General features: G+C 59.7%; 46 protein-coding genes (2 of these 46 cut by a window edge). 14 read left to right on the top strand and 32 right to left on the bottom strand.

Translation table 11 applies throughout. The features are described 5' to 3' along the window. Both LOC68_RS15830 and LOC68_RS15835 read left to right on the top strand, forming a co-directional pair. Positions 1–2,357: the 3' portion of a DUF1553 domain-containing protein gene (locus LOC68_RS15830; protein WP_230220492.1), read on the top strand. 496 nt of this gene lie to the left of the window's left edge; 2,357 of the gene's 2,853 nt are visible here — the last part of the coding sequence; the start codon falls outside the window, past its left edge; it ends in the stop codon at positions 2,355–2,357. A 50-nt stretch (positions 2,358–2,407) separates the two neighbouring features. Then, on the top strand, positions 2,408–3,865 hold the full coding sequence (locus tag LOC68_RS15835; protein ID WP_230220494.1) for a DUF1501 domain-containing protein: 1,458 nt from the start codon (positions 2,408–2,410) through the stop codon (positions 3,863–3,865). A 6-nt stretch (positions 3,866–3,871) separates the two neighbouring features. On the opposite strand, the gene LOC68_RS15840 is transcribed toward LOC68_RS15835, so the two are convergent. After that, positions 3,872–4,231 carry a hypothetical protein gene (locus LOC68_RS15840; RefSeq protein WP_230220496.1) on the bottom strand — a complete coding sequence of 120 codons (360 nt, stop codon included), beginning with the start codon at positions 4,229–4,231 and terminating at the stop codon, positions 3,872–3,874. Positions 4,232–4,611: 380 nt separating this feature from the next. Here LOC68_RS15840 and LOC68_RS15845 point away from each other — a divergent pair, with 380 nt between their 5' ends. Together LOC68_RS15845 and LOC68_RS15850 are read left to right on the top strand one after the other, a co-directional pair. Further along, on the top strand, positions 4,612–5,520 hold the full coding sequence (locus tag LOC68_RS15845) for an HDOD domain-containing protein (protein WP_230220498.1): 909 nt from the start codon (positions 4,612–4,614) through the stop codon (positions 5,518–5,520). Positions 5,521–5,810: 290 nt separating this feature from the next. Beyond that, positions 5,811–6,413 (top strand): TPR end-of-group domain-containing protein, encoded by a 603-nt coding sequence (locus tag LOC68_RS15850; RefSeq protein WP_230220500.1) that lies wholly within the window; start codon positions 5,811–5,813, stop codon positions 6,411–6,413. 250 nt (positions 6,414–6,663) lie between these two features. Here LOC68_RS15850 and LOC68_RS15855 read toward each other — a convergent pair whose 3' ends face one another. From LOC68_RS15855 to LOC68_RS15895, 9 genes are all read right to left on the bottom strand, one after another. After that, on the bottom strand, positions 6,664–7,152 hold the full coding sequence (locus LOC68_RS15855) for a dihydrofolate reductase (RefSeq protein ID WP_230220502.1): 489 nt from the start codon (positions 7,150–7,152) through the stop codon (positions 6,664–6,666). Next, on the bottom strand, positions 7,149–7,943 hold the full coding sequence (locus LOC68_RS15860) for a thymidylate synthase (RefSeq protein WP_230220504.1): 795 nt from the start codon (positions 7,941–7,943) through the stop codon (positions 7,149–7,151). Before LOC68_RS15860 ends, LOC68_RS15855 begins: the two co-directional genes overlap by 4 nt. Positions 7,944–8,019: 76 nt before the next feature. After that, entirely contained in the window at positions 8,020–9,018 is a 999-nt protein-coding gene (locus tag LOC68_RS15865) for a GNAT family N-acetyltransferase (protein WP_230220506.1), read from the bottom strand. An 84-nt stretch (positions 9,019–9,102) separates the two neighbouring features. Beyond that, positions 9,103–9,396 carry a PAAR domain-containing protein gene (locus LOC68_RS15870; protein WP_230220508.1) on the bottom strand — a complete coding sequence of 98 codons (294 nt, stop codon included), beginning with the start codon at positions 9,394–9,396 and terminating at the stop codon, positions 9,103–9,105. Positions 9,397–9,400: 4 nt separating this feature from the next. Beyond that, positions 9,401–9,913 (bottom strand): hypothetical protein, encoded by a 513-nt coding sequence (locus tag LOC68_RS15875; protein ID WP_230220510.1) that lies wholly within the window; start codon positions 9,911–9,913, stop codon positions 9,401–9,403. 28 nt (positions 9,914–9,941) lie between these two features. Then, positions 9,942–10,514 carry a DUF6931 family protein gene (locus tag LOC68_RS15880; RefSeq protein WP_230220512.1) on the bottom strand — a complete coding sequence of 191 codons (573 nt, stop codon included), beginning with the start codon at positions 10,512–10,514 and terminating at the stop codon, positions 9,942–9,944. After that, the gene (locus LOC68_RS15885; protein WP_230220514.1) at positions 10,511–11,188 is read right to left on the bottom strand and encodes a DUF6931 family protein; all 678 of its coding nucleotides are present in this window, start codon (positions 11,186–11,188) and stop codon (positions 10,511–10,513) included. The genes LOC68_RS15880 and LOC68_RS15885 overlap by 4 nt, the downstream gene beginning before the upstream one ends. Positions 11,189–11,202: 14 nt before the next feature. Then, positions 11,203–11,775 carry a hypothetical protein gene (locus LOC68_RS15890; RefSeq protein ID WP_230220516.1) on the bottom strand — a complete coding sequence of 191 codons (573 nt, stop codon included), beginning with the start codon at positions 11,773–11,775 and terminating at the stop codon, positions 11,203–11,205. A gap of 71 nt (positions 11,776–11,846) precedes the next feature. Next, entirely contained in the window at positions 11,847–12,992 is a 1,146-nt protein-coding gene (locus tag LOC68_RS15895; protein ID WP_230220518.1) for a hypothetical protein, read from the bottom strand. A 277-nt stretch (positions 12,993–13,269) separates the two neighbouring features. On the opposite strand from LOC68_RS15895, the gene LOC68_RS15900 reads away from it, so the two are divergent. Further along, entirely contained in the window at positions 13,270–13,674 is a 405-nt protein-coding gene (locus tag LOC68_RS15900; RefSeq protein WP_230220520.1) for a hypothetical protein, read from the top strand. 108 nt (positions 13,675–13,782) lie between these two features. Here the strand turns inward: LOC68_RS15900 and LOC68_RS15905 are convergent, their stop codons facing one another. Further along, complete coding sequence (locus LOC68_RS15905) at positions 13,783–15,495, bottom strand: type VI secretion system Vgr family protein (RefSeq protein ID WP_230220522.1); 1,713 nt, start codon at positions 15,493–15,495, stop codon at positions 13,783–13,785. Between the two features lie 320 nt (positions 15,496–15,815). Between LOC68_RS15905 and LOC68_RS15910 the strand changes: the two genes are divergently transcribed. The 3 genes from LOC68_RS15910 to LOC68_RS15920 all read left to right on the top strand — a co-directional run bounded on the left by LOC68_RS15910 (position 15,816) and on the right by LOC68_RS15920 (position 26,315). Further along, entirely contained in the window at positions 15,816–20,696 is a 4,881-nt protein-coding gene (locus tag LOC68_RS15910) for a hypothetical protein (RefSeq protein WP_230220524.1), read from the top strand. A 17-nt stretch (positions 20,697–20,713) separates the two neighbouring features. Next, positions 20,714–25,105, top strand: coding sequence for a carboxypeptidase regulatory-like domain-containing protein (locus LOC68_RS28565; RefSeq protein WP_230220526.1), 4,392 nt, complete (start codon positions 20,714–20,716; stop codon positions 25,103–25,105). 469 nt (positions 25,106–25,574) lie between these two features. Beyond that, a complete protein-coding gene (locus tag LOC68_RS15920; protein WP_230220528.1) occupies positions 25,575–26,315 on the top strand; it encodes a hypothetical protein in 741 nt (246 codons plus the stop codon). Positions 26,316–26,412: 97 nt separating this feature from the next. On the opposite strand, the gene LOC68_RS15925 is transcribed toward LOC68_RS15920, so the two are convergent. Beyond that, positions 26,413–27,072 (bottom strand): hypothetical protein, encoded by a 660-nt coding sequence (locus LOC68_RS15925; protein WP_230220530.1) that lies wholly within the window; start codon positions 27,070–27,072, stop codon positions 26,413–26,415. Between the two features lie 11 nt (positions 27,073–27,083). Between LOC68_RS15925 and LOC68_RS15930 the strand changes: the two genes are divergently transcribed. Then, positions 27,084–27,476, top strand: coding sequence for a hypothetical protein (locus LOC68_RS15930; RefSeq protein WP_230220532.1), 393 nt, complete (start codon positions 27,084–27,086; stop codon positions 27,474–27,476). A 182-nt stretch (positions 27,477–27,658) separates the two neighbouring features. On the opposite strand, the gene LOC68_RS15935 is transcribed toward LOC68_RS15930, so the two are convergent. Together LOC68_RS15935 and LOC68_RS15940 are read right to left on the bottom strand one after the other, a co-directional pair. Then, a complete protein-coding gene (locus LOC68_RS15935) occupies positions 27,659–27,880 on the bottom strand; it encodes a hypothetical protein (protein ID WP_230220534.1) in 222 nt (73 codons plus the stop codon). Positions 27,881–27,893: 13 nt separating this feature from the next. Further along, positions 27,894–28,517 (bottom strand): DUF6677 family protein, encoded by a 624-nt coding sequence (locus LOC68_RS15940; protein ID WP_230220536.1) that lies wholly within the window; start codon positions 28,515–28,517, stop codon positions 27,894–27,896. A 252-nt stretch (positions 28,518–28,769) separates the two neighbouring features. Here LOC68_RS15940 and LOC68_RS15945 point away from each other — a divergent pair, with 252 nt between their 5' ends. After that, positions 28,770–29,324 (top strand): sigma-70 family RNA polymerase sigma factor, encoded by a 555-nt coding sequence (locus LOC68_RS15945; RefSeq protein WP_230220538.1) that lies wholly within the window; start codon positions 28,770–28,772, stop codon positions 29,322–29,324. Next, the gene (locus LOC68_RS15950; RefSeq protein WP_230220540.1) at positions 29,321–30,754 is read left to right on the top strand and encodes a FecR domain-containing protein; all 1,434 of its coding nucleotides are present in this window, start codon (positions 29,321–29,323) and stop codon (positions 30,752–30,754) included. Before LOC68_RS15945 ends, LOC68_RS15950 begins: the two co-directional genes overlap by 4 nt. A gap of 72 nt (positions 30,755–30,826) precedes the next feature. Here LOC68_RS15950 and hemW read toward each other — a convergent pair whose 3' ends face one another. The 3 genes from hemW to LOC68_RS15965 form a co-directional block, all read right to left on the bottom strand. After that, a complete protein-coding gene (gene hemW / locus LOC68_RS15955) occupies positions 30,827–31,987 on the bottom strand; it encodes a radical SAM family heme chaperone HemW (RefSeq protein ID WP_230220542.1) in 1,161 nt (386 codons plus the stop codon). After that, complete coding sequence (locus tag LOC68_RS15960; RefSeq protein ID WP_230220544.1) at positions 31,978–32,817, bottom strand: MBL fold metallo-hydrolase; 840 nt, start codon at positions 32,815–32,817, stop codon at positions 31,978–31,980. The genes hemW and LOC68_RS15960 overlap by 10 nt, the downstream gene beginning before the upstream one ends. A gap of 114 nt (positions 32,818–32,931) precedes the next feature. After that, entirely contained in the window at positions 32,932–33,393 is a 462-nt protein-coding gene (locus LOC68_RS15965; protein ID WP_230220545.1) for a hypothetical protein, read from the bottom strand. Between the two features lie 121 nt (positions 33,394–33,514). Between LOC68_RS15965 and LOC68_RS15970 the strand changes: the two genes are divergently transcribed. Continuing rightward, positions 33,515–34,699, top strand: coding sequence for a M20/M25/M40 family metallo-hydrolase (locus tag LOC68_RS15970; protein ID WP_230220547.1), 1,185 nt, complete (start codon positions 33,515–33,517; stop codon positions 34,697–34,699). Between the two features lie 6 nt (positions 34,700–34,705). Here LOC68_RS15970 and LOC68_RS15975 read toward each other — a convergent pair whose 3' ends face one another. The 11 genes from LOC68_RS15975 to LOC68_RS16025 form a co-directional block, all read right to left on the bottom strand. Next, entirely contained in the window at positions 34,706–36,712 is a 2,007-nt protein-coding gene (locus LOC68_RS15975) for an alpha/beta hydrolase (RefSeq protein ID WP_230220549.1), read from the bottom strand. A gap of 128 nt (positions 36,713–36,840) precedes the next feature. Beyond that, on the bottom strand, positions 36,841–37,863 hold the full coding sequence (gene floA / locus LOC68_RS15980; RefSeq protein ID WP_230220551.1) for a flotillin-like protein FloA: 1,023 nt from the start codon (positions 37,861–37,863) through the stop codon (positions 36,841–36,843). 83 nt (positions 37,864–37,946) lie between these two features. Then, the gene (locus LOC68_RS15985) at positions 37,947–38,720 is read right to left on the bottom strand and encodes a DUF4013 domain-containing protein (protein ID WP_230220553.1); all 774 of its coding nucleotides are present in this window, start codon (positions 38,718–38,720) and stop codon (positions 37,947–37,949) included. A gap of 70 nt (positions 38,721–38,790) precedes the next feature. Further along, positions 38,791–39,501: a carboxylesterase family protein gene (locus LOC68_RS15990; RefSeq protein WP_230220555.1), complete on the bottom strand. Its 711-nt coding sequence runs from the start codon at positions 39,499–39,501 to the stop codon at positions 38,791–38,793. 128 nt (positions 39,502–39,629) lie between these two features. Further along, positions 39,630–40,787, bottom strand: coding sequence for a metabolite traffic protein EboE (eboE, locus tag LOC68_RS15995; RefSeq protein WP_230220557.1), 1,158 nt, complete (start codon positions 40,785–40,787; stop codon positions 39,630–39,632). A 59-nt stretch (positions 40,788–40,846) separates the two neighbouring features. After that, positions 40,847–42,133, bottom strand: coding sequence for an MFS transporter (locus LOC68_RS16000; RefSeq protein WP_230220559.1), 1,287 nt, complete (start codon positions 42,131–42,133; stop codon positions 40,847–40,849). A 66-nt stretch (positions 42,134–42,199) separates the two neighbouring features. Beyond that, a complete protein-coding gene (locus tag LOC68_RS16005; RefSeq protein WP_230220561.1) occupies positions 42,200–42,895 on the bottom strand; it encodes a DUF3299 domain-containing protein in 696 nt (231 codons plus the stop codon). 51 nt (positions 42,896–42,946) lie between these two features. Continuing rightward, a complete protein-coding gene (locus LOC68_RS16010) occupies positions 42,947–43,627 on the bottom strand; it encodes a DUF4190 domain-containing protein (RefSeq protein WP_230220563.1) in 681 nt (226 codons plus the stop codon). Positions 43,628–43,724: 97 nt separating this feature from the next. Continuing rightward, a complete protein-coding gene (locus LOC68_RS16015; RefSeq protein ID WP_230220565.1) occupies positions 43,725–45,269 on the bottom strand; it encodes a HEAT repeat domain-containing protein in 1,545 nt (514 codons plus the stop codon). A 29-nt stretch (positions 45,270–45,298) separates the two neighbouring features. Further along, positions 45,299–46,741, bottom strand: a complete 1,443-nt coding sequence (locus tag LOC68_RS16020) for an ABC transporter permease (RefSeq protein WP_230220567.1) — start codon at positions 46,739–46,741, stop codon at positions 45,299–45,301. Further along, positions 46,738–47,412, bottom strand: a complete 675-nt coding sequence (locus LOC68_RS16025; RefSeq protein WP_230220569.1) for an ABC transporter ATP-binding protein — start codon at positions 47,410–47,412, stop codon at positions 46,738–46,740. Before LOC68_RS16025 ends, LOC68_RS16020 begins: the two co-directional genes overlap by 4 nt. A 263-nt stretch (positions 47,413–47,675) precedes the next feature. Here LOC68_RS16025 and LOC68_RS16030 point away from each other — a divergent pair, with 263 nt between their 5' ends. After that, complete coding sequence (locus LOC68_RS16030) at positions 47,676–48,797, top strand: sialidase family protein (RefSeq protein WP_230220571.1); 1,122 nt, start codon at positions 47,676–47,678, stop codon at positions 48,795–48,797. Here the strand turns inward: LOC68_RS16030 and LOC68_RS16035 are convergent. From LOC68_RS16035 to LOC68_RS16050, 4 genes are all read right to left on the bottom strand, one after another. Further along, a complete protein-coding gene (locus LOC68_RS16035) occupies positions 48,784–49,254 on the bottom strand; it encodes a carboxypeptidase-like regulatory domain-containing protein (protein WP_230220573.1) in 471 nt (156 codons plus the stop codon). The two genes, LOC68_RS16030 and LOC68_RS16035, sit on opposite strands and share 14 nt — an antisense overlap. Positions 49,255–49,344: 90 nt before the next feature. Then, a complete protein-coding gene (locus LOC68_RS16040) occupies positions 49,345–50,418 on the bottom strand; it encodes a DUF1559 domain-containing protein (protein WP_230220575.1) in 1,074 nt (357 codons plus the stop codon). 347 nt (positions 50,419–50,765) lie between these two features. Beyond that, a complete protein-coding gene (locus tag LOC68_RS16045; protein ID WP_230220577.1) occupies positions 50,766–51,185 on the bottom strand; it encodes a hypothetical protein in 420 nt (139 codons plus the stop codon). A 59-nt stretch (positions 51,186–51,244) separates the two neighbouring features. Further along, positions 51,245–52,141, bottom strand: a complete 897-nt coding sequence (locus tag LOC68_RS16050) for a DUF1559 domain-containing protein (protein WP_230220579.1) — start codon at positions 52,139–52,141, stop codon at positions 51,245–51,247. A gap of 515 nt (positions 52,142–52,656) precedes the next feature. Between LOC68_RS16050 and uvrA the strand changes: the two genes are divergently transcribed. Continuing rightward, a protein-coding gene (gene uvrA / locus LOC68_RS16055) for an excinuclease ABC subunit UvrA (RefSeq protein ID WP_230220581.1) crosses the window boundary here: on the top strand, positions 52,657–57,671 show its 5' portion. 1,996 nt of this gene lie beyond the right edge of the window; only the first 5,015 of its 7,011 coding nucleotides appear in the window; its start codon is at positions 52,657–52,659; its stop codon lies beyond the right edge, outside the window.

Here is a 57,671-nt window from a genome sequence, read left to right on the forward strand (position 1 = left end):
CGGCCGAGGCCGATCGAGCGACGCTGTTGCGGCGCGTTTCGCTCGCGCTGACTGGCCTGCCGCCGACGATCGCCGATGTCGACGCGTTCGTCAACGACGCCGATCCTAACGCCTACGAGAAAGCGGTCGATCGCTTGTTGGCTGATCCGGCCTATGGCGAACGTTGGGCTCGTCCCTGGCTTGATATCGCTCGCTACGCCGACTCGGCAGGCTACGCGCAAGATCCGGAACGGAACATCTGGAAATACCGCGATTGGCTGATTCAGGCGCTCAACGCGAACCAACCGTTTGATCAGTTCACGATCGACCAGTTGGCCGGCGACATGCTGCCGCAGCCGACCGAAGATCAACTGATCGCCACGGCGTTTCATCGCAACACGATGACCAACAGCGAAGGGGGAACCAACGACGAAGAGTTCCGCAGCGCCGCGATCGTCGATCGGGTCAACACCACGATTCAGGCCTGGATGGGACTGACGATGGAGTGCGCCCAATGCCACACGCACAAGTACGATCCGATCACGCAAGAAGAGTACTTCCAATTCTTCGCGATCTTCAATCAGTCGGCCGACGCCGATCGCGGCGATGAATCGCCGAATCATCCGACTTGGACGGACGAACTGACCGCTCGCAAGTCAGCGCTGACCAAGAGCCTGGAAAACGCCAAAAAAGAGCTGGAAGAGCTGAAAAAGTCGTCTCCTTCGCCAACTCCGCCGCCGACCGGTCCGCTCGCCGCGCGGTTTATTCGGGTCGAGAATCTCGGCGAAGGGAAGATTCTCTCGCTGGCCGAAGTGCAAGCGATCGCCGGCGGCGAGAACATCGCGCCGCGCGGTACGGCGTCGCAAGTGAGCGTCGCCTATGACGGACCTGCGAAGCTCGCCATCGATGGCATCACCGACGGGCACTATTTCAACGCGAAGAGCACGACCCACACCGAGACGCAAAACAATCCGTGGTGGGAACTCGATCTGAAAGAGCCGACTTCGCTGGAGAAGGTAGTCCTGTGGAATCGAACCGACGGCAACTTGTTTTCGCGGCTTGCGCCGTATCGCGTGGTGCTGCTCGATGCGGAGCATAAACCGATCTGGGCGCACGAAAGCGACGCGCCGTTCGCAACGTTCGTGGAATTCGACATTCCGAAGAACGGGGAAGAGCTGGACGACGCCGCGAAGGGCGCCATCGCCAAGTTCTCTGCCGGCGAACGTCCTGAACTCGAAGCCAAACAAAAGGCGATTGAAAAGCTGACGAAACAGCTTGCCGGCGTGAAGCCGATTGAAACGCCGATCATGCAAGAGTTGCCGGCCGACAAACATCGCGAGACGTTCATTCAGATCCGCGGCAACTACCAATCGCACGGCGCGAAGGTGGAGCCCGGCGTCTTGACCAAGTTCCACCCGCTGCCGGAAGGCGCCAAAGCGGATCGCTTGGGCGCGGCGCAGTGGCTCGTCGCCCGCGACAATCCGCTTACCGCCCGCGTTGAAGTCAATCGCCTCTGGGAGCAACTCTTCGGCATCGGGCTGGTCGAAACGAGCGAAGACTTCGGCTCGCAAGGGGAACTGCCGGTCAATCAGGCGCTGCTCGACTACCTGGCGGTCGACCTGATGGAACATGGCTGGGACGTCAAGCGAACGCTGAAGCTGATGGTCGAATCGGCCGCCTATCGTCAGGCGGCGACCGCCACGCCGGAGAAGCTGGCAATCGATCCGACGAATCGCCTGGTAAGCCGCGGTCCGCGGTTCCGTTTGTCGGCCGAAATGGTGCGTGATTCGTCGCTGGCCGCCAGCGGGCTGCTGAGCCGCAAGATGTACGGGCCGTCGGTTCGTCCGATGCAGCCGAAGATGGGAATGAACTCCGCGTTCGGCGGTTCGACCGACTGGGACCCGAGCCCCGGCGAAGATCGCTATCGCCGCGGCCTTTACACCAAATGGCGACGTACGACTCCGTACCCGTCGATGATGGCCTTTGACGCGCCGAGCCGCGAAGTCTGCACGATTCGCCGCATTGCGACCAACACTCCGCTGCAAGCGCTGGTGACGCTCAACGATCCGGTTTACGTCGAAGCGGCGCAGGCGCTGGCTCGCCGTGTCGTCGCCGAAGGGGGAGACGCGAATGAAGCCCGCATCGTTTACGCATTCCGGCTTTGCCTGAGCCGACAGCCGACCGATGCGGAAAAGACGCGGCTGCTGCAACTGCTGGAGCAGGCGCTCGCCGAGTATCGACAGCAGCCTGAAATGGCGAAGACGATCGCAACCGATCCGCTTGGGCCGCTTCCCGAAGGCGCCGATGCGGCCGAACTTGCAGCCTGGACGTTGGTCGGCAACGTGTTGATGAACCTGGACGAGTTTTTGTCGCGCTAGTCGACTGATCTACCGAACGCATTCCTGAAAAAACTTTGGCGAATCCTGTTATGAATCCGCGACTACGACAACTGCAAACGATCACGCGTCGCCACTTCCTGAGCGCTATGCAAATGGGCGTCGGCGGAATCGCGCTCGGTTCGCTCCTCTCCGGCGAATCGCAGGCCGACCCGATCTCGATCAACGCTTCGCAGCCGATGTTGCCGCGCAAGACGCACTTCGGGCCGAAGGCGAAGTCGGTGATCTATCTGCATTTGGCCGGTTCGCCGCCGAATCTCGACCTGTTCGATTACAAGCCGGAACTGGTGAAGCGCAACGGCGAAGATTGTCCCGCCGAGTTCTTCAACGGCAAAGAGTTCGCGTTCACCAAGGGAACGCCGACGCTGCTCGGCACGCCCCACAAGTTTCGCCAATGCGGCGAGTCGGGGGCCTGGCTCTCGGACGCGATGGTTCATCTGGAAGAGGTGATCGACGACGTCTGCTTCATCAAGTCGATGAACACCGATCAGTTCAATCATGCTCCGGCCGAACTGCTGCTGTACACCGGTTCGCCGCGACTCGGGCGTCCGTCGATGGGTTCGTGGGTCACCTATGGCCTCGGCTCGGAAAATCAAAATCTGCCGGGCTTCGTGGTGCTCAACTCGGGCGGTTCGAACCCGAGCTCCGGCAAGAGCGCTTGGGGAAGCGGCTTTTTGCCCTCGGTATTTCAAGGGGTGCAGTGCCGCTCGCAGGGCGATCCGGTCTTGTATCTCTCAAACCCGAAAGGGATGCCGCAAGATGTGCGGCGGTTATCGCTCGATGCGATTCGCGATCTGAACCAAGCGCAAGCCGGCGTCATCGGCGATCCCGAAACCGAGACCCGCATCGCTCAATATGAGTTGGCGTATCGGATGCAGGCTTCGGCGCCGGAGTCGATGGATATCTCGAAAGAAACGGCCGAGACGCTCGCCAGCTACGGCGCCAAACCTGGCGACGGCAGCTTCGCGTCGAACTGCGTCCTCGCTCGACGACTGGTAGAGCAGGGGGTGCGGTTTGTGCAGCTGTTCGACTGGGGTTGGGACTTCCATGGAACCAGCGCCGGCACCGCGCTGGGAGACGGTCTGCGCGGCAAAGCGAAGGGAATGGATCAGCCGGTTACGGCCCTGATCAAAGACTTGAAGCAACGGGGCATGCTAGACGACACGCTGGTGATCTGCGGCGGCGAATTTGGCCGGACCCCGTTCCGCGAAGGTCGTACGGCGGCGAGCACGAATCTCGGTCGCGATCACTATCCCGATTGCTTTACCCTGATGCTGGCCGGCGGCGGCATCAAACCGGGGATCTCGTACGGAGCGACCGACGAGCTAGGATTCGGCGTCACCGAGAATAAGGTGCACGTCCATGACTTGCAGGCGACGATCCTGCATCTGTTGGGAATGGATCACTTGCGATTGACCTATCCCTTCGCCGGTCGCAACTTCCGGTTAACCGACGTCCACGGCGAAGTGGTGCCGGGGATCTTGGCGTAAATCCAGTTACGCTTCGGTCGTTTGTGCGGCGTGCGGTTTCGCACCGCTGCCGCTCGTATGCGGCTTCGTCTTTGCAGAGACCGCGGCGGCTTCCTTCGGCTCAAACGCCAGCAAGGCGGAAAGAGCGACCGCGACTACCAGCGGCAACAGCGTCAGGGGATGAATCGGCGGATCGCGATCGACCGGCGGTTCGACCTGGATTTCTTCGATCGGTTCCCACCCATCAACCGTGTGACGCCACTCGACCGGCTCCGCCGGGGCTTGCGCCGTTTCGGCGTGCGAATAGTCGGGGTTTGGAATCACAGCGCACGTCGCCAACCAGAAGACGATCGGTACGGCGGCGATAAATAAAATGGTGCGTAGCACGGCGGTTTTCCGCGGGGATCAGCGAGGATGCAAACGGTGTGAGGTTGAATAACCTTCCAAGGCAATCTCCGTGCCCAAACCCCAATCGCCGACGTTAACTGCCAGTCGCACAACGTCTTAGCGAAAATCTTCGCATCCCTGCCGATTGTCGCTGTCGCTTTTCGTCAACATGCATGTTTCGCAGAAGCGACGCGCCGAGTTCCGATTATAGCGACTACCGGCCGTTCCCGCCTCCTTCGGGCCCCTCGCGAATCTTTGCAATCGATGTTTGTGAGTTTGCGTCACTGCGGCACGTGACCTACGTTTCGGGGTGGAACTCTCATTCGCGTCGTTCCGGCGGCTTGGGTTAGGATTTTCAGCACCGGGGTAGAGTTAAAAAAATGACAGACTCATCGAAACAGCTCAAAGATTTGTTGGCGGGCGCCCAGCTTCCGGCTTTGCCGCAAAGCGCGATTCGCCTCTTGGAACTCTCGCAGGATCCGGAAAACGGACCTGCCGAATTCGCGGTACCGATCGAATCGGATCCGGGCCTGACCGGCCAGGTATTGCGATTCGTAAATTCGTCGTACTTTGGATTCTCTCGCGAAATCTCCAGCGTGAAGCTGGCGATCACGCTGGTCGGCATTCGCACGATCAAAAACTTCGCTCTCTGGAGCGCCGTCTTCAGCTTGATGCCCAACCCGAAAAGCGGGCCGTTCGACCTGAAGAATCTCTGGCAAGACTCGCTCCGTCGCGGTCTCTTCGCCCGGGCGATGGGTAAGATCCTGGGTTTGAAAGACTCGGAAGACCTGTTCGCCGCCGCACTGCTGCAAGACATGGCGGTGCCGCTGTTGGCGAAAGAGCTGCCCGAAAAATACGCCGAATTGTTGGTTAGCCGAGCCGGCGGCGAGAAGCGTCTGTCGCATTTGGAACGAGACAAGTTCGGCTGGGACCATGCCGAAGCGGGCGGCGTCATCGCTCGCGGCTGGAGCCTTCCGGAAGAGTTCGCCGTGTTGATCGAATCGCATGCCGACATCGACAACCTGGTGAACGAGCCGAACGAGCCCGGCAAGGTGTCTGTCGCTTTGTCCGCCTTGTTGCCGGCCAGCAATGACCAGGCTTGGCCCGAACGGGACACCTTCGTCGGCTACTACGAACAACTGCGGGGGGATGGCCCCTCGGTCGAAGAACTGCTGGCGCAGATCGACACCGAATTTGAAGAATTCGCGCCGGTCCTGAAACTGTCGACCCCGACCCAGTCGCTGATCGATACGCTGAACGCCCAGCCGAAAGAAGCGACGCAGGCTTAGCCTACTAACTTCTAATTGCAGATTTCTACCCAGTGCACAAAGCGCTGCGGACGAATTTCGTCCGCGGCGTTTTTTTATGCCTATTTCGGACCCACGTGCTAGCGGGCAGGGGGTAGTTTTCGGAGAACGAAAAGGATTGCCGGAACAGCCCGCACGGCATAAGCCGTTTAACCTGACCGCGGTCGCTAGTTTTGCGGCGTAACCGTGCGACAAGGAATTGGTATCGAATTTTCCCTTCGGTAAAATTTTTTACAGTTCGGTGCTGGAACATCGCAGTCGGTCGGCGAACAATGGAAAAGCCATCCGAAACCAATCTGGGACGCCCCGATATGAACAGCCTGCAGGAAACGCGTCGCCTTCGTCGCATTCGCGAAGTTGAAGGTTATCTCGACCTGATCCTCTCGGCCTCTTCCCAATTGTCTGCGACGTTTGAGGCCAAGCGAACGGTAGCCCTGCGGGCGATCTCCCTATTGGACGAAATTGACGAGCTCGACGGCTCTTCGAGCGATACGCTCTATTTGCGTGGCCAGACCTATCGAACGTTGGACGAGCATGACAAGGCGATTGAATGCCTGCGTCAGGTCTGCGACGACGACCCGGCCGATATCCATGTCTGGCTCGCCCTCGGCTGGTCGTACAAGCGGCTAGGACGCTTGGACCTGGCGATTGAAGCGCTGGAGGAAGCAATGTGCCAAGATCCGGCGCAGCCGATCATCCACTACAACCTGGCCTGCTATTGGGCGCTGGCGAAGAACATTCGGCTGTCGCTTGAGTACTTGGCGCAAGCGTGCGAGATCAACTCCAGCTTTCGCGAGCTGGTCGGCAACGAGCCCGACTTCGATGCGATCCGCAACGATCCCGAATTCATCGGACTCTTGAATCTGATCGCCTGAGGCGATCGGCTATTTCTATCTTATCCGGTGCCGTTGCCACGTCTTCGTGGCCATGAATGCGTTCTGCGGGTGCGAGGGAAGCCCGAGCCGAGCTTGCTCGTCTCCCAAGCCGAGATAGCAGCGCCTTGCTCCACGGCATCTCTGGGCACAATCATTGCCACGAAGACGTGGCAACGGCGCCCCATGGTGGCGATTGCACGCGAATGAAACAGCGAACATGCTTTACCGCGCTTGCTCCACCCACCCTACGTTAGATACGCCGCCAAATCTCGAACGTCGTCGGGTAGTCGTTCTTTTCGTCCGCCCCGATTTCGGTCGCTTCGACCCGTTCCCAGTTCTCACGATCAAGCGCCGGAAAGAAGGCGTCCCCATCGTCGATTAGCGCGTGGACGCGCGTCAGATAAATTTGCTGCGCGAGGTCGATCGACTGCGCGTAGATTTCGCCGCCGCCGACAATGAAGAGCTCACCGCCAGCCGAGGGAACTTGTACCGCTTCCTCAACGCTGGAAGTGATCACCGCTCCTTCGACCGCATAGTCGGCCTGACGCGTAACGATCACCGTTTGCCGACCCGGCAGAAGGCGCCCGATCGATTCGTAGGTCTTGCGTCCCATGACGATCGTGTTGCCCATCGTCAGCTTCTTGAAGCGCTGCAGGTCCGACGAAAGCCGCCACGGCATATCGCCATTGCGACCGATGACGCCGTTTTCCGACGCCGCGACGATCAAGGAAACGGTCATACCGCCACCGGCGCCGAGATGTGCGGATGCGGATCGTAGTTGACCAGTTCAAAGTCTTCAAACTTGAACGCGAACAGGTCAGTCACATCGGGATTGATTCGCATGGTCGGCAGCGGGCGCGGGTCGCGCGACAGTTGCAGCTGCGTCTGCTCCATGTGATTCGTGTAGAGATGGGCGTCGCCAAACGTGTGGACGAAGTCCCCCGGCTCGAGTCCGGTCACTTGCGCGATCATCATCGTCAGCAGCGCGTAGGACGCGATGTTGAACGGCACCCCCAGAAAGACGTCAGCGCTCCGCTGATAGAGCTGGCACGACAATTTTCCATCGGCGACGTAAAACTGGAACAGCAGATGGCAGGGGGGGAGCTTCATCCGCGGCACATCGGCGACGTTCCAGGCCGAGACGATCAGCCGACGCGAATCGGGATTCCGCTTGATCTGTTCCACCAGGTTGCTGATCTGGTCAATACGTCCGCCATCCGGGGTCGGCCACGATCGCCACTGGTAACCGTAGACCGGGCCGAGTTCGCCGTTTTCGTCGGCCCATTCGTCCCAGATCGTGACCTTGTTCTCGCGCAGATAGGCGACGTTCGTTGCCCCTTGGAGGAACCAGAGGAGTTCGTGAATGATTGACCGGAGATGCAGCTTTTTGGTCGTCACGGCCGGAAATCCATCGGCCAGGCAAAACCGCATCTGATGCCCGAAGATGCTAAGCGTACCGGTACCGGTCCGGTCTTCCTTGCGGACTCCTTCGTCCAAGATACGCTGCATGAGATCCAGGTATTGTCGCATGCAGGTATGATCGCGGAGTCGCGCGGTTTTCGCAAGTAGCGGACCGCTGCGGATCTCCGCGCAGGCTGGTCGATTATTAGTCCGGTGAAGGGGAAACTCGCCCATACATGACGCCGTCGATCGGCTTACCGTCGCGGAAAAAGTGGCGTCGCAGTTCCGCTTCCAGTTGGTATCCCGCCTTTTCCAAGACGCGCCGCGAGCCGATGTTCGTCGTCACGACTTCGGCGTAAATCTTTTGCAGACGATATTCGCGAAATGCGAAATCGGTCAATTCTCTCACCACCTTCGTCATGATCCCCTGACCCCATCGATCGACGGCCAGCCAGTAGCCGATCTCCGCTTTTTCGCCTGGCGTAAAATTGCACAATCCAATCCCGCCGATTAGGCGCTGTTGCGCGTCCCGAATCGCCCAGCTGCGCATCTTCCAATTCGGCAGCGCCCCCTCGGCCGTCGATTGCAACCGACAAGACGAGAGCCAAAAGTCGGCGTCAAAAGGTGCGTAGGGGTAAGGGACCCGAGACAAGTAGCCGGTCGCATCCCCCAGTGCATTGATCTCTTTGACGAGCGCCGGCTTGTCTTCGTCGCGCATGGCGGAGAGGTAGATCTGGCCGTCAACCGAAATGGTTGGTACCGGCTCCGGCGACGACTCGGGCTCAACAAGACGCTTTTGAAACGACAAACGCGGATCGGGATCGTAGCCAAGGCGCTTCAGAAAGGTAGCGATATCCGGACGGTTCGGCGCAGCTTGCAAACGAACGCTCGAACATCCGCGCAAGCGAAAAGCGGATTCGATGTGTGCGACCAGTTGTCGACCGATCCCTTGACGGTGGAATTGCGGATCTACTGCTAGCGCTTCGATCGATCCGTGAACGCCATCGTAGCCGGCAATCGCCACGGCGACGACACGCTGCTGAATTTCTCCGACAAAGAACAACTGGTCGGTCAGCAATTGCTTGGCGATCATTACTCGCTGCGGATCGGTCGAAAACGTCTCACCCGAGAATTGGCCCCAAAGCTGGCGTACGGCGTCGAAGTCTTGCGTGCGAAATGAGCGAATCTGTAACGTTTCCATCATCGCTTCCTGGCAGTGAAGAGGGCATAGCGATGAACAGACGCAGATGGGGACAAGAGGGTTCGCCTTCAATGGCGAAAAACTCGCCTATTCGCCGATCAACACCACCGGCAATCCCAGTACGATAGCGCCGCCGTGGTCCGTTTCATCTCCCATTCGCGCGGCCGGCATTTCTTCGAGCAAAACCGTCGCCGATCCGAGGACGATCGTCGCTGGAGGTCCAACGCAGGTGCACATGTTGCCGACTTGCGCCGCCGGCAATTCGCCGACCAAAACCGTGACTGCGCCGGGGCCGATGATCGGTCCGCCGACATGCGGCACGATGCCGTCGACCATCGGGCAGACCTGCATGAACGAAATGCACGCGGCTGGTTGTCCCATACGATTAACCCTCGCCGATCGGCTTTTCCGCGTTCCATTGCCAGTCGTCCCAGATCGCGGCGTCGCGCGGGGCCGACACCGGAGCGGCAGGGAGCTTGCCGAACTTATTCAAAAGTTCGTCCTTCAGATGATCTCCCCAACCTGGCGGCATTTTGATTTTCGAGAGCTTCACTTTGACCGGCTTGGCGCGCAGCTTCTTTTTATCTTCTTCGCGCTTCGCGTTGACCTCTTTCGCCTTTGCGACCAGCGCGTCACGGCGAGCTTTCCGCTGCGGCGCTTCGTCTTTCAGCTTCTTCAGCTTGGCGATGACCCGTTCGCGCCTCTCCTGCAGGCTGTTGATCGCCGCCGGAACGGCCACTTCCGCTTCTTGGCGGGCTTCGCGAATCTTCATGATCAAGTTGTCGAACATCTCGCGATGCTGGGTATTGATCATCCGCGATTGGACGTCGGAGATTTGGTTGACGAAGTTGTCAACGTGCCCCATCAGATTGTTGAAATCGCCAAAATTGAGACTCATGGTCGCACTTCCTTCGAATCGGTTCGCGTTACGTCGCCGCTGCGGCCGTCGCCCAGTTATGTTGTCCGCGACTGACTTCCATCGCCAGACGGAGGAACTCCGGCTTCATGCCGACCTTCTTCTTTTGTCCGCACGCGGTCGCCGCCGACTTGATGGCGGTCGCGATCAACGCGACCGGTACCTTCGGGCTCGGTTTCAGTTTCGGTCCGCCGGCCGGGGTGACGCTTTCGCCAGAATGAAACAGGGCGTGCGCCAGCATCTTCAGCTGCGGCGACACTTCTTTCCGCTTCGCCATCGTGCGACACTTCCAGCGGAGATCTTCGTTCGGCTCGCGCAAATAGCCGACCAGCATCTGCAGCAGCAGATCGTCGTCGTCATTTACATCCGGACGAAGCGATTCCCAGACGCACATTACGCCCCACCAGATGCGATCCATCGGCGCCAGACAGGCCGCCGCAAATAGCAGCGCGTCGTCATGCATCTCGCCGTCGACTAGCGCCTTGAAAAACCGGGCGCTGTCCGGCTCTTTGGCCAGCAGCTTTTGGGCGTCTTCCGACAAATCGCAAAGCGACGCCGCTTGACTCGCTTCTTTTCCGGTCATGTCGTCTCCTGCATCGAGTGCATGCGGCGCGACCAGGGCGCCGGACCAGTCGCCAAACTTTGTCCCAAAAGTAAATAACGTCGTTGACGCTCGCGATATCCCCGAGCGCCGCGATAGACCGACGCCATGTAAACGAGCGCCGCCGCAAACCGCCGCGACGTCTCTGGAGGCGCCGCGACCATTTGCCGCTCCGGTGGACTGACGCGACCGCCGGCTGCGTAGGTCGCCTGGTACAAGCAGCCCCACATACTGTTTCGTTTCACTTGCAAGTCGAGGCGCCGAACCGCGATCAGTCCTGCATCGCTCGGCCGTGCGATCCACTGCACCACCGGCGCCAGACGATCGCGCTCTTGCTGTTCATCGGCGCCAAGGGCGTCATGAATCGCGAGCACGCTCCACCACAAGGCTCTTCGCACCGGCAAAGCGGCCGCGAGAAACTTGCGGGCGTCGGCGTCCAATTCGGCGGTCAGCAGTCGGGCGAAAAAGTGTTCCGAGGAAACATGAGCCGTCAATTGACGCCGCGCGGCCAACGAGAGTTGCAGCTTCATGCGCTCGCAGACCGCCGCCGCGGTCGCATCGCCGCGCAGCGGAGGGACGACGATGCGCGGAGTCGGCGCAACATGCCCATGCGAGCCGTGGCAGCAACTATGTTTTCCGGGTTGGTGGGCGTGCATCGGTTCCGTCTCGGTTAGTTGATATTCACCAAGGCGCCTTCCATTGTGATCATCGCGTCGCCGGTCACTTCGATCGTCGGCGCTTCGAGCGAGATCGCCGCCGGCGTGACTTCGAATGAACCGTCGGCCGCTTCCAATACGTGCCCGGCCGGAGTGGCCGAGCGAATGGTATCGGTGACCGTCTCGGTGATTCCTTCCGGCGTAATACTGAGCGTGTTTTCGGCCACTTTGAAAATGATCGACTCCGGCGTCATCGTGATGCTCGCGCCGCCGGCCAGCGGTCCGACGCTAATCGTGATCAATTCCGGCTCCATCTGAATGCTGGCTCCGGCGTCCGGTACGCCGACGATCTGACGAATCTGGCCAACTTCACCGGCGGTAAGGCAGATCGTCGCGCCGGCGTCGGTGCCGGTCACCGTGATCATTCCCAAGCCGCTTACGACCTGGACTTGAGAAGTCGCCATGATGTTGACTTCCCCTTCCAAGCCGGAGGCGACGAGGTCGACGCCGTAACCTTTCGACTCGACGAGCACGCCGCCGTACGCGGTGGTCGTTTGAGAACCCCAGAGAATATGGTTTTTGTTCATGGATGTTGGCCTATCTCAATTCGCTTGCGAGCTTGTATCAGGTCTCAAATTCGTAATGACCAGCGCTTTGATTAGCGAATTCCAACGGCGCCCAGTGAACGACGCCACCTGAAACTCGGATCATGGTTACTGCTGTGCGTTTGGCTCCGCGTCGTCGTCTCCGCCCGCGCCACCTTCCGCACCACCACCAGCGCCTCCGGCTCCACCTTCCGCACCGCCACCAGCGCCACCGGCACCACCTTCCGCAGCACCACCAGCGCCTCCAGCTCCACCTTCCGCAGCACCACCAGCGCCTCCGGCTCCACCTTCTGCAGCACCACCAGCGCCTCCGGCTCCACCTTCCGCAGCACCACCAGCGCCTCCAGCTCCACCTTCCGCAGCACCACCAGCGCCTCCGGCTCCACCTTCCGCAGCACCACCAGCGCCTCCGGCACCACCTTCCGCAGCACCACCAGCGCCGCCGGCACCACCTTCCGCAGCACCACCAGCGCCTCCGGCACCACCTTCCGCAGCACCACCAGCGCCTCCGGCTCCACCTTCCGCAGCACCACCAGCGCCTCCGGCACCACCTTCCGCAGCACCACCAGCGCCGCCGGCACCACCTTCCGCAGCACCACCAGCGCCGCCGGCTCCACCTTCCGCAGCACCACCAGCGCCTCCGGCACCACCTTCCGCAGCACCACCAGCGCCGCCGGCTCCACCTTCCGCAGCACCACCAGCGCCTCCGGCACCACCTTCCGCAGCACCACCAGCGCCTCCGGCTCCACCTTCCGCAGCACCACCAGCACCTCCGGCTCCACCTTCCGCAGCACCACCAGCGCCGCCGGCACCACCTTCCGCAGCACCGCCAGCGCCTCCGGCACCACCTTCCGCACCACCACCAGCGCCTCCGGCTCCACCTTCCGCACCGCCACCAGCGCCACCGGCACCACCTTCCGCAGCACCACCAGCGCCTCCGGCACCACCTTCTGCACCGCCACCAGCGCCTCCAGCTCCACCTTCCGCAGCACCACCAGCGCCTCCAGCTCCACCTTCCGCAGCACCACCAGCGCCTCCGGCTCCACCTTCCGCAGCACCACCAGCGCCTCCGGCTCCACCTCCACCTTCCGGATTTTCCGGTTCTCCTTCCGCGAGGTTTCGAGCGCCGGCAGCGCCGTCGTTTCCTTCACGACGTGCTGCTCCTGCGCCACCTTGTTCGACAGGCTGTTCGACGCCATTGCCGGCGGCGTTTGCGTTCGGCGCCTCTTGTCGCGGCACCACTGCCGCGCCGTGGTCGGCGTGATTTTCGGCCGCTTCCACCGGCGCGTTGACTTTCTCCAGCGAAACGATCAGCGCGAAGATGCGGGAAGTGATCATCGTCGAGATCCCTTCCAGCTCGTGCGGCGCCCAGTCGTCGGTCGGCTCGCTACTTGAACTGCCGCTTGAGCTATCGTCATCGTCGCCCGATTCGCTCTCAGAGCTTTCCGACTCTTCGCCGAACTCCGGGTATTTCACATGAATCGTCATCTGGTAGGCGATGGTCGTCAAAACGTAAAGCGCCACCAGCGCCTTGATGCCGCGGACCACCGCGATCGAAGCTCCTTCCGGCGGATGATTTTCCGCGGCGGCGGCTTGCGCTTCGGCGGCCGCAGCCAACGCGAAGCTGAAGATCGGGGCGCCGGAGTATTCGTATTTGTCCGCGCGCGAAAACTCTCCCAAGGGCCCCGCATAGGCGAGATCGTTCTTCCCGCCCAGGACCATTTCGTTCTCGCCCCACTGGCCGCCCAGCAAACCGAGCATGATGCCGACGGGACTAGCGCCGACGTTCGCAAAGAAGGCGGGATCGACGATAAGCGTTTGCCGAGTGCCGAAGAACGACTCCAGGTTCTGACCGTAGATCGAGTCGACCGCGGTACCTAACGTGCATTCGTACTTACCGCCGCCGAATGCAAATAGGTCTTTCGCTGCGTTTTCCAACCAGTTGGTGAATGACATCGCCGCTTGTTCCTCTCGCTTCTAACCGACGGACTAACCCGGCAGTGAGCCGCACAGGGCGTAATGCTTGGTGGGGGTGTAGTTGTAGCGATAGCTCTCGGTGTTATCGACCGCTTGTCGTTCGGAGTGGACTTGCGTGTACTGGTGACCCGGCACGTCGTGGAAGACGAGCGCGTTGAAGTTCTTCAGCGGATCGCCTTGGAAGATGCACGACTTGATCCCACCCTTTTGATTGTTCGAGGGGAGCTCCAGCGGCGGCATGTTCTTCGAGTTGTAAACGCTGCCGACGACGATCGGGCGATCGGGATCTCCCTCTTCAAAGGCGACGATCACTTCATGTCCGATGCGCGGCCAGAAGAAAGCCCCCCAGCGCGGTCCAGCCCAGACCTGGCCGACGCGAATCCAGCACGAGGCGTTTTCGTTTTCAATGTCGCTCCGGTCCCACGCAAACTTCACTTTGATGCGACCATACTTGTCGACGAAGATCTCTTCTTTTTCCGGCCCGACGACCCGCGCCGACTGCATGCCGTGGATCTTCGGCCGCGGCGTGATCAGTTGCGGTCGAAACTGCACCGCTTTCGGTTGGCAGAGAAAGTTGTTTTCGTAGTGGAGATCCGTTCCCAGCGACGCATCGTGCGAGCGATAGTTGACGTCGACCTTGGCGTCATGTTCGATCTCAAGCAGTTGATATTCGTCGTCCCCGTTGGAATGCCGCAGCAGCGTGAACAAATAGCCCGGCGTCAGACGGGGAATATCGCTGTTCCCTTGGCAACGGACCGCAGTCGTCGCGATTCGTTGGGCGTCCAAGCGAGCCGAAGCGTCTCCAGCGTCATTGGTCTTGCCAAGTTCGCCGCTTTGATCGCCGCCGCCGCCGTTGACGTCGTCAAACCAACCGGCGTAACCGGACGGAAAGGTATAGACTTCGCGGCGTTCGTCCGGCAAATCGCTGACGGCGTGCAAGTCATGTTGGGCTAGACCGCATTTGACGGTCTTCACGATGTCGGCCGACGCGTCGAGATCTTGCCCAGTCATTTGAAAGGCGATGTCGCGGAGCGCCACTTTCTTGGTGGTAATCTGCTGCTCGCGCCGCCAAGCGTAGATTCGATTCTCGGGGCGAACGCCGCCGATGATCTGCTCATAGATCAGGCCGCTGATCCCTTCGATCGATACCTGGCTGACCGTTTGATCGCACAGGAACATCGTGTGCTTCTCTTTTTCGTGCTTGAAGTGGAAATAGATTCCCACTTCTTCCATCAGCCGCATCGCGAAATCGAGATCCGATTCTTCGTATTGCACCAGGTAGTCGCGATCGGGATAACTCGATTTCAGATTGAAGTCGACGTCGTACCCGGTAAAGACTTCCTTCAAGACTTGCGGAACGTTCATCCGCTGGAAGATGCGGCAGTTGCGAGTCAGCCCCATCAGCCAATGTTTGGGAGCGAGGGTCGCTTCGTACTGCGTGAATTGATCGTCGCGGCTCACTTCGGCGAAAGAAGTGATGATGCCATTGAAGTAGCGCGTCGTCAGGCCGGTAAAATCGTCAAGCGAAACGGTCGCCGTCTTCCCCAGGATCTTGGAAAAGTCGATGTCGCTCGTCGGACTCCCCAGCAACGTCAGCTGGAACTCATAGAGTCGACTAACCGCTTCGCGACCGCGAAATGCGGAGATCGCCAGCGTCATCGGACCCAATGGAGTTTCGACTCGCAAGGGGCGATTCGACGCGTCAAAGAGTTCTGAGAGATCCACTGGAGACGTTCCCCCGACAAAAGACGGATTGCTAGCACGTCTTCTGCTTCGGCATTTCCTCCTTCTTCCATTTGCCCGACATCGGGGACGTGGCGAGAAAACCTCACCGACTGCGTAGACTGCGCCGCAAATAGCGATTGGCCGAACGCAACGATCATGCGGCAGATCGCGACTGCACCGCCGGAAGCAATTGCAGCGACCGCAAGCGACCTGAACTGTTGCCAAAAGAATACGGGGAAGTCGTTTGCCCCTCTCGGACGTTGATGTAGAGTTGCATGGTTTTTTTTCTGCAACATTCCCTGAGGCGAAACGGCAACGTCATGAATCGAGGCCGAAATAACCAATCGAGTTCCCACACCCCAGCTCGTGGGGAACAAGCAGACCAACAACGTTGGCACGCGTTTGACGCGCCGCGCCGTACCGATTGGAAGCGGCTGCAGCTGCCGTTTTCGATCGCGTTTCTTGCAGGCCTGATTCTGGTCATCCTGTGGACCAGCAGTTGGCTTCGTCCTCCGCGGCCGACGCGATTCCTGTTGGCGGGCGCCGGTTACGAGACGAATCTCTCGGTTCCGCACAACGCTCTCGGCTGGAACGTGCTGGTCGACTTGCAAGAAGTTTCTAATGACGCCCAGACGCAGCGCTATTGGGGCCATCGCTTGCTGCGCAGCGGCGACGGTCCGCAGCGGATGCAAATCGGCTGGCGTCCGAATCTGGAAAACATCGACGAAAACAACGTCGTTTTGATGCTGACCGGGCATGGCTTCATCGGCGAAAAAGGTCCGGCGCTGCTGCCCGAAAACGTCGACCTTTCGAAACGTCCTGAAGCGATCAACATCTCCGACGTCATCGCCGAACTGCAAAAGCTGCCGGAACAGACCAACAAGCTGCTGATCATCGACAGCTGCCGCACAATCGTCGCACCCCGCTTGGGACTACTTACGAACAACTTCTCCGACTCGATGCGCGAGCTCGACGCTGAGATTCGCAAAGCGCCGAATCTGACCGTCGTCATCGCGGCCGACGTCGATCAGCGAGCCTTTAGCTACTACCAGCAACATCGCACCGCGATGGGGCACTACGTGATCGAAGGGTTGCGCGGCGCCATCACCGACAGCGACGACGACGGCCGCATCGACGCCGGCGAGCTGTTCCGCTACGTCGACAGCGAGTTAATGCAATTTGCCGCCGCCAACCACAACCGTCGCCAAAACGTGATGTTGCTGCCGCTCGGCGACGAAGGTACGACGCGCGCCGACGCCTTCGACCTGGGCGTGCTCCGCCCCGGCTACGAACCAGAGAAAGCCCCCACGCCGATTCCGGTGACCGAATGGGAATGGATGACCGAGTTCTGGCAGCAGCAAACGTCCCTGGCGCAAGCCAAGCCGTCGGTGTTGCGTTTCGCGCCTCACATCTGGCGGCGTTATCAAGAGACGCTGCTGCGGATGGAATCGCTGCTGATCGCCGGCGACGTCGCCAACGCGTCCCGTCTGCGCAGCTCCGCTTCGGAACTGGCCAACGCCCTGGAAAACGGACGACAATTGCCGCTGCAATCGCAGGACTTGTCCCTCTCGTGGCGAGCCGCCGCCGGTTGGTTGCAACCGTCGCCGGAAGCGGTTTCGTCGGCGGCGACCTTGTTGACCTCGACCGCGCCGCAAGATGTCCGAGCCACCTACGATCAATCGGCCCAGCAACAAATCGCCTTGGGAGTGCCGGAAGCGGCCTTCGCCGACGCGCTTCGCCGTGAGCTGCTGCTCCGTGCGGCGGAAGACCCGATTCGTCAACTCAATAAGAACTGGCGCGTGATCGGCTCGATCGGCCAATCGCACGAGACCGGCCCGACCGAACTGGTGTTCGTCGATCTCCTCTGCCAGCAGATCGACATGTCGAAGTTGTCGCCAGCCGACGCCGAAGCGATCGGCCGTGCGATCAAAACCAACCTGCTGGCCGAACAGGCCGCCGCTTCGACGGCCCTCTGGAGCACCGCTTTCTCGTCCCGCGTTGATGCTGCCGACTTGGAGCGTCGCTTGGGACAGGACCTCCTCTTTATCGATTCGTCGACTCGGTTGAAATCGATCGGACATTTCGAAACAGCCGCCAAGGCGTACGCGTCGATCACCAACGACGTCGCCATCCTGATCCGTGCGATGGAAGCTCGCAACAACGCGCTGGCCGAACTGCCGTTCTATAACAACTGGACGATGGCCACGCCGCCGGAATCAGGCGGACAAGGGCTGGAGATCCAGGTAATGAATCTGTGGGAGTCGGCCCATGATCTGGACGATCAAATGAACGGCGCCGTCTCGGCGACTGCGGTCACGCCTGACATGCTTTCAACGCTGATCGGCCTGACGACAAAGGTCGAACAGCAACGTTTGGACCTGCAAAAGCAGAACGAACAAGAACAAACGTCGGCCTTCGTCGCCGACCCGAGCGAATCGCTCCGCCGCTTGAGCCGCGCGATGTTGCTGCCGGCCGCGGACGCCGAATCGCGCCGCAAGTTGCTGATCGCTTGCATCGACGCCACCGGCGCCGAAGTGGTCCGCGGCAACCAACCGGCGCCGTCGATTGAACAACAAGAGAAGTTCGCCAAGATCGACGCCGCTCGCGCCGGTCATCTTGTCCTGTCGCAGTTCGGCCAAACTTGGTTTGACCAGCTCAGCGGTTCGCGCGACGACGCCTACATGGTGACCAACCATCGCTTGGAAGTCTTTGGCGTCGAACAAATCTGGCGTCAGACGCTCGCCGACCTTGGGGCTGACTATGCTCAAAAGTGGCGCGAACTGATTCAGCTGAACACCCGCATTGACCGGGACGATATGGACCTGGCGATGATCGATCGGGTCGGCTCGCAATCGCGGATCATTCCGGCTGACGTTACCGCGGTCGACAACGACGCTCGCGACGCTCGCCGTGCGACTCTAGCTGAAGCGGCGCTGCTGTTCGCGGGTCGCGCCTGGAACGAACATTGGGACGACCATGGGCAAACGCCTTACTATTTGCGTGCCGCTCGTCTCCTCTCGTCCGACGCGATTCGTTTCGGGCTGCATCCGCAGAAGATGACGCAGGAAGCGGCCCCGTGGCAACAAGCGGGGGACTTCGCTCTCACGTCGCTGGCGATGCGCAACTGGACGACCGAAGCGACCGAGCAATATCACTTCGACCTGAAGATCGTCGGCGCCAATCCGCCGAGCGGCATTCCACGTTTTGGTTTTACGACCAACGGCCTGCTCCGTCTGGCGGTTGATGACGACGCGATGCGCGGCATCGAATGGACCGGCGGCACGCCCAACGGCATCGACGTGCTGGTGGAAGCCGACTTGAGCGGCGAGAAGGTCGCCAGCAATCCGGCGGAACTGAACGCGTTGATCGAAGGGACCGTCTTCTTCCGCGGACATCTCTCGACGGCCGACACCAAAGTGGTGATTCATCGTCGTCCTTCGAATCACCTGGTCAGCAATCCGGCTCCCGACGCCGCCAACCTGGCGATCGTCGCTTCGCCGGAACTGCATCAGCAATACGGATCCGGCGACGCCGCAATCACGATCGTGCTCGACGCTTCCGGCAGTATGGGCGCGCCGGCCGGACAACCGTTCGGCCCGCAAGCCAAGTACGCCGAGGCGGTTCGCGCCCTCGATCGCTTGCTCGAAACGATTCCCAACGGCACGCAGGTCAGCGTCTGGACCTTCGGCCAGGCGATGGGCTCGCAAAAGACGGTGGTCGAAGCGGAGCGAACGATTCAGCGTCTTGTCCCGCCGATCATCTGGAACAGCAAAGACAAGTCGCAGTACCAACAACTGACGCGGGCGATCACGTACCCACAGGTGGAGCCTTGGAACGAATCGCCGATCATGCGGACGATGATCGAAGCCAAGGGAGACCTGGCCGGCGTGAACGGACCGAAGACGATGTTGGTGATTACCGACGGCGCCGACAACCGCTTTGCGAACGATTCGACCGTCAATCCGACCGGTAAGAGCGTCGCGGAAGCGTTGTTCGACATCTTCGACGGCAGCGGCATTTCGATTCAGGTCGTCGGCTTTAAGGTCGTCAGCGCCGAAGCCGCGCTGGCCCAAAAGCAATTTGAACTAGTCGAACAGCTTTATCCGCCGGGCGGCTTTTACATGATCGATCGCGTCGAAGCGCTCGAAGCGCATTTGGCCAACGTGCTCAGCCGCCGGTTGACTTTCGTCACCGCTACTCCGCAGCAGCGGCAACCAGGTCCCGAACATCCGATCGGCGACATCGGCGGCGGGCAGATCTGGCTGACGCCGAATCTGAAACCAGGACGCCTGGCGGTCGAAACGCCGGTCGATCCGGCCTTGGCGCCGACGATCAACTTGCAGCGGGGAGACTTGATGCTGCTGCAACTTGTTTCGCAAAAGGACCAGCTCTCGCTGGTGACGGCCGACTACCTGGCTCAGCGTTTTCCGACACGCCCGACCATGACGACGTCTGGCTGGAAGTCGGCGCTGCTGCAAAACCGGATCGACGGCGACAAGCTGGAAATGACGCTCGGCATCCAGCAGCAGGCGTTGCAATTGGGAGACCTTTCGGTCATCAAGCCGTCGCGGATCTGGATCAGCGTCGGACGTCCTGACGGCCAATACGCCGCTTCGCATATCGTTCGGCAGAATGGATTCCCGATGGCGACCTACAGCATCGCCGCTTCCGACTGGCCAATCACCGGCGGGGTCGCTACTCCGACGGTCAGCCTGTGGTGGACCGTCGAAGACGACAACGTCGGCGTCGTGCTCCGTCAGACCAACGACTACGCCGCCCTCGAAGCGATTCAAGGTCAGACGGTCGAAACGAGCGCCGGGCAAGTTCAAATCCTCAGCGCCAACGTCGAGCAAACCCAATGCCTGGGCGCCGACGGCAAGCTGGCGACCGTTCGCCGCCTGGCGATTCGGACGCAAGCGGCGCCCGACGAAATCGTCTGGTGCGAACCAATCGGCTACCAAGCTGAAGGGATCGAAATCAAGGCGTTCCGCGACATCGGCGCGGCGACCTCTTACTTCTGGCCGCTGCCGGAAGGAAACGTCGACAGTATTGTCGCCGGTCTGCGAGTCGTGACGCTGAAAGATTTTCAGCGGCACGCCGAGCTGCGGGGGCAATACCTGCAATTCAACGAACTGGCGCCTCCGGCGACGCGCGACTTCGCGCCTCGTCCGGCGCTGCGACTTAACGGCGACGCCAACTAGCCTTGGGAGCATGACGCGTGGATCCATCGGCTGAAACTCCGCTGTGGCGACAATTCGAACTACGTTCTCGCAGTGAAGCGACGACGTCCGGCGCGAAGTTTTCGCACCGGACGTTGATTGCGTTGGTCATTGCGCTGGGATTGATCGGCGCGATGGCGGGCGCCCTTGCGTGGTTCCGCGCGCAACCGCGAACCCAATTCGTCGGCTGCATCGTCACTCGGTTCGGTCAGCTGGACGTCCAAGATCGGGTGGCCCATGACGCCGACCTGAAGGGAATGATCGCCGCGGGATACATTCCCGACACCGGCAAAGCCTCGCGTGGGATGCTGCATCGCGGCGAACTGATTGAGAAGTTCCTCAACCTCCGCAAGGCGTCCCAAAAGGAAACGGTCGTCATCTACCTTTCGAGCTACGCCACGCTGCAGGAAGATGCCGACGTCGATCTGATTCCCAGCGACTGGGATCTTTCCGACGGCGGCGCTTCGCTCGCGCAGCTGATGTCGGCGCTGCGGGATTGTCCCGCCGAACGCAAATTGCTCCTCCTCGACATTACTCCCTTCACGTTGACGAACAATGAAGCGACCGGCGTCCAAGCGGCCGCCCTCAACATCGTCGAACAACTAAACGATCCCAACCTGGCGGTCCTCTTCAGCTGCTCGCCGGGACAATTGCCGCAATTGAACGAAGCGCTCGGACGTTCGCTGTTCGGCTATTACGTCGAAACCGGTTTGCAGGGGGACGCGGATGGTTGGGGGAGCTACGCTGATGGTCGCGTGATCGCCAAAGAGCTGGCCGAATACGTCCGAGCTCGCACCATCGAAACCAGCCTGGCGACGACCGGCGTCGTGCAAGCGCCCTATATGGTTGGCGAAACGAGTCGCGAGTGGGAGTTGTCGAGCGTAGGCGTGAAACCGAACGCGACCCTCGTCGATACCGAACGAAAGTATCCCGAGTGGCTTACCAACGCCTGGAACACTCGCAACACGCTGCTGCAAGCAGGGAAAGATCGTTTCGCGCCGGGCGCCTTCGATCAACTCGATCGCGTGCTGCTGCAATCCGAGCGAGAATGGCGACTGGGGTCCGACTCCGATCGCTTGCAGCGTGACTTTGAACTCGCCAATCACTTTCTGAGCAAGCAACTGGCCGACTTCACGGCAGTTCGCCAATCGTTCCCGAACGTTTCTCTTTCGGACTATCGCGAAGAGGGGATTGCCGTTACGCCGGACGTCGCCAGCGCGATCACCTCCTACTTCGTGTCGCTCAACGATCTGGCCTCGCTTCCCAACGACCAGCGGATCGCCGCGGTGAAGAAGCTGCAAACCGAACTCCAAGCGAAACTCAAGACGGCGACGCGTATGGAGATCGCCCTGGCGCTCGACGATCAATTGCAACAGCTGGAGCAATTTGAGCCGAGCAAGTTCTCGGCCGCTTCCGACTTGTTGCAACTATGGGAACCGCATCCCCGCCAGATTGAAGAAGCGTATTGGCTTTGGTTGGCCCGCATGAAGCCGGGCGATCCAAGCGCCCTCCGCTTCTACAATTGCATCTCGCAGCAGCAGGAGATTTCGTCCCGACTCGAGCCGCTGCCGTGGGTGCTGGGTTCGCTGACCGGCGCCGACCAATCGCTGCATGCGGCGAAAGTTGGCCTCACGTTTCCTGGCTATTTGCCGTCGACTTGGAACGCCCAAGAGCTGAGCGTCGCCCAGCCGCAACTTGACCGCATGGATCAGCTGTCGTCACGTCTGGCGACCGCGTACGACGTGACCCGCCGCGGGTATCGTCTCCGCTGGCTGATGGCCGAGACGGCGGTGGTTGAGCCTGATTCGTCGGTCAAAATCCGTACGGCGCTGCAACAGATCGATTACCTGATGACGCGGTTCTCGCATACCGGCGCGACCGTCACGCCTGCCGAAATCCAGAGCGAAATGGCCCTGGTCGATCAGGGGATCGAAATCTCGGTACAGCTCGGCAAGGCCCTCAGCGAGTTCTCGCAACTTCCCGCTGACGCACAAATCACGCAATGGATCGCCGACCTGACCAGTTCGCAGCCGACCGTCGCCGCCTATCGCCAGGCCGACATGTTGCTGCGAGCGCCGTGGGTCCCGGTCGACGAGCGAGCCCAGCTGTGCGCCGCGCTCCGCAAAGCGTCGTTCACATTGACCTCCGGCGTCTTGAATGCGCCGTCCCCTTCGTATCGCGAAGTCGATCTGGAAGCGCACTCTCGCGTCGACGTTCGATTGGCTTGTTACCTGCATGGCTTTTACTATCCGCAAATGTCAGGGGACGAATCGTCGCCGCGCAGTTCCGATGCGCCGACGCCGGAGCAATCGCCGGCCGGTCCGCGGTGGGAACGTCTCTTTCAGTTGCAGGCCGACTACCGGCTGTTGCAAATGAAACGGATGCACACTTCCCAGGACGACGGGATCTTCGATAGCGTCGAGCGCCGCTTGGCGCTGGTCGCTTCGTGCCCCACCTATCAACTTTCCAATAGCATCGGCCAGGTAACGTCGCGCAACGGTCGGACGTCGATCGAAGTCGACTACCGCGTGATGACCTCCGATTCGCATGAGAAGACGCCGCAAATCGACGTCATCTCGCCGACCAGCTATCTGAAGGCGAGCGTCGTTTCATCGACGCCTGATCGTTCGGCGACGATTCGAGTGCAAGCGACGCCGGAAGCGACTCCCTCTCAACTGGCGGTCGTGCAGGGGGTGATGATGACGTTCCAGACCTCATGGGGAACGATCTACCGCCCGATTCCGTTGCCGCCGATGTTCGATCACGAACTGGAACTGTTGGTCGCCGATACGCCGGATGGTCCGCAGACCGCGCTGACCGAAATCGATCTTCGTCCGATCGCCGGGCGACAAACGCAATACTGGTTCCTCCGCAACGTCACCGACAAGTCGCTCAGCGTCAATCTGCAGATCGGCGCCGGCGAAATCTATCAGCAAAAGCTTGATATCCCTCCGCGCGGCGTCGCGCCGGTCATCATCGCCGGCAAACCGATCGCTGCGCCGGCGCCGCTGCCGACCGTTTCCGGCTCGATCAACATCAACGCGACCGAAGCGACCAGCGGCGACTCGCTGCTGCAGCAAGTGTTGCCGGTTCGCGTCTTGACCCCGCGCAGCTACGTACAGGTCACCGATACGCTATGCGAATATCGTCCCGGCGGGGCTCGCATTACGGCGACCCTCGCAGCGACGAACTTCCCAAGCGGGCCTCCCTCGACGGCGACGATCGAAATCACGCAAGAAGAGTTTCCGGCCTTGGTCAACATCGTCGGCGGCGTCCTGAGCAGCACGCTCGCCAGCGGTGATGAGCAAGTCCAACTCTCCGCCGATCTCTTGCTTTCGCCGACCGCCAGCCAAAGCGGCCAATGGCGGATCGCGATCGACGGCTACTCGCAGGCCTTCCGCTTTGACGGCATTGTGCCGAGCAGCTCCGGCCTTTCCAGCCCCAGCGCCAACAACAATCCGGCGATTCGTCTGCAAGCGCCGCAAATGCTGCGAACCGGTCAGCCGCTCAGCGCTCTGTTGATCGCCGAGAGCGCACCAGATGGAGCGTCGCTCGTCGCCCAGCTTGGCATCCCGAACAGCGACGGCTTTCTGGCCGAACGGACCGTCGCTTGTCCAACGCCGCAACAGTCAACCGTCGGCTTTTCGCCGATCGATCCGAAGGGCGCCATCCAGTGGACCGCCCAGCTGAACGACTGGAACGTCGAGCTCGACACCACCGGGATCGTCGGTCGCCGCCGCATTCAACTACAGATGCTTGACGCCGACGGCAACGTGATCGATCAAACGTGGCAAACGATTGTGATCGACGACACGCCGCCGCGGAGCGTGCGTTTTACGACTTCACCGACCCTCGCCCAGGCCAAAAAGCCGGCGACCTTTGTCGCGACCGCCTTTGACGGCGAAACCGGCATCGCCCAGATGCAAATGTTCATCGGCGAGCCGTTCGACAACGCTGTGCCGAAGGACGCTAAGCTCGTGCCGATGGTATTGGGCAACGACGGCAACTTCTCCGCGCAGTTGACGCTCAACGATCTGGGTCGCAACTTTGTGACCGTCGTCGCGACCAACGGCGTTGGCATCCAAGCCTTCAAAACGACGTCGGTCCATGTCCTCGACGAACTGCCGCCTCCGATGGCGACTATTCGCGGCGTGGTTCTGGAAGCGGGTCGTCCGCAACCTGGTTTGACCGTCACCCTGGCGGGCGCCGACGGCAAACCGATCAAGACGAGCGAAACGAGCCCCAGCGGCGAGTACGTCTTCGGCCAATTGACGCCTGGCGCCTACAAGCTGTCAGTCGTCAAAGCGGCGGCGGCCAGAAACGCGACCGCGGCAGCGGTCGGCAAGCCGGATCAGACGACGACCGTCGATTTGAATCTGACGCTGCAGTAGTACTTTTCTTTACTAGCCCGCAGCGCAAGCAAGGAAATGCGGTCAACCAAATATCTATTGCTCTTTCCAATCAAAGCGCCTTCGATCACGAATCGATACGCTTCGTCACGAGACAATCTCTCTTCGCACAACGACGCAATGCACTTCTGCGAATGAGGACTTGCGCGAACGCGAAAACGCGGATTCGAGATCGCCGACATGAACAATTTTCGCTCTCGATGATCACTTGGCTCTTTGCAAGAAAACCCTTAATTTTTGCCGTGAATCGACGGCCAGAGCTATATAATGCGCCCCTATAGGCGGACACTCTTTGGCTGCATGTGACGCAGCCGCTTGTTATCAAAATCCGGTCGACCCAGGCAAAACGTCGAACGGTGCACCTCTTGATTCGCTCGCTCTGATTTCTCACTTTCTTTGCGTAAAGCCAGCTTCATTTCGAAGTCTGTTCACTATTAAGAAAGGGGTTGAAATGAGATTCGTACGCGTTGGATTCGTTCTACTCTTTGTCGCGATCTACGGGTCGCCGTCGGCAGCAAATCAGCCGAACAAGATTGAGAGGACGACCTACAGCTGTTGGAAGTACAAGTTCACCAGCATCTCCAATAACCAATTCCAAGGAGAGTGCTTCTGGTCGGACGAGAAAGGAGGATACCAGGCCGGCAATCTCGACGGAAAATTCAGCAACATCTCGTATCACGAGAACAACGACGGAACGGTCGACATGGAGGGAAAATGGTCGGCTAACAACGTATCCGGCACGTTCCAGTTCAAAGTTGCGAAAGACAAAGAGTCGTTCGACGGGACCTATAAGGTCGATGGCTCCAGCGTCGCACGCCCTTGGTCGGGGGAACAAACGTACGGTTATTCCAAGTACTCGTTCGATCAAAACGGCAATCGCTACTACTGCAAATGCTTCTTCCGCAAACCGAACGGCGGCTACGACCATTGCTGGTGCATGTGGTATCCGGATCACAGCAATCGCTGCTATTGGTGTTTGCGTGATTTTTCGTACTGGGGCTGCTGCCGCAAAAATGGAACCTGGTGGAAACGCAACAACTCTTGGGTCACTTGGAACAACCCCAAGTGCACCGGTTGCGACTTTCGCTGCTGGTGCTTCCCGCCTCCGCCGTCAGACAATGACGACATTCCCGTATCGGACACCAACATTCCAGCGCCTCCTGAACCAAACGCTCCGATCTTGAATAGCTGAGCCGCCAGCCGCGCTTCGTCCGGCGGCCGCTGTCGCTGGGCGAGGCGATTTTTAGCAAGCAAGGAAATGCGGTTTCCAGCGAATCCCCGACGTCTGGCTAGCGATAGTAGTAGAACCAACTGCTTTGGAATTTCTTGTCAAAGTTTTCCTTGGAATCGAAGTTTATTCGATAGTCATCCAGAGATAGATAACCGAACTCGTCATAAGGCTTCACTAGATAGTAGTATCGATGAGCGTATTCCTCTTCCAGTCCAACCACTTTGTATCGGGCGACTTGTTCTTCGGTATAGAAAAAAAAGGTCGCATGCCCGCTGAATCGATTTATGGTCCACAAGTCGGGATTGCCGATTCGGACAAGAAGGTTGGCGATGTCCGACTTGGTTAGGTGATTGTCGGCTTCTTCTCGCGCTATCGGCGCAAAGGCCGAGAAAATGACGAACAGCCGATCAACCTCAAACGTGCCGTCAGGCACGTCGGCTATCAACTTCAAGAACTTTGTCGCGATGGCATTCTGTTTTCGCGTATCGTACTGCAGAGGTCCCACGCAGAACCTCTCAACGTCGGCGTGATCCTCCAAGACGACTTCCAACCTTGGAATTGCGGTAGGGCCTACGCGTTCGTAGACGACGTTAAGAACGCGACTATTCCATATCTTGCTGATCCATGCGGCCATCCGATCACAAGGATATGCGAGTTCAGAATTCCCCTGCAAAAGAAGTTTGGTCGCTTTGTACGCTTCGTCGGCGGGAGTGATCATGACGAGTCCTCATGAATCAAGGGAAGAACGTAACTCCATCGCTATCGCCCAGTCACGATCTCGACGAGGACGCTCATCCAAAACGCGCTGGCTTGCCACGAAGGTTTACGCACGCACGGTTTTCCACGGTGATCCCGCGCGCCGATCCGCAAAATCGTCTTCGCGAAATGGGTTACGTCCAGGGCAAGTTCCAACTCCAGCTCAAACGGAGCGATCCCCAAACTGCCAATCCATGTTACCCCGAGCAGATGGTAATGAGCTGCGCCAGCGGCGGCGAACTCAAGCTCGATAACTCCATCCGACCACCAACCGCCGAGTTCGTTGGGGCCATATGCAAGGCACTCGCAGAGGAACCACTCAACGAGCAGGGTGATTTCCTCGGTAATCGAACGTCCAGATTCTAGAGTTGTGACCGGACTTTTCGACCATTGGCGAAGCGCGGCGGCGAGACGCGATTCAATCTTGGAATAGGAATTGGGAGCGGAGTTGTTGCAGGCGAGATCCTTTGCGATTCAAGCTTGGACGCTAACTGGCGACCGCTTTTCCCTCGCTTGCGCTTCGGGCTACTATTGTGATCCTACTGCCGTTAGAACCACCAGGTGACCGCCATCAGCACGACGAAGACGACCGCCATGAAGCCGATAATCCAGAGAGCGGTGTCCCACGCATGTTCCAGGATCGGCGCCCAGCGTTCGTGGCGCGTTGCGGCGTAGACCAGGCTGACCACCACGATCAACGGGATGGCGTACAACAAGCGAGCGGCCGGGATCGCAGCCAAGATCGGTAGGAATGTCAAAAACGAGAGCATGGTCCGGAATCCCTTAGTTGTCTGCCGTAGCGGTCGCGTCGGTCTTTTCGTCGGTCTTTTCGTCGGCCGTATCGCCGTCCGCTGGAGGCGGGTTTTCCTTGCTCTCGCGCAGTCGCCGCTTTTTCTCTTTCTCAGGCACCACGAAGACCGGTCCGGCGTACGCGTCGAAGATCACCAGCACGTTCAGTAGGCCGGCGACCATCGTGTAGAGCGTTCCCATCTCGAATCGGAAGCCGTAATCGCGATGGAGTTGGCCCAGTTCGTGATCGTTGATCGGCGGCGCCATCAGCGGCACGCCGAAGATCTCGACCGGCGGCTTTCGCTCTTTGACCAGGTAAGCCTGGTAAAGGGCCGGAGCGGCCGGCAAACCGACCCCGATCTGGCAGAGATACGGCAAGCGCTTTTCGCTCATGTCCCAGCGAGCGTAAACGACTCGCCCACCTCCCATCGACAAGCCGACGAAGAAGGTGAACAAGATGCAGACCATGAACAGAATCCCTTTGCCCGTCCGCCCTTGGTACAGATGACCAGCCCCTGGCAAGAGCCACGCTAGCAGCAAGGCGAGCTCCGGATTCTTCAAATCGACTTGGACCGGTGCGAAGCGGTCTTCGCTGGAAGTCGACGGTTCGTCAGCCATTTCGTATCCAATGGGGGGAAGACAACGGGGGACAATCCCACAATCTTAGCCAAATTGACGTCTGAAGATAGGGCAAACGCCCCCATCTGGGCTTCGCTGCGGGGATCCCAAAATTGTCCCTTTTCGCCGATTTCCCCAATATTCGCGGAATCGTGACCGATCGGTCCAATTTCTGGTTTGTTTTCCGGGGGCTAGACTCATTAAGAGATAGACGCGCCTTGTTCCGTTTCGCCGCCGTTTTCCTAAATCGTTATGAGTCAACAACCAACGAACTCGAAGTCGCCTGCTGGTCCCCTCCAGCCGGACGAATTCGTCCGTTTGGTGATGGAAAACGAAGGGCGAATTTTCGCCTACGTCGCGTCAATCATGCCGGGCTCACCGGAAGTCGAGGATGTCGTGCAGGACGTCATCACGCTGATGTGGGAGAAAATCGACGACTTCGAGCGGGGGAGTCACTTCGGCGCTTGGGCGTGTCGGATCGCCTATTTCAAAGTGCTCGAGCTGCGCCGCTCGCAGGGGATTCGCCGCGCGCTCTTCCTTAGTGACGAGCTACGCGAATCGCTCGCGGCCGACGCCGTAGAAATCTGGGACGACCTGCAACAACAGTCGACGGCGCTGGAGAAGTGCTTGGATCGCTTGGACGACGCCGATCGGCAGATGGTCTTGAAACGGTATGGGACGAAGGGGAGCTTGAAAGAGACCGCCGCGTTGATGGGGAAATCGGAAGTGACGGCGCGCAAGTGGATCCGGCGAGTTTTGGCGCGTCTCGAAAAATGCATCTCGCTGCGATTGGGGCTAGAGCTATGAGCACGACCGACCCGCGAGTCCAACTGCTGCAACTGCTGACCGAACTCGACGCCGGCGATTTGTCGGACGATCAAACGGCGCAGCTGGAGCAACTGCTGCTGCAGCATCCCGACTTGCGCAAAACCTATCTGCGGCGAATCGCAACCCGCGCTCAGCTGTCGCTGATCGCGCGGCGTCGCGCCAAGCAGGTAAAGCTTCCCGAGCAGCAAGAGTGCCCGCTGCCGCCGCCGGATCGTTCGGAAAGATCGCGTCTGACCCCCTGGGCGATCGCCGCCAGTTTACTGCTCGCGGCGACGCTGATCGGGGTCTATTGGAATTCGCAGCGGAACCAAGCGGATACGACGCCGGTCGCCGCGGTAACGCGTCTGGCCGACAACTGGTGGGGCGCCAGCGAAATGAGCGCCGACCTAGGGAAACGGCTGATCGCCGGCGAAAGCCTTTGGCTGGAGTCAGGCCTCGTCGAAATCACACTCGAATCAGGCGCCGTAATCACGATGGACGGCGCTTGCCTGGTGCAGATCGCCGACGCCAACAGCATTGTTCTGTCGCGCGGCGTTATTCACGCGCTCGTTCCACCGAGTGCGCGTGGCTTTACGGTAAAGACCGAACAGGTCGACATCGTCGATATTGGCGCCAAGTTCACCGCCGCCGTCGACGAGCTGCAAGCGGTGGAAGTGCATGTGCACGAAGGGAAGGTCGAACTGCGACCCAATCGCGATGCGGCCGATCCACAGCCAGGCGAGGTGATCGCTGCGGGGATGTCGGTCCGGTTTGATCCGGATACCGGCGAAACGAAGCCGACCGAAGAGTTTAAACCGTATCAGCAGATTTCGCCTCCTGACGGCAAGCATATCGCCTATACCACCCGCGCCGGTACTCGCGGCAATCATGTTTACGCCGGGAAAGTTGGACAGGACTTCATCGTGAACGAAACGATCGAAGTGACGCGGCTCGGCGTGTTCGACAGCAAGTCGGACGGTCTGCGTCACCCTCTCTATTGCGAGATCTGGAGCCGAGACGATCGCGGCACTCCCAATGACACGCGGGGAGACTTTGGAATCGCCATGGCGGCGCGACTGGAGTTCACGCCGGACGATCCAGGCGAACTGGTCGAATCGAATCGCTTCAAGCCGCTCGAAGCGCCGCTGACCCTTCCGCCAGGCTCTTACTCGATCGTCGCGTTTGGGTTCAGCGAAGAGGACCCGATGGGGAACGATCATCACGAGGTCGGCGTTCAGCGCAATCGCAAGACGCGCGACGACGCCGGCGGAGCAATCTCGTTTGTCGGCACCAGTCGGTACGACATCAACACCGAAGGACCGCACGCGTTTCCTGGTCACGTCGACAAACACTGGGCCGATCGTTACTCGGCCGGGACGTTTGAGTATAGGTTGTTGGAACCGTTTTCGGCAAAGGGGCAGGGGGAGTAGGAACTCATGGTGCCATGCTCTTGCGGCGTCTTCGCCGGATGAGCATGTCTTTGGCACCGTCGGAAGTCCGTCTTAGAGCAACTCCGGCCAGATTGAATCGCTGACCAACAAACCCGCGCGAGTTAGGCGAATCCGCTCCGGCGATCGCTCGATCAAGCCGTGGCTTTCCAAGTCGTTCAGCTGCTGACCAGCAAGCTGATCGACCTCAAATCCCGTCGCCGCAGCGAAGTCGGCCGGATCGATTCCTTCCAAGCGGCGCATCCCAAAGATCAGCCGCTCGCGGGCGATCTCTTCTGGCGTCAGTTCTTCCCACTCGGCGACCGGCGATTCGCCGGCGAGCATCTTTTGAATGTAGCGAGTCGTGCTGCGATGATTCGTTTCGCGGCGACCGCCGACGTAACGCGCGGCGCCCGGTCCGAAGGCGTAATAGCCGCCGCCGAGCCAGTAGTTTTCGTTGTGAGCGCAGCGACAATCAGGCCGCGCGAAGTTCGAAACTTCGTAATGTTCGAAGCCGGCCGCGGTCGCCATTTCGATCCCGGCCAGATACTGTTCGCGCTGCGTCACTTCGTCCACTTCTTCCAGGTCGTCATGCAACAGACGATTCCAGAAGGTGGTTCCCTTTTCAAAGGTGAGCCCGTAGGTAGAAAGATGATCGGCGCCCAAGTCGATCGCCTGACGAACGTCGTCGCGCCACATGTCGACCGTTTCGCCGGGGGCGGCGAAGATCAAGTCGATCGCGAGCCGCGCGAACGTGGCCCGCACGCGCTGCGCCGCGTCAATCGCGTCGGCGGCGCGATGATCCCGTTCGAGCAACTCCAGCTTCGCATCCCGAAACGACTGCACGCCGAGGCTGATCCGATTGACGCCGTAGTGGGAGAGCAAATCGAGCTTCTCATCGCTGAGGTCGGCAGGGTTCGCTTCGACGCTCCACTCGTAGCCTGGCGCAGGCGGGAAACGCTCGATCGTCAGCTTGAGCAGTTGTTCGAGCTGCGGCGTCGGCAGGTGGGTCGGCGTGCCGCCGCCGTAGAAGATCGTGTCGACCTCATGCGGCGCATCGAGGGTGCGCATTTCCCGCTCGATCGCTTGCAGATAGTCGTCGATCAGATCGTCGCGCCCGGCAACCAGCGTGAAGTTGCAATAGCCGCAGCGCCGCAAACAAAACGGCACATGAACGTAAACGCTGCGCGGCGTTTGCGCTTCGGCCGGAGAGATCAGTTTGCGGGTTATAGCCACAGATGCAGTCGCCCGTCGAGCATGTCGTCGAGCTTCTCTTCCACATAGGTTTTGATCTGGCGATCGTTATACCGGACGCTGAAGTGCCCGGCGATGATCGCCTTGTTCTTGAACTGGTCGCGCCGCTGGACGATATCGTCCAGATGCGTATGTCCCATTTTATGAATCTTTTCGCGGCGGTGATCGGGCGCCAGGAAGGTCATCTCCAGGATCAACGTCTCCGCTTCATAAAAAGCAGGGCAAGCGTCGAGCGCTTCAGGGCGACTGTCTCCTAGGTAGGCGAGCTTCGGCACGCGGTATTCGTCGGTTACTTCGACGCCGGAGAGTCGGATGTCGCGGATCTTATCGCCCGGCAGATCCTGGTATTCCGGCTTCAGCTTCCGTCGCCGCTGCCAAATGATGTAGCCGACCGAGGTTACCGTATGTTTGGTGGCGACCGGCGTGACGATCAGCTCGCGCGACAGTTCGATTTCGTCGCCGGGATTGACGCCGATCAGCTCGCACGGCATCCGGCCCCGATCGAGTCGCTGGAACGAATTGAGCATCTGCTGCACGCCGCTGATCGCCGATTCGGGCAGATAAATCGTCGGCGGGTCCATCTTCATCATTCGCCGCCGTGAGACGTAAACCGGCAAAGCCGCGACATGATCCAAGTGGGTGTGCGTCACGAAGGCGGTCGGCGTTCCCATGAAGTCCCACGGCTGCAGGCCGAGATCAAGCAGCAGCTTCATCTCCGGCACGCGCCAATAGGTTTGCACCGCCGCCCTCGAGAATCCCTCGATGGTCAGGTCGCCGGTGGTCAGTTTGCGGAAGGGAGCGTTCTCGAACATGCGCCAGCGCCGGGCTGCGGAAAGATGGAAAACTCTTCAGTTTAACGCCTTACGGCGACGATCAACAGAACCCACCACCCGGCGAAAGGTTCGCTAGGGGTGGGTGAAATCGAGTTATTCCGCCGGAACGATCGCCTGCTTCCCCTTTTGGGCCTCGGCGATTTTCTCGGCGACGTGCCCTAGCTCCAGCTCACGCAGGAAGTCTTCCATGGTGGCGTAGATCTCGTCGCTGAGAAATTTGACCGCCCAGTTGTGCTTCAGCGGGCTGATCATCAGCACCACCTTGCCGGCGCGGTACGCTTCCCAAATCTCAATCGCGGTCCCCATCGACGCCTCGGGGATGTAGGCGATCACCACGTCGACTTCTCCGCACATCGCGTTGTGCCGCAAGAAGACGGAGCGCCCCATCTCTTCGGTGTAGTCAAGCGAACCGCTGTGGTCGGCCCAGGGATCGTAGATGTCGGCGCTGGGGAAGTGACGCGGCAAGATCTCTTTCAGCACAGAGCGGTAGTCCTGGCGATGGACCAGACTGCCGACGTGCGAACCTTGCATAATACCCGCGAGAAAAAATCGCATCGCGCTTCCCAGAATCGAAATCATCGACCAGCGACCAGGCCGCCCCGATCTCTCTCTTCTTAAAGTACAATACCGGGCGGAATCTTGTCGACCGCCGCATCCTTGAATCGGAACCCACCTTATGGCCTCTGTCGCCGCGAACCGCCCGAAAGCTTTGAAACTGGTGAAAGAATTGCTCGCCATCCCCGGCGGCAGCGGACGCGAAAAGAAGGTGGCCGAGTTCATCGAGGCCGAGCTGCTAGCCGCCGGCGCCGATAAAAGCTGGTTCCGCTACGACAAGGCGAACAAACTGGGCCCGATCGCCGACGCCGAAGTCGGCAACCTGGTGGTGACGATCCCCGGCACGATCGCCGGACCCCGCCGCTTGCTGATGGCCCACATGGATACGGTGCCCCTTTGCGTCGGCTGTACGCCGGTTCGCAAGGGGGACGTGATGGAATCGCGTGAGAAGGACCGCGGCCTCGGCGCCGACAATCGTGCTGGCGTCGGCGTGGTCTTGAACGCCGCGTGCGAAATCTTGCGCAAGAAGCTGCCGCATCCGCCCCTGACGCTCCTCTTTACGATCGAAGAAGAGATCGGTCTGCATGGGGCGAAGAACTTGCAGACGTCCCTTTTGAAGAAGCCGGCGCTCGCCTTTAACTGGGACGGGGGATCGCCGACCAAGTTGACGATCGGCGCGATCGGCGGCTATCGCTTCTTCATTGATATTCACGGCATTGCGAGTCACGCCGGCGTCGCGCCGGAGCGGGGCGTCAGCGCCATCGCGATCGCAGCGCTCGCGATCGCCAAGCTGCAAAAAGGGGGCTGGCTCGGCAAGATCACCAAGAAGAAAAACAGCGGCACGGCCAACGTCGGCGTCGTGACCGGCGGCGCGGCGACCAACGTCGTGTGCGACCTGGTGCAGATCAAAGCCGAAGCTCGCAGCCATGACCTGACGTTCCTGAAGGAAATCGTCACGCAGATCGAAACGGCGTTTCATGACGCGGTGAAGGAAGTGAAGAACGTCGACGGAGAAACCGGTTCGGTCGAGATCGTCGGACGTCTCGACTACGAACCGTTTTTGCTCTCCCAGGACGAACCTTCGGTGCAGGTCGCACAGCAGACGATCGCGGCGCTCGGCTACGAGTCGGAACTGGCAATCGCCAACGGCGGACTCGACGCCAATTGGCTCTTCCGCCATGGTATTCCAACCGTCTCGTTTGGCTGCGGCCAACGGAACCCGCACATGTCGACGGAACAACTCAATATCGAGTGGTTCCATCAGGCCTGCGATATCGGCCTGAACATTGCGGTCGGGGCCGTTTAACGCGGCCTACTTTTTCACGCTGACCTGATCGGCCGGCCACTTCAGCTGCTTGCCGACCGCCTGGGCGTAAGCGACCGCAGCGGCGCTTTCCGCGTCAACCTCGATGGCGGCGTTTTCGGCCGCCAGGGCGACCGCTTCGGGCATGTTCATGAAGCGACGGACGTTCAACAGGATCGGACCGTCGCGCTCGTCGGCCGGCAAGTGGGTCGCGTCAATCTTGGCGACGCTCGGCTCGAAGATCGTCGCATAGACGGCGACGCCGGCGTTGACTCCAGCGGCCGAGATCGTCAACTTCGGATCTCCAATGGCCTGAATCGCACGGCGAGCATCCCAGACGCGCATCCCGTCGACCGTTTGCCCCAGTTGCAGGAAGCGACGGCGAATGTGCGTTTCAAGCTTCTTGTCCTGGCTCCACTCGGTCGGACCGACGCCCCGCTGCACCAACAGGTACGTGCGACCAGGAAGGCTCAGCAACGCTTTCGCGGCGTCGCTCTTCGGCGGCGCACCGACCACAGCATTCAGTTCTTCAATCGCCGTCCAATCGGCTTGATCGGCCAACGAGAGAGTCACGCCGGCGCCGCCGTTGTCGATCAGGAGCAGCGGCAAAGTGACGCCGGGCTGGGTTTCCAGATCGAAAGTGGTGACCTTCGTCTCGCCAATCTGGATGACGGCGACCTGCTTCAGTTGCGGCGCCGATTCCAACTTCGGCCAGCCGGCGAACGACTTGGTCAGCAGCTTCTCGCGAAGTTCGGCGGCTTGCGATTTCCACGCCGTTTCCGAAGCCGGGACTTCCGCCGGCGGAGCGACCGGGACGAACGTTTCCTGGATCTTGGTGTTGATCTCGTCGGCCGGGAGTTCGGCGAAGACTTTCAAGTCTTTCTTTGCGAAGAGCGGCGTCGCCGGGACGTCGATCAGCGGCGTTTCGCCCTTCAAGTGTCGGCTGAGCCAATAGAAGGCGGGAACGCGGAGCGGCTGCGTGTCGGCATGTCCGCCGTCGACGATGCAAAGACCGAGGTTCTGCTTCGCGTCGTAAAGACTGTAAATGTCTCGAGCTTCAAAAAAGGTTCGCGTGACGCCGTCGAGCGGAAAGATCGGATCGCTGTCGGTGTTGGCGATCATCAGCGGTCGCGGCGCGACCAGGGCAGGGAGGAAGCTAAAGTCATAACGCGGCGTGTTGACCCAGAACATGCAGTCGCAATGTCCGTTGATGCAACCGTCGACGATATGGTTTTGCATGTCGGTGATGCCGGCGACCGGAACCGCCGCTTTGATCCGATCGTCGAGCGCGGCGATGTACCAGCTGTAGGCGCCGCCGCCGCTACGTCCAGTGACGCCGATCTTCTCGGGATCGACGTCGTCGCGAGCTTGCAGCAGATCGATCGCGCGAACGCAGTTCCACGCTTCCACTCCGGCCGGCGTGTAGCCCCGGTTGATCCACCACCACATGCCAAGATTATGCGTGCCGTGATGCAGACCCTCGATCTCGCCCAGTTGCAAAGTGTCGATCGTCAAGCAAATGAAACCATGCCGAGCGAACCACGCGCCATGATGTTGGTAGTGCGTTTTGTTCCCCAGGCTCACTCCGTTCTCGACCACCTTGCCGTGACCGCAAACGTACAGGATCGCCGGCAGACGACCTTCCGACTTCGCCGGACGATAAAGATTGCCGGTGACGTACAAACCGGGGCGCGATTGGAAGTGAATCTTCTCGACGACCACGCCGTCCGCTTCAAGCGTGCCGGTCACAGTCGTTTTCAGATCGGTCTTCTCCGGCCACGGCTCCAGGCCGAGCATTTCCTTTAATTGATCGTGATATCTCTCTCGCTTGGATTTCCACTCGTCGAGCGAGGTAACGCCGGCGATCGGCTGATTGGTCAGCGCGGCAGTCTCCGCTTCAAAGTATTTTTGCACTGCCGCATCGCCCGGTTCGGCATTAGCCGACGACGTGAGTTGGAAATAGATCGCAGCGGAGAGCGCAAGCGCAACGGAGAGGACCAGTCGATGACGACTCATGGCATGTTTCCAGCGAGGCGAATGGAAGAAAGGCGGGAAGGTGGGATAGGGCGTGAGCTTCTATCCTCATCTCTTTTTCGCCGCGAGTCAACTCTGCGCTGGCAAGGCCCGCTTTTCCGCCCGAATTCCTAGACCGGCGGCTTGTTCGGACCAGGAAGTTCGCCGTTCCCTTGAGCGTGCAAGCTGCCGTTACGGAAAGCCTGGGCCATCGACTTGGGTACTTCCGCTTCCGCCAGGACCAGCTTCGCGCGATTGAGCACGACCTTCGCTTTGTTCTCTTGCTCGGTCGCAACCGCTTCGGCGCGGCGCTGTTCGGCTTTGGCGCGAGCGACGCGGGTGTCGGCTTCGGCCTGATCGTTTTGCAATCGAGCGCCGATATTTTCGCCGACGTCGATATCGGCGATGTCGATCGAAATAATCGCGTAAGCGGTTTGCGCGTCAAGATTACGATCGAGCACCGCGCGGGTAATCAGATCAGGATTTTCGAGCACGCGGGTGTGCGTGTCGCTGGAACCGATCGCCGAAATGATGCATTCGCCGACGCGGGCGATAACGGTTTCTTCCGTGGCGCCGCCGATCAATTGCTCGAGCGACGTGCGGACCGTCACTTTCGCGCGAACGCGAAGTTCGATGCCGTTCTTGGCGATGGCGCTCAAAGTCGCTTTGCCGCTGCGACGCGGATCGGGACAGTCGATCACCTTCGGCGAAACGCTGGTCCGTACCGCTTCGACCACGTCGCGTCCGGCGAGATCGATCGCCGCGGCGCGGTCAAAGTCGAGCGCAATCTGCGCGCGATGGGCGGCGATGATCGCGTGGATCACCGCCATGACGTTCCCGCCGGCCAGATAGTGCGCTTCGAGCCGCTTGGTGCTGATGCCGTCGCGTTTGTCGATGCTGAGCCCCGATTGCGAGGCCATGATCTTCGCTTTGACGATCACGCGGCTGTTGACCTGGCGGAAGCTCATCCCGATCAGCTCGAACAGCGATACGCCGGCCTGCGACATATAGGCCTGAAACCAGAGGGGCCCATACGCCAGCAAGATGATCAAGAATACGAAGCCGAAGAGGGCCAACAGCCCTCCGAGCACGATGTAAAGCAGATATCCGCCGCTTTCCTGGGCCAGCATCATCCACGGTGCAACGTTCGGCATAAAATCTCGACCTCGGCGAACAGTATGTAGGGCAATTCCTTAGCCGGCATGATACCGGATGGGGAACCGCCCTTCCACTAGATTTACTCGGCGATCTGAAGCACTTCGCCGCCGCGATAAACGTAAACTTGGTACAGCTGCATGTATAGCATCGTCGTCACGAACATGATGAAAACGGCCGCCGGCAAGATGCCGACGCAGCATGCGAGCATACCGAGCGAACCGACCACCATGGCAACAACCATCGTGAACAGCATAACTAGGATCTCTTCGAGCCACATTCTCTTGAAGAAGTCGATCATGAAGCCAAAGTTAAACCCGTCTCCAAATTGCTTGGTGAAGCCGACCCGAATAAGCGCCGGCATGATCAACAGATTAGCCAGGAACATCAGGAAGTAGGGAACGAAAATAGCGCCAATCCCGACAATCGCGCCGCCAGCGTCTCCCAGTTGGGCGGCGACGAGGCTCATACCGAAAATGAAAACATACATAATCACCTGCATCATCAAGCTGATGAGGAAGGAGACCAGGAAGACCCACAAGCCGCGCATCAGGTAATCGCCGAAGCGATCAAACGTAAAACCGTGATAAGGACGTTCGCCGCGACCGGTCAGCAACATCGCCGCCACCTCGAAGCAGTACCCCCAGACGACGATCGCCCCCAGGATCGGTATCAGCAGAATCAGCGAGGGCAACAGTAGGTTGTTAACCCACTGCGGGTGCTCCGAAAACTGCGATAGGGGACCGAGATAGTCGATCGAATCGCGCGGCGACAGCGGCGACCCGGCCGCATCCGACGGCGATTGGAAAGACTCTCCACTGGGCGACTGAAATGGATTCGACGAATCGTTGGACATCCTAAGCTCCCCCGTCAAATGATGCGATGATCGTGAATTGGTCCGCCACGTAAGGCGGCATTGTCGCCGTTTACTCCGCCTTTTTCAACTGATGCGACAGCAGCCAGGTATAGACTTCTGGATTGTTGTAGGTCTCGGTCCAGCTGTCGTGGCCAACTCCGGGATAAATCGTCAGTTTGACGTCGCCGCCGGCCGCTTTGACCGCTTCGACCATTTCTTCGCTCCGCTTCAGCGGCACGGCGCCATCTTTGTCGCCATGGAACGCCCAGAGGGGCGTCGATTTCAGAGCGTCCGCTTGGGTCGGATCGCCGCCCCCGCAAACCGGAATCGCCGCGGCGAACTTGTGCGGGTGCTTCGCGACCAGCGACCAGGTACCGAAGCCGCCCATGCTGAGCCCGGTGCAGTAGAAGCGAGTCGGATCGACGTTGTACTTCTTTTCGATCGCGTCGAGCAGCTGCGTCAGGGCTTCCTGCTTTTCGCTGGCGTTCCACCAAACTCCCTCAGAGCACTGGGGCGAGACGATGATAAACGGCATTTCCTTTTCCGGAACCAGTTTCGGCGGGCCATGCTTTTTGACCACGTTCAGATCGGTTCCGCGTTCGCCGGCGCCGTGCAAAAAGAGCATCAGCGGCTTCTTTTCGCCGTCGGCCTTATAGTCGGTGGGAAGATAGAGCCAATATCCCAATTTCTCTGGGTCGTGCCCTTCGACCTTCACTTCGAGTTCTTGCGCGACTTGCTTGCCGGGCGCCGGCTGGTCGGCAGAGGGTTGATCGGCGGCCATCAGGGCGAAACTCCCGAGAAACAAAAGACCAAGCGAGGCGAGCGATTTAAACACGGCGATACTCCAGGAAAACGACTGAAATCGCTTACAGCCTAATAGGGGGCGAACCCAAATGCAATTAGCGCACTTTAGCGCAACTGCTGCTTGAGCCAGTCAATTTCGGTCGCGATTCCGGCCGCCAGCTCCTCTTGGCGGAGCTCGGGGGGCAATACCGTCCAGGCATAGGTCTCGACCTCAAAGTGCTTGATCGGGGCCAGCAGCTCGCGTTGGCGGAGGAGGTCGAGGATTCGCCCTTGGGTCGTGCGGAGCGGGCCGAACGCGTCGATGTAAATCGGCATGTGAAAGTGAATCCGCCAGATCCCTTCGGGCGGACCTTCCAGCGCGTTCAGCACCGCCGGCAGATCTTCGTGCAGGGTTCGCTCGCCGCTGGGCGTTTCGGCCATCGTCTGGTGGAGATAGCGATCTTCGGCGAATTGCATGAGACGCTGAATCGCCGCGTTGCTCTCTTCTTCGCTCAGCGACTCAAAATCGACTTCGATCGCCGACGAAATCTGCACTTTGCCGACGCTGATGCCGGCCGCCGCGTATTGCGACAAGACCGACGATTGGTCTTCGCACATCACCGCCGCGTGGCAAACGTCATGGCAGACGCGGATGTAGCGCGCGATTTGCGCCGGATCGCCGGCCGGGAACAAGCGATTCTGGAAGAAGGCGATCATGTCGGCGGTCGTGTCGATCGCGCAGCCTGGTTCCGGTTCGATGCAAACGTAGATCAACCGCCCGGTCGATTGCTCGATCCGTGCAAGTTCGTTGGCGAGCGTGAGAAAGTTGGCGACCACCGCGGCATAAGCTTCTTCACTCAGCGGTGGATCGCCCCACGCGATCGGCAGCGTCGAGATGCTTCCTTCTTCGCCAGGGGGCAGCAGCTCGTCGAGAATGTGCGCCAAGTCGAGCGTGTACTGCAAACGTAGCGGGTCGATCCAGGTCGGTTCGTAAACCGCATGCTTCACGACCGCTTGATGAAAGTTGCCGTAGGGAAAACCGTTCAGCGTGTAAGGGATCAGCTGGTTATCGTTCAGGAAACCGCGAAAGCGAGCCAGGCGATCCGGGTCTCGCAGCTCTTTGGCGGTCACGGCCGAAAGCCAGAGGCCGACTCCCATCGGTTTGCGCGGAGAGATCAACTGACGCACGCGGACGGCGTGCTTCTGGAGATTGGCTTCCGTTTCGGCAAGATTTGCACCAGCGTGAACGTTGGTGCAATATCCAATCCAGTCAGGCAGCGACATCCGGTTCTCCGCAGGGGCAGTAGCTGGGGTATCTTCAAACCGCCTGATCCTATCAAGGATCAGAGATTGCTGCGAGTCTCTGCCACGATTGGCGGCTCTAGCAAGAACAATAGTGGGATAGCGGCCGCCGATCGCAGGAGCCAGGCGACGACAAAATAGGGAAAGTAGGCCTCCGGAGAGCTGCGAATCTCAACTGGAATGAGTTGGTTCGCCACATAGCCGTCGATCAAAGTCGAAACGGCGTAGACTACCCCGGTAAGTCCAAAATAGACGCTGAAATTCGCCGAGGCCTGTTTGGGGCCGGCGATCCGCATCATCATCGCCGCCAGCGAGACGTTGGTTCCCACGTAAGCGATTAGCGCCACATAGCTGGCGACATACCCCCAGACGCCTCCCAGATAGAGCAGCGGCGCCAGCGCGACGATCAGTTGACAGACGATCATCAAACCGCGACAGCCGAAGCGATCGACGATTCGCCCGCACCAGGTCGAAAGGAGCGGCTGACCAAGCCGCATTAGCGCGATGCTCCCCAAGACCAGCGATAGCGAAAGCCCCAGCGCCTTGTTCACGTAGCTCCAGCTGAGCGCATAAGAGACGCCGTTGGCCGCCGAGAAACAAATGCCGTACAGAAGCAGTCGCCGCAGCGGTTCGCTCTTCAGCAGCGCTTCGCCGGCGGCGAGCAAACGTGAAGCGCCGGCGCGCACCGGAGCATCGATCATCCAAATCAGCGGGATCGTCGACGCTCCCATAAAAAGCGCGCCGCCGGTCGCCAAAGCGAGCCGCAACGGCCACAACGGCGCATCGCCGTATTGCTGACGATACCAGACGTCAAACCCGCTGGTGACGACAAAGCCGACCAGTCGTCCCACGTTCAGCCACAGTTCCCGTCGGCCAGTGAAGCGTCCGTAATAGCGCCGCGGAACGATGACCGAGAACCAGCTCCAGAGGCAAATCGTCCCGAGGTATTCGCACAAGTGATAGAGACACCAGCAGACGACCAGCGCGGAACAGCTGATTGATTTGCTCGGCAGAACTCCGGGCCAAGCGGTCGCCGGCAACAGCAGTAGCATGATCACCGACGCAAAGTAGAAGCTTAAGCAGGGAAGCTTGTGTCCCCGAAAGCGCGACAGGATCTGAGGTCCGAACCACCGCAAAACGCCAGCAAGTTGCGGCGCGGCGAGGATCCAAGCGACCTGCGCGACGCTAGCGCCAAGCTCGTACGCCAGAAATGTGACCAGCGCCGTACTGATGATGCCGTTGCCCAGCGCCCATATCGTAGCGTTGGCGCTAGCCGCAGAGATAGCGCGGCGACGGTCGGCGGACGTGATCGAATCAGCGGCGAGCATGCGGCGGTTTCACGGAGACATTTCCCAGCAAGAGACTGCGAAATATACCCGCTCCGGCGGCCCGCGTCACTTCGCCGATTCGCCTTCCATGCGATAGATCGCCAAATGTTTCCCATCCGGCCCGAGATATTCTTTGATCTCGAAGATCCCTTCGATCGTGACGGGGCGAACGGTGAAGTCGACTCCGTCCCCTTTCATTTCGACCAGAATGCAGTCGTAGAGCGCCGCGCCGGGACCGAAGCAGCATTCCATGTTGTCGCGAACGAGGACGAACTGCTTGATGCCTCGCGATTCAAAGCTGGGAAGAATATAGCCGCGAATCCGAATCTTCTGGTTCCCCAGTTCTTCGATCTTCGGCGGCAACATCGACCGTGCAAACGGCTCTCCCTTTTCCATGTCAAAGGCGATGTCGTCGAACGTCAGATCTTGCACGCCCGGCTTGCGGGGAAGCGTTTTGTCGATGGCGAGCGCCTTGGACGGCTTCAGCGGCGAAGGCGTGCCGACGGTAGGAAGTGCGTTCTCGACGGCTTCCGGTTTCGCCGGCATATTGTCGCCGGCCTGGGTCGACGTCGGTTCGACGGCGGCGGACTCTTCGGTCTTCGGCTCTTCGACCGGCGGCTTCTCTTCTTCGATCGGTTTAACCGGCGGCGGATCACCGTCGAGCCCGGTCATGTTGGCAGAGTAGGGAGTCCCCTCAGGAGTCGTCGGCGCACAAGCGACGCAGAACAAGAGAATCGCAAAAGTCGAATTGCGGAACCACATAGGCAGGCTTTGAGGGGGGAAGGCGCTTACGTGACGTAATCGGCGTCGATCTCACTTGACGTAATCGGCGTCGATCTCATAGTAGACGCCGGTCAGGTCTTTGATTTGATGCAAGCTTTTGTTGATCGTCAACGTTCCCCCAATCTTGCGTCGATTGTAAGACCAGTCGACGCGAAGCGGCTCACGCAAGCGAACTTCGATCATGTCGGTCAGCTTCGGTTGGCCGCCGAAGCAGCAAGTGTCGAAGTCGGGAACCAATACGAAGCGGTTCAGACCTTCTTTTTGATCGTGAGGATAGACGTAGCCCGCGACCAACACCCGCTTGCCGTCGTACTTCCACGCCTTGTCCGGAACAACCGCGGTGCTTCCGAGGTCGGGCTGAAGCGAGCCGAAGGCCATCACTTCGTAACCTTCCGGAATGTTGACGTACTCTTCATAGTAATAGCGGCACGGGCTGACGACGAGCGCGATAGCGCTAAGAATCGTGCCGGCGATCGCGATGTTTTTTCCAGTGACTAGATCGCGATTGCGATCGACCGTTCGCGTGGCGAACAACCCGAAGCCGACGCCGATTACCGCCAACGGCAACAGCGAGATCGAGAAGATCGACAACAAGCTGAGGACGCCGACGATCAGCGCACCGACCGCGATGCCGCTGAGCGATCGGTAACGATCGTAATCAGGTTCGCCTTCGGGAGTTTGAGCTGGGGGGGAATCCAAAGTCGCAGTCATGTATCGATCAAATCGGGGTCGAAAAAAAGGGTCGCTTCGTGCGTCCTACGAAGAATCGCCCTCGATGACGATCCGCCGCCTGAATAGGGTTGGCCCGTTAGGCGCTCGGCGCCTGATAGGGACTTCGCAAGATCAGCCACATGCCGACCGCCAACAACAAACCGACGACCAGGGGAACCGTCACCAGGACGAGTCGGTTGGCGGACGGAGCTTCGAGTCCTTGCGGGTTTTGAATTGCATCGGCGAGCAAACGATCGCCGCGGGTCGCGAAACGTTCGGCGGCGCGGGCCGCCTCGGCTGCCGGAGCGGCCGTCGCTTCTTTCGCTTCGTCGGATGAGATCGCCGGCTTTTCGTTCGCGACTTCCCCTTCTTCCACTTCCATCGCCGGAGCGTCAGCCACGGCCGGAGAAGCGCCAGTCAGCGCTTCGGTGGTTGTCGCCGAGACGAGCTGCACGCCAACTTTGGCGTTGCTCAGGGCGAGCTGTTCCGCTTCACGCGACGGGGTGACGCCGGAGTTGCGGAACGGGAAGAAGGTCTGAGCCCGCTTCATCGCATCGGGATCGATCTTCTCGAGTTCGACCAGCGCTTCTTTCGCTTCCGGTTTGGGGCAAGCCATCAGGTAACGAATGACCGGAACGCGAACCCAGCTCGAATCGTCGTTGGCTTCCTTGAACAGCTTCGTCAGCTTGTCGATGACCGACCAATCTTCCCAACGAGCCAGGTCGACGATCACCAGGTCGGCCAGCGACGGGCGATCGAGCATCAAATGCAACCCTTGCAGCAGGCGCTCGCGCGGGATGATGTCGGTTTCGGTGCCGTGGAAGCGAATCGCCATGATCGCCGCGTAGGTGTCGGCGTATTCCGCTTCTTTGTCTTCCAGGAAGATCTGCTCGACCAGCGGCATGCCGTCCGCTCCGGCTAACGTCAGGTAGCAGCCGATCAGCGCGTCGAGACCCGCCTTCTTCTTGCGGTCGTCGCTCTTGAGCAGCGATTCAAGGAACGGCAGATCGTCTTTGCTGCCGCAAACGCCCAACATCGTGAAGTAGAGCCGGCGATGGTTCGCTTGCAGGTCGTCGTTCTTCAGCCACTCGATCAGCTGGTCATGATTCATGTCCCCCTTCATCGAGTGCAGCCAGTCGTACGGCGCTTTGGCGAATTCGTCGTAAGCGTCGCGGGACGCCATGTCGTCTTTTCCTTCCAGGTAATTCTGGAAGTAGAGGAGACGATGGTAGTCGTCTTTCGGCTGTTTGATCGAGCCGAGAATGTAGTCGACGGTCGAGTCTTCCAGCAGCGTCGGCGTCGACCACATCAGGTTGGTCGGGTCCGAGCCGAGAATCAGAAATTTGCGTCCAGCGCGACCTTCGCCGTAGTAGAGCGTTTCGACCGACTTGGCGTCGTTCAAATGCTCTTTCCCTTTCAGGACCTGCGTAATGATGAAGTTCGCCTTCACGCCGCCGACGCTCGGATCAGGCGCCGTGGCCGGCGTCTTTTCGAGCGTGGCGATCAGCGCCACGTCCATCGAATCGATCTCTTCCGAGAAGGTCTGCGAAACCGCAGCGCAAAATGGACACGCGGTCGCCGTCGACAGCGGAGCCGTAGCCAACACCGTCAGCATCAACATCCAGATCAAAACAGAGCGCATCGACTACTCGCAGGCAGGGGGGGGAGGGATCAATCGCCGAGCGATTCGGCCACGTCGGTCTTATAAGCAGTATACGCCGGCAGGAAACCAACCAGCACCGCCAAAAGTATCAGCCCGGGAATGATCAGCAGCTCCAGGCTGAGCAGGCCCCGCAGGAAGGTGGGCAACGAGTTTATTATTGCGGGTCCAATCCGCGCTTCAAGCGACATCGGCAGGGGGGCCATGTCAAAAAAGCCGATCGAAACGCCGGTTTTCGCTTCAATCATCGGGCTAGCGAGGGCCATCATCCCGTGCCCAATCGCCCAGCCGATCAAACCGCCCCCAACCGACAGAATGACCGATTCGAGCAGCACAACGCTCATTACCGTGCCGCGGCTGGCCCCCAAGGCACGCATCACCGCAATTTCATGCTTGCGGTCGTTCATCGAGTTGTAAATGCTTACCAGAATTGAGATTCCGGAAACAATGCAGATCAAAACGGTGATCACCAGCAGCAGGGTCTGAATCGGCGAAACGATCATCTCGAAGAGATTCGTGATTTCCAGAACCGGCAGCACCACTTGGGCGACATTTCCCTCGTTGACGGCGTTCCTGATGAAAATCGGCGAAAACGGATCGTTGGTCCGGATCAGGACCGCCGTCACTTCTCGCTGGTCGATCGGCAGCGGAGAGCGGCGGAGCTTCGCTTCTTTTTTGGTTTCGGGAGAGGATTCGGGCGCGTCGTCGTCGACCGGTTTGGCGTGCCCCTCCATCAAATAGAAGCCTTCCATATTGATGAAGACCCCCCGATCGTTCGGCGTGCCGGAGGGTTCGAGGATGCCGACCACGATAAACGGCGACTCTTCGTGAGCGTGCCCTTCGTCCGATCCGTGCGAAGCGGCGATCTTGTCTCCCAACTTCAAACCGGTCTCGCGAGCGACGATCGAGCCGACGACCGCTTCGTAGTAGCCATGCTCTTCGTCCCAGACCTTGAAGTTGCGACCTTGGGCGAACTTGTAGCGGGGTTCTTCGTCGTCGTACGGATCGCGGAACAGCTCAAAGAACTTCGGCAGCGTGCCGATCACGCGGAACCGTTTGTAGTAGTCGCCGAGACAGACCGGAATTGCGAAGTCGGTGCTCTGCGCGTACTTGCCGTCCTTTAGCTCGCTGAGCACGTCCGGAGACATCAGCGACAATTCTTCCCGCTGCTGATCGGCGGAGAGGAACTGCTGATAGAAGGTGTATGGAATGTTTTCGACCGGCTCGCTCAGGTAGTAGGTCGTATTGAGGACCAACTGCAGCTTCCCCCCTTTGGCGCCGGCGATCAAACCGTAGCCCAGGTTCGAGTTCCCCATGAACGAGCGGGAAACCATGCCGTAGGTCAACAAAACCCCGGTCACCAGCGCAACCCCCATCGCCATCGACAGGGCCGTCAAACTGGAAGCGAGCGCCCGCTGGGTGACGCTGCGCCATGCAATCGCCCACCGCGTCATGTCGTCACCTTGCTCATCTTGTTGATTTCGTCGAGACGTTCGACCCGGTCGAACTGCGCGGCCACTTCCATCGAGTGCGTCACCATCATCAAGGCGATCTTCTCTTCGTTACAGGTTTGGCGAATCAGGTCGATGATCGACTGCTGGTTTGCGGGATCGACGTTCGCCGTCGGTTCATCCGCCAACAGCAAGCGAGGGCGATTCGCCAAGGCGCGGGCCACGGCGACGCGCTGCTGTTCGCCGACCGACATCGTCTTTGGTTTGTGCGTCATCCGGTGCGACAGACCGACGCGTTCGAGCAATTGAACCGCGCGATTGCGATCAGCTCCGCGTCCCGAGAACGACATCCCCAACAGGACGTTCTCCAGCGCCGTAAAGGCAGGCAGCAGATTGAACGTTTGGAAGACGTAACCGATCTTCTCGGCCCGCAACTTGTCGCGTCCTTGTTCCGAAAGCCGGCGGAGATCGAGACCGTCGATCATGATCTTGCCGGAGTCGGCGTGGCTGATTCCCGAAATGACGTGCAGCATCGTCGTTTTGCCGCAGCCGCTCCGTCCGACGAGGATCATCTGCTCGCCGTCAGATAGCTCAAATCGGGGGATAACAAGGATCGGGAGGAGCTGACCATTTGGCTCCACGTACGATTTTTTGACGTTTTCCAGCAGCAGCATGTCGCTTGTCTGTCTAACGTTAGAGCCATGAAAAAGAACGGGGAGACGCTCATTTCGAGCGACTTTGGCCGATCCGGGAAACCATTTATTGAAGTTCACTCGGCTCATGTCGTCCAGAGCCGGGAGGGGGCTTTTTGCAAATCAATTGTAAAAACTTAACTACGGCGTCGCTAGCAAAAAGGTTCGCAGCGATCTTCCCAACAGGGTAAACTCGTCTTTCCTCCTCCAATTCTCCCGTACCAACACCAAGCCGAGCCCTGCCCATGACACGCTACGGATTCCCGCTCTTGCTCCTGCTGGCCGCTTCGATCTCTTTCGCCCACGCCGAGGACGCGGAAACGTCTGACAGGTTAATCGCCCAGCCAGGGGTCGTATCGGTGGAATACCTTACAGAGGGCGCACCGCACGACAGTTGTCATGCGTCGACGATCGCCCAAACGAAAAATGGTTTGGTCGCCGCCTGGTTCGGCGGAACGCGTGAAGGCGCCAAGGATGTCGGGATCTTTTTCAATCGCCAGATCGACGGCAAATGGGGCAAACCGGTAGAAGTCGCTAACGGCGTGCAGTATGTGACTCCGGACGGAAAAGAATATCGCCATCCCTGCTGGAACCCGGTCCTGCACCAGGTCGCAGACGGCGACTTGATGCTCTTCTATAAGTGCGGACCTTCGCCCAGCACGTGGTGGGGCATGCTGATGACTTCCAGTGATGGCGGGAAAGCCTGGAGCGAACCGCACCGACTGCCGGAAGGAATCGACGGTCCGGTGAAAAACAAACCGATCGTGCACGATGGACAGCTGGTTTGTCCGTCGAGCAGCGAGAACGACGGCTGGCGTCTCCATCTCGAAATGACCTCCGATCTGGGGCGCACTTGGACCCGCGTCGGCCCGCTGAACGAAGGACACAAGGTTGGCGCGATTCAACCGAGCGTGCTCGTCCATCCGGATGGTCGCTGGCAAATCCTGGCCCGCGATCGCAATGGCGACGGCAACGTCTGGTCGACCTGGAGCGACGATCAGGGAATCACGTGGAGCCCGCTCCAATCGAGCGGACTCCCCAATCCCAATTCCGGGACGGATGCGGTGATGCTGGCCGACGGCCGCGCGCTGTTGGTCTACAACCATACGCATCGCACTGGCTCTTTCCCGAGCGGGCGCAACATGCTTAACGTCGCCGTCAGCAAAGATGGCAAAGCGTGGGAAGCGGCCCTGTTGCTCGAAAAGAGTCCCGGCGAATACTCGTATCCGGCCGTGATTCAAACGCCGGACGGCCTGGTCCACATCACCTACACCTGGCAGCGTAAAAAAGTCCGCCACGTGACGGTCGATCCGACGAAGTTGCAAACCAAGCCGATCGTCGAGAGCGTTTGGCCTACTTCGAGCTAAGCTCGAACGGGATGTCGTTCTTACCTGCGCTTACCGTCGCGGTCAGTCCCGACGTGCGCGGGTTGGAATACTTCTTCGGCACGTGATAAGTCAGCTTCGGCATTTTCGGCGCGACGGGTCCATCTTCCGGCGTTTCCTCCGCCGTCGACTTGGCGATGCTGACCATGTACTCGCCCGAAAGCGTTCCGCCGTTGATCGGCGCCGACATGCCCGCGCCTGGCATCACGACCGTCAGTTCGTAGCGTCCTGCGGCGTTCGTAAAACCATTGGCCGGCGTCCCGACTTCTTTCGTGGTCGGAGAAAACATGACGGTCGCTCCTTGTACCGGCGCGCCGTCCAGCGTCACAATGCCGGCGACGTATTCCGTCTTCAGCATCCCGGCATCTGATCCGCATCCGCCAATCACGCTGAGAAGAAGAAAGAGCGATCCGATCCGGATCGTAGATTGGATAGACATAGCGTTCCCCTAGGTTCGACGTTCTCTGTCCCGATAATGAGCAGCCTGCGCGGCAATCGCCAGGCTGCGAAGAACGACTATTGCACTGGGCTACGGCAGCTCGACCACTTCGCTGCCGGACGTGCTTCCCAAAGCGCCCCAGACGCCATAGTAAGAAGGGCCGCTGTAGGTCGTGGAAGAAGGAGCTTGCGTCGGATCGCCGGCGTCGATCGTATCCGGCATGAACTTGACGCTGCCGTCGCCGAACAAGACGTTAACTCCGCCGGGATGATAACTGCTGGCGGTCGGAAGCGCGAGGTTTTCGGGATCGAAGTTCGCACAGGTGGGAGAGTTGGGCGCCAGGATCGGGATCCATTGCGTGTAGATGGTTTGGCCGCATGCCCACCGCGAACCGTTCGTGTAGGCGGTGCCGGAGTTGTAATAGTCGCCGAGCAACATGTTGTTCGCGCCGCGGCGCGCCGTGCACAAGCTGGGGGGCGAACCTTCCGAAGCGCCGACGTTGGTCGCGATCCCGGTGCTCACCAGGTTGCTTTTCCAAGTCCCGAGACGAATCTCGGAGACGAACATCGTGTTGCTCGAACCGTCGACCAGATCACGAAAACCCCGACGATTCAGGTATTGCTTGCAAAAGGGGCCGCGGCATTCCGGACGGTTCCAGCTGATCCACTGATCGCCGCGGTTGCAGCGATAGCTGGTCGGCGTCAGACCGCTTTGCGTTACCGTGTTGGTTTCCGACGGACAAACGATAAAGGGAATCGGTCGCGTGAGCACGCCGACGTCGGTGCTCCAGGGAGTTTTCCCGGCGTTAACGGCGGTCGTGATGAATTCGTCGTAGAGATTCTGTTGCTCCATGAACGGCATCAACACCGTCAGATAGCTCCACTGCTTGGCGGCGCCGGGCCAAGAGGCGTCGCTGTTGGCGTCGCCTGCGATGGTGTGATTTTTGAACTGAAACTGATACGTTCCGCCGGGGAACGTTTCGTACGTGTCATGGTGATTGTGCAGCGCCAAACCAAGTTGCTTCAGTTGGTTGGTGCATTGCATGCGTCGCGCCGCTTCGCGGGCTTGTTGAACTGCCGGTAAGAGAAGTGCGATCAAAACTCCAATGATGGCGATTACGACCAACAACTCGACAAGCGTAAAACCTCGATTCCGGAAAGACATAGAAGGAAGACTCCGAAAAAAGGTAACGACCAGCTCGATCGCTTTCGACGTTTGTTCATCTTCGCGATCACGTCCACGACAAAAAGATCGAGATGAATTTTGGACGCAATGTTAGGGTTACATGGGAATGGTTACCTATCAATACTGTTTTGGGGTTTTTATCCACAAAATACCTGCAGTTTCACCACCCTCCTCCAGGCCGCTCTCAATTCGACCACGATCTTTGTCGCCGTCCCGCAGCGGGTAGAGTCGCGACGCCGTTAATCGATGGCAAGAAAAAATAACGCCGAGGCGTGTTACTGCGCCTCGGCGTTCCGTAAATCTGCTTTTGCCGCGTATCGCGTGCGTTACTTCGACTTCAAGTCGAAATCCTTCTTGTTGATCCCCGGGGCGACGTCGAGCGTCAGTTCCGATTTCATGTTGTAGCGAGCCGGGACGATCGACTTGGTGATGTCCATCTGCGGGCTGTCCGCTTCGCCGGCGTAGGCGGCCCGCTGACCGACGACTTTCGACGCCGAGATTTCGACCCGCTTCGTACCAAGCGGCGCCCGCATTTTGTAGACGCCGTTTTCAATCCGCTCGCCGGCGGTTGGCGTTTCGCCATCGAGCGGAACCAACGAAATCACGCCGTTTTCTATGGGCTGCCCGTCAAGCGTCACCGTACCTTCTACCATCGCATATCCATCGTCGCCGCCGCAGCCGGTCAGGCAGACGACGCCGATCAGCAGCGCCGCACAGGCGCAACCGATGTTGATTGTTTTCCACATCGTGCTTGTCGCTCCTCAATATTGCTCAGGCAGGGTAGGTCACGTCGGCGGAAGCGACATTACGGAAGTTGCAACGTTTCGTTGCCGGCGGTGGAACCGACCGCGTGCCATACGTTGGCTGAGATCGTTTCTCCGACAAACCTCACGGAGCCGTCCGCTAAGAGGACGTTCACGCCGCCTGGATGTTGGCTGCGAGCCGTGATGTAGAGGGGCGAAGAACCAGTGACGCACGGCGGATTGGGCGCCGTGTTGGTGCAGAACTGCGGAGCGTCGACGCCGCTGTTGGGCGTATTGTTGGTCATGAACGAACAGCCTGGTCCGTCGTCATTAAAGATGTCGCCGCGCGAGTCCCAGTTCGTCTCTTGCGCCATGATGATCTCGGACATCAGCAGCGTGTTCGACAAACCATCGGTAAAGTTGGCGAAATCGCGGGGCTTTTGATTGCGGGCAAAAGGCGCCGTTTGACCTTCGGGATTCGTCGCGCCGGTGTTACCGAAGTTCACCACGTAATTGCCGCGCGAGCGCCAATAGGCGTCCCCTTTCCAGTAGGTCGCCCCTTTTTCGCTGGGGCAGAAGTAGAGGTCGATCTGCTGTGTGCAGAGGCCGGTCGTCGCGTTTTGCGTGATGTGGTTATGGGCCGGTGAGGTGCTGTTGGTATAAAACGGCTGGTCCTGCAGATACTTGTCGGCCAGCGCCGATTGCTCGATCTGCGCCCAGATTTCGACGACCCAGGTATGTCGCGGCGAGTTGGATGCGCCAACCGGCAAGACCTTGTAGACGTCGTGGCGATTGTGCATCGCCAATCCATACTGCTTGAAGTTGTTCATGCATTGTCCGCGTCGCGCCGCTTCCCGCGCTTGCTGCACTGCCGGCAACAATAACGCGATCAGCACGCCGATGATCGCAATGACCACCAACAATTCGACGAGGGTGAAGCCAGGTCTGGTCGCTTTCATGGCAAAGCCTCTGGGTTCGGGTCGAAGAGAAGAAGAATGAGATAAATCCCGCCCTAACAGAAGGAATATCGGCTTTCCGAAATTGTGAAGACGATACTTAGCCAATAAATCAGATTAGTTTTATATTTTCAAGAAAAATCGCTTAGCTTAGTCGACTATTTCTCGATTGAAGAACTCTCGACCTCAGATTTCCGATTTCTCGGGATCGTCTTCGCTGTTCGCTGGTAGGTAGATGGCGACCGACAAAACGCCAATTCCATCGAACAAGCGGTTCTGCGATCGAGTGAACGCCATCGTCTCCACGACATCGGCATCCCGGTCCCCATTTGCCGACCAACCTCCAAAGCGGCGACGCGGACGGGACGTTGTTGTCGTTCTCTTTGAAGCGAACAACGTTGGCGGAAACAGAAATGTCGACGCTGACGGTACTTCCGACCCGTTGCCACTATACAGACGTCCCCTAGAATAAAGAGTTTGCCTAACTTTTTGCCGAACCGACGCATGGATGGGCCCTTATGCCGGTAACCGATATCGAGATCAAAGGCGCACGCGAACACAATCTCCGCGACGTCTCTCTCGTTCTTCCCCGGAACAAGCTGATCTGCCTGACCGGCGTCAGCGGCAGCGGCAAGAGTTCGCTCGCGTTTGATACCGTCTACGCCGAAGGGCAGCGGCGGTACGTCGAAAGCCTGTCGAGCTATGCGCGGCAATTCATGGGGCAAATGCCCAAGCCCGAAGTCGACTACATCGGCGGGCTGACCCCGTCGATCTCCATCTCGCAAAAGACGACCGGCAACAATCCTCGCAGCACCGTCGGCACGATCACCGAGATCAACGACTTTCTCCGCATCCTGTACGCCCGCATCGGCAAAGGGCATTGCACGCAGTGCGGCAAGGCGCTGACCGCGCAAACGCGGGAACAGATCCTCGAGCATATCCTCGCGATGGAGGAAGACTCGCAGATCGTGATCCTGGCGCCGCTGATCCGCGGCCAGAAGGGGGAACACAAGGATCTGTTCATCGACCTGCTAAAGCAGGGGTTCGTCCGCGCGCGGGTCGACGGCCGGATCATCAACTTGACTGACGATCTAATGCTCGATCGTCAGCTGCGCCACAACATCGAGCTGGTCGTTGATCGTTTGACGATCAAGCCGAGCGTTCGCGGTCGTCTGGCCGAAGCGGTCGAGCTGGCGATGAAGATGGGCGAAGGAAGCCTGATCGTCGCGCCGCGCGTCGATGAACAAGAAGACGAAGCCCCTTCCATCGAAGAAGCGGAAGAAGAAGCGCCGGACGCTCCGCCCAAAAAGAAGTCCCGTGCCCGCAAACAAAAGAAGACCGAAGTCGCCGGCGACATGATGTTCTCGGTCGACTACGCCTGCGTCGATTGCGGCGTCTCGTTCGATCCGCCGACTCCGCAGCTCTTCAGCTTTAACAGCCCTCAGGGGATGTGCCCGGTCTGCGACGGTCTCGGTCAGATCTACACGTTCGATCCCGAACTGCTCGTCCCTGACGTCACGCTGACGTTCAAAAAGGGCGCCGTCGAGATCCTGGGGAAATGGTCCGACCTCGGTCGCTGGAAGCGTCACATCTACAAAGGGGTCGCCGAGACGATGGAGCGGAAGCTCAATCTCGACGCCGGCGCCTTTCTCGATACGCCGTGGCGCGAAATGGACGAGCAGGTGCAAAACGTCCTGCTCTATGGCGCCGGTGATCAACACATCACCTTTACCTGGCGAGCCGGCTCGTCGCCGCAAAAGTATGGCGGCACCTACGACGGCATCGTCGCCGACCTGCTAGAAAAATACCGGAGCAGCAACTCCAAGCCGCAACTGCGTCAGCTGGAAAAGTACATGTCGACGATCGGCTGCCCTGACTGCGGCGGCCAGCGACTCAACCCGCAAGCGCGACACGTTAAGCTCGGCACGCAAAGCAAAACGTTCCAAGAGAAGCCGGAACTGTCGCTGCCGGAAGTCTCCGATCTGTCGATTCAAGACGCAATCGAGTTCTTCGCGCATCTTGATCTCGACGCGATGTCGGAGAAGATCGGCGCCGAAGCGATCAAGGAAGTCCGTGGGCGACTTGGCTTTCTCGACAACGTCGGTCTCGAGTACCTCACCCTCAGCCGAACCGCGCCAACCCTCTCCGGCGGCGAGTCGCAGCGTATTCGCCTGGCTGGGCAAATCGGCTGCGGTCTGGTCGGCGTCACCTATATCCTGGACGAACCGTCGATCGGTCTCCATCCGCGCGACAACGATCGCTTGCTGGCGACTTTGAACGACCTCCGCGATCTGGGGAACACCGTGCTGGTGGTCGAGCACGACGAAGATACGATGCGCGTCGCCGACCATGTGATCGACTTCGGTCCCGGCGCCGGCGTCCGCGGCGGTTATATCGTCGCCCAAGGTCTGGCCGAAGAAATCGCCGCCAACCCGAACAGCGTCACCGGTCAGTTTTTGGCCGGCACCGAAAAGATCGACGTCCCGACCACACGACGCCAGATCGGCGAGAAGAAGCTGACGATCGTCGGCGCCGCCGAGAACAACCTGAAGAACGTCAACGTCGAGATCCCGCTCGGCGGCTTCGTTTGCGTTACCGGCGTCAGCGGCAGCGGCAAGAGCAGCGTCGTCAACGACATCCTGGTCGAAGCGCTGCGCCGCGACCTGAATCATGGCCTCGGCGAACCGGGCGCCCATGAGCGGATCGACGGGCTCGAGCATCTCGACAAGATGATCGCGATCGACCAGTCGCCGATCGGCCGTACGCCGCGCAGCAACCCGGCGACCTACATCAAGGTCTTCGACGACATCCGTAACCTGTTCGCGCAGTTGCCCGAAGCGCGTCGTCGTGGTTACAAGCCGGGACGTTTCAGCTTTAACGTTGACGGCGGGCGCTGTTCGGCTTGCGAAGGGAACGGCGCCAACAAGTTGGAGATGGACTTCCTGGCCGATATTTGGGTCACTTGCCCCGTCTGCGAAGGACATCGCTTCAACCGCGAAACGCTGGAGGTTCGCTTCAAAGAGAAGTCGATCTCCGACGTCCTCGAAATGGACGTGCAGGAAGGGCTCGCGCTGTTTGAGAACGTCCCGACCATCGCCCACAAGCTGCAAACGCTGCATGATGTCGGTCTCGACTACATCAAGCTGGGGCAACCGTCGCCGACTCTCTCTGGGGGCGAAGCGCAGCGTATCAAGCTGGCGAAGGAGCTCGTGAAGCGCAGCACCGGCCGGACCCTCTATCTGCTCGACGAACCGACGACTGGTCTCCACTTCGCCGACGTGAAGATGCTGCTGAAAGTGCTGCATGCTTTCGCCGAGCAAGGGAACACGGTGCTGGTGGTCGAGCACAACCTGGACGTGATCAAAACGGCCGACTGGTTGATCGACATGGGGCCCGAAGGGGGCTCTTCTGGCGGCCGAGTCGTCGCTTGCGGTCCGCCCGAAGCGGTCGCCGAAGTCGCCGAGTCACACACGGGACAAGCTTTGAAAGCGGTGCTGGCCGGCAAGCAAAGCCGCGCCGTGACCGAGATCAAGCGAGCCGCCAAAGCGGCTCAGCAAAAGCGCGATCAAAAAGCGGCCAAGGTGATCGAAGTCCGCGGCGCCAAGATGCACAACCTGAAAGACGTCGACGCCCAGATCGACCGCGAGAAGATGACCGTCTTCTGCGGTCCGAGCGGCAGCGGCAAGAGCTCTTTGGCGATGGATACCATCTACGCCGAAGGGCAGCGCCGCTACGTCGAAAGCCTCAGCGCCTACGCGCGGCAGTTCGTCGGCCAGATGCAGAAGCCGAAAGTCGATCATATCGAAGGGCTCTCGCCGGCAATCGCGATCGAACAGAAGAACCTCGGCAACTCGCCCCGTTCGACCGTCGGTACGGTGACCGAAATCTACGACTACATCCGCGTCATGATGCCGCGGCTCGGTACGCCCTATTGCCCCGACTGCGAAGTCCCGATCAGCACGCAAACCTCGTCGATGATCACCGACAAGATCTTGAGCGAGCCGGCCGAGACGAAGCTCTTTCTGATGGCGCCGATCGCGCTTGACGTCGGGCAGCAATACTCGGAGCTGTGGGAAGATCTGAAGGCGACCGGCTATCAGCGTATTCGCGTCGACGGCGTCGTTCATACGCTCGACAAGCCGCCGAAGATCGATCGTCGCCGCCATCACGACGTCGAAGTGGTGGTCGACCGTATCTCCGTCAAAGAAGAGTCGCGGAGTCGTATCGCCGACAGCGTCGAGAACGGCCTGAGCCTCGGCGGCGGCTTCTTGCATGTCGCCTACGTCGACGACAAACTGCCGGAACACCGCTGGCGGGTGAAGCGGCATAGCCAGAAGTTGTCATGCGGCCAGTGCGATCGCAGCTTCGATCAACTCTCGCCTCACAACTTCTCGTTCAACAGTCAACTTGGTTGGTGCCCGGACTGCGAAGGGCTGGGAACGCAAACCGGCGCCGATCCGACAGCGCTGCTCAGCGATCCGAAGCTCACCTTGCGCGAAGGCGCCCTGAAACTATGGCCAGGCGTTCATCACGACATTTCGGTCAAGATGCTCGAAGCTCTTTCGGCCTCGGCCGGCGTGCCGCTCGATACGCCGTTTGATCGACTCAGCAGTCGTCATCGTCGCGTCCTGTTGCACGGAACCGGCGATGAATGGTTTGACGTGCGCGACGGCGATGATCATGCGAAGCGTCCTCTGTTCCGCTTCCAGTTCAAAGGGTTGTACCCGGCGCTCGAAGAAGCGTCGCGTCTCTCCCCGGCGTTCCGCATGCAATTGGAAAGCCTGGTCGCCGAAGTCGAATGCACCACTTGCTGCGGCAGCCGACTGCGCGACGATTCGTCCGCCGTCCGGTTCCGCGATCAGACGGTCCTCGATATCTGCAGCATGCCGATGGGGCAGTTGCTCGATTTCATCCAAGGGTGGAAGCTGAAGAAGCGAGAAACCAAGATCGCCGGCGAAATCGTTCGCGAGTTGGAAAGCCGCGTTCAGTTCCTCTGCGACGTCGGTCTCGATTATCTCACGCTCCGCCGCACCGCGCCGACCCTTTCGGCCGGCGAAGCGCAGCGCATTCGTCTCGCCAGTCAGCTGGGGAGCGGACTTTGCGGGGTGCTGTACGTCCTCGACGAACCGACGATCGGTCTGCACCCCCGCGACAACCGCCGTTTGCTTTCGGCGCTCCATCGCTTGCGTGACCTGGGCAATACGCTGATCGTCGTTGAACACGACCATGAAGTGATCGAAGGAAGCGACAAGCTGCTCGACTTCGGTCCGCAGGCAGGCGTTAACGGCGGTACGGTCGTCGCGACCGGCACGCCGAAGCAAGTCGCCAAAGCGAAAGATTCGGTCACCGGCCCCTACATCAGCGGCAAGAAGGCGATTCCGGTTCCGTCGAATCGCCGCATGCCGTCGATCCGCAAATTGGCGGCGAAGGGAAAACCGTTTGAGCTCAGCTCGCCGACCGGCGAGTGGCTCGAAGTGGTCGGCGCACGGCACAACAACTTGCGTAACGTCAACGTTCGCTTCCCGCTTGGCAG

The sequence above is a fragment of the Blastopirellula sediminis genome, assembly GCF_020966755.1.
In the GTDB taxonomy this organism is placed as follows: Bacteria; Planctomycetota; Planctomycetia; order Pirellulales; family Pirellulaceae; genus Blastopirellula; species Blastopirellula sediminis.

Coding starts and splice junctions, on each gene's coding strand:
- LOC68_RS16050 (WP_230220579.1), bottom strand. CDS start 52,141: ATGAAAGCGACCAGACCTGGCTTCACCCTCGTCGAATTGTTGGTGGTC.
- LOC68_RS15900 (WP_230220520.1), top strand. CDS start 13,270: ATGAATCGTCATCTGGTAGGCGATGGTCGTCAAAACGTAAAGCGCCAC.
- LOC68_RS15850 (WP_230220500.1), top strand. CDS start 5,811: ATGGAAAAGCCATCCGAAACCAATCTGGGACGCCCCGATATGAACAGC.
- eboE (WP_230220557.1), bottom strand. CDS start 40,787: ATGTCGCTGCCTGACTGGATTGGATATTGCACCAACGTTCACGCTGGT.
- LOC68_RS16040 (WP_230220575.1), bottom strand. CDS start 50,418: ATGTCTTTCCGGAATCGAGGTTTTACGCTTGTCGAGTTGTTGGTCGTA.
- LOC68_RS15990 (WP_230220555.1), bottom strand. CDS start 39,501: ATGGCCGCCGATCAACCCTCTGCCGACCAGCCGGCGCCCGGCAAGCAA.
- LOC68_RS15925 (WP_230220530.1), bottom strand. CDS start 27,072: ATGATCACTCCCGCCGACGAAGCGTACAAAGCGACCAAACTTCTTTTG.
- LOC68_RS16045 (WP_230220577.1), bottom strand. CDS start 51,185: ATGTGGAAAACAATCAACATCGGTTGCGCCTGTGCGGCGCTGCTGATC.
- LOC68_RS15860 (WP_230220504.1), bottom strand. CDS start 7,943: ATGCGACAATACCTGGATCTCATGCAGCGTATCTTGGACGAAGGAGTC.
- LOC68_RS15975 (WP_230220549.1), bottom strand. CDS start 36,712: ATGAGTCGTCATCGACTGGTCCTCTCCGTTGCGCTTGCGCTCTCCGCT.
- LOC68_RS15865 (WP_230220506.1), bottom strand. CDS start 9,018: ATGATGGAAACGTTACAGATTCGCTCATTTCGCACGCAAGACTTCGAC.
- LOC68_RS15845 (WP_230220498.1), top strand. CDS start 4,612: ATGACAGACTCATCGAAACAGCTCAAAGATTTGTTGGCGGGCGCCCAG.
- LOC68_RS15855 (WP_230220502.1), bottom strand. CDS start 7,152: ATGACCGTTTCCTTGATCGTCGCGGCGTCGGAAAACGGCGTCATCGGT.
- LOC68_RS15970 (WP_230220547.1), top strand. CDS start 33,515: ATGGCCTCTGTCGCCGCGAACCGCCCGAAAGCTTTGAAACTGGTGAAA.
- LOC68_RS15960 (WP_230220544.1), bottom strand. CDS start 32,817: ATGTTCGAGAACGCTCCCTTCCGCAAACTGACCACCGGCGACCTGACC.
- LOC68_RS16035 (WP_230220573.1), bottom strand. CDS start 49,254: ATGTCTATCCAATCTACGATCCGGATCGGATCGCTCTTTCTTCTTCTC.
- LOC68_RS15890 (WP_230220516.1), bottom strand. CDS start 11,775: ATGAACAAAAACCATATTCTCTGGGGTTCTCAAACGACCACCGCGTAC.
- floA (WP_230220551.1), bottom strand. CDS start 37,863: ATGCCGAACGTTGCACCGTGGATGATGCTGGCCCAGGAAAGCGGCGGA.
- LOC68_RS15930 (WP_230220532.1), top strand. CDS start 27,084: ATGAATCAAGGGAAGAACGTAACTCCATCGCTATCGCCCAGTCACGAT.
- LOC68_RS15870 (WP_230220508.1), bottom strand. CDS start 9,396: ATGGGACAACCAGCCGCGTGCATTTCGTTCATGCAGGTCTGCCCGATG.
- LOC68_RS15895 (WP_230220518.1), bottom strand. CDS start 12,992: ATGGCGTCGAACAGCCTGTCGAACAAGGTGGCGCAGGAGCAGCACGTC.
- LOC68_RS15985 (WP_230220553.1), bottom strand. CDS start 38,720: ATGTCCAACGATTCGTCGAATCCATTTCAGTCGCCCAGTGGAGAGTCT.
- LOC68_RS16020 (WP_230220567.1), bottom strand. CDS start 46,741: ATGACGCGGTGGGCGATTGCATGGCGCAGCGTCACCCAGCGGGCGCTC.
- LOC68_RS15945 (WP_230220538.1), top strand. CDS start 28,770: ATGAGTCAACAACCAACGAACTCGAAGTCGCCTGCTGGTCCCCTCCAG.
- LOC68_RS15965 (WP_230220545.1), bottom strand. CDS start 33,393: ATGCGATTTTTTCTCGCGGGTATTATGCAAGGTTCGCACGTCGGCAGT.
- LOC68_RS16030 (WP_230220571.1), top strand. CDS start 47,676: ATGACACGCTACGGATTCCCGCTCTTGCTCCTGCTGGCCGCTTCGATC.
- LOC68_RS15885 (WP_230220514.1), bottom strand. CDS start 11,188: ATGCACGCCCACCAACCCGGAAAACATAGTTGCTGCCACGGCTCGCAT.
- LOC68_RS16015 (WP_230220565.1), bottom strand. CDS start 45,269: ATGCGCTCTGTTTTGATCTGGATGTTGATGCTGACGGTGTTGGCTACG.
- LOC68_RS16025 (WP_230220569.1), bottom strand. CDS start 47,412: ATGCTGCTGCTGGAAAACGTCAAAAAATCGTACGTGGAGCCAAATGGT.
- LOC68_RS16000 (WP_230220559.1), bottom strand. CDS start 42,133: ATGCTCGCCGCTGATTCGATCACGTCCGCCGACCGTCGCCGCGCTATC.
- LOC68_RS15875 (WP_230220510.1), bottom strand. CDS start 9,913: ATGAGTCTCAATTTTGGCGATTTCAACAATCTGATGGGGCACGTTGAC.
- LOC68_RS16010 (WP_230220563.1), bottom strand. CDS start 43,627: ATGACTGCGACTTTGGATTCCCCCCCAGCTCAAACTCCCGAAGGCGAA.
- LOC68_RS15940 (WP_230220536.1), bottom strand. CDS start 28,517: ATGGCTGACGAACCGTCGACTTCCAGCGAAGACCGCTTCGCACCGGTC.
- LOC68_RS15910 (WP_230220524.1), top strand. CDS start 15,816: ATGAATCGAGGCCGAAATAACCAATCGAGTTCCCACACCCCAGCTCGT.
- LOC68_RS16005 (WP_230220561.1), bottom strand. CDS start 42,895: ATGTGGTTCCGCAATTCGACTTTTGCGATTCTCTTGTTCTGCGTCGCT.
- LOC68_RS15920 (WP_230220528.1), top strand. CDS start 25,575: ATGAGATTCGTACGCGTTGGATTCGTTCTACTCTTTGTCGCGATCTAC.
- LOC68_RS15880 (WP_230220512.1), bottom strand. CDS start 10,514: ATGACCGGAAAAGAAGCGAGTCAAGCGGCGTCGCTTTGCGATTTGTCG.
- LOC68_RS15835 (WP_230220494.1), top strand. CDS start 2,408: ATGAATCCGCGACTACGACAACTGCAAACGATCACGCGTCGCCACTTC.
- LOC68_RS15950 (WP_230220540.1), top strand. CDS start 29,321: ATGAGCACGACCGACCCGCGAGTCCAACTGCTGCAACTGCTGACCGAA.
- LOC68_RS15935 (WP_230220534.1), bottom strand. CDS start 27,880: ATGCTCTCGTTTTTGACATTCCTACCGATCTTGGCTGCGATCCCGGCC.